Source organism: Streptomyces sp. NPDC090108 (assembly GCF_044747185.1).
Taxonomy (GTDB): domain Bacteria; phylum Actinomycetota; class Actinomycetes; order Streptomycetales; family Streptomycetaceae; genus Streptomyces.
Map to the genome: position 1 here is coordinate 879,297 of NZ_JBIVDQ010000002.1, position 57,671 is coordinate 936,967.

46 protein-coding genes (1 of these 46 only partly in view) are annotated in these 57,671 nt (G+C 73.6%); 18 read left to right on the forward strand and 28 right to left on the reverse strand.

All coding sequences use genetic code 11. The annotated features are described in order from the left end of the window. Positions 1-145: 145 nt before the first annotated feature. Positions 146-1,552 (reverse strand): Si-specific NAD(P)(+) transhydrogenase, encoded by a 1,407-nt coding sequence (gene sthA / locus ACIPRD_RS08965; RefSeq protein ID WP_401561389.1) that lies wholly within the window; start codon positions 1,550-1,552, stop codon positions 146-148. Positions 1,553-1,905: 353 nt separating this feature from the next. Continuing rightward, positions 1,906-2,112, reverse strand: coding sequence for a hypothetical protein (locus ACIPRD_RS08970; protein WP_356404958.1), 207 nt, complete (start codon positions 2,110-2,112; stop codon positions 1,906-1,908). Between the two features lie 299 nt (positions 2,113-2,411). Here ACIPRD_RS08970 and ACIPRD_RS08975 point away from each other — a divergent pair, with 299 nt between their 5' ends. Then, positions 2,412-4,250 (forward strand): glycoside hydrolase family 15 protein, encoded by a 1,839-nt coding sequence (locus ACIPRD_RS08975; protein WP_356404960.1) that lies wholly within the window; start codon positions 2,412-2,414, stop codon positions 4,248-4,250. A 12-nt stretch (positions 4,251-4,262) separates the two neighbouring features. Here the strand turns inward: ACIPRD_RS08975 and ACIPRD_RS08980 are convergent, their stop codons facing one another. Together ACIPRD_RS08980 and ACIPRD_RS08985 are read right to left on the reverse strand one after the other, a co-directional pair. Then, on the reverse strand, positions 4,263-5,582 hold the full coding sequence (locus ACIPRD_RS08980; protein ID WP_401561394.1) for a tetratricopeptide repeat protein: 1,320 nt from the start codon (positions 5,580-5,582) through the stop codon (positions 4,263-4,265). Positions 5,583-5,699: 117 nt separating this feature from the next. After that, positions 5,700-8,441, reverse strand: a complete 2,742-nt coding sequence (locus ACIPRD_RS08985) for a SpoIIE family protein phosphatase (protein ID WP_401561397.1) — start codon at positions 8,439-8,441, stop codon at positions 5,700-5,702. Positions 8,442-8,765: 324 nt separating this feature from the next. Between ACIPRD_RS08985 and ACIPRD_RS08990 the strand changes: the two genes are divergently transcribed. Further along, positions 8,766-9,965, forward strand: a complete 1,200-nt coding sequence (locus ACIPRD_RS08990) for a hypothetical protein (protein ID WP_401561399.1) — start codon at positions 8,766-8,768, stop codon at positions 9,963-9,965. Positions 9,966-10,070: 105 nt separating this feature from the next. Here ACIPRD_RS08990 and ACIPRD_RS08995 read toward each other — a convergent pair whose 3' ends face one another. From ACIPRD_RS08995 to ACIPRD_RS09015, 5 genes are all read right to left on the reverse strand, one after another. Beyond that, complete coding sequence (locus tag ACIPRD_RS08995) at positions 10,071-10,787, reverse strand: 2-phosphosulfolactate phosphatase (RefSeq protein ID WP_401561402.1); 717 nt, start codon at positions 10,785-10,787, stop codon at positions 10,071-10,073. 66 nt (positions 10,788-10,853) lie between these two features. Then, positions 10,854-11,162, reverse strand: a complete 309-nt coding sequence (locus tag ACIPRD_RS09000) for a YkvA family protein (protein ID WP_356404968.1) — start codon at positions 11,160-11,162, stop codon at positions 10,854-10,856. Positions 11,163-11,235: 73 nt separating this feature from the next. Next, complete coding sequence (locus ACIPRD_RS09005) at positions 11,236-12,489, reverse strand: hypothetical protein (protein WP_401561404.1); 1,254 nt, start codon at positions 12,487-12,489, stop codon at positions 11,236-11,238. Positions 12,490-13,045: 556 nt separating this feature from the next. Then, positions 13,046-14,410 (reverse strand): FAD-dependent oxidoreductase, encoded by a 1,365-nt coding sequence (locus ACIPRD_RS09010; RefSeq protein ID WP_356404972.1) that lies wholly within the window; start codon positions 14,408-14,410, stop codon positions 13,046-13,048. 298 nt (positions 14,411-14,708) lie between these two features. Next, positions 14,709-16,571: an NlpC/P60 family protein gene (locus ACIPRD_RS09015; RefSeq protein ID WP_401561407.1), complete on the reverse strand. Its 1,863-nt coding sequence runs from the start codon at positions 16,569-16,571 to the stop codon at positions 14,709-14,711. 476 nt (positions 16,572-17,047) lie between these two features. Between ACIPRD_RS09015 and ACIPRD_RS09020 the strand changes: the two genes are divergently transcribed. Continuing rightward, on the forward strand, positions 17,048-19,078 hold the full coding sequence (locus tag ACIPRD_RS09020; RefSeq protein ID WP_401561907.1) for a DUF1996 domain-containing protein: 2,031 nt from the start codon (positions 17,048-17,050) through the stop codon (positions 19,076-19,078). 143 nt (positions 19,079-19,221) lie between these two features. Here the strand turns inward: ACIPRD_RS09020 and ACIPRD_RS09025 are convergent, their stop codons facing one another. Further along, the gene (locus ACIPRD_RS09025; protein ID WP_401561411.1) at positions 19,222-19,944 is read right to left on the reverse strand and encodes a lipoprotein; all 723 of its coding nucleotides are present in this window, start codon (positions 19,942-19,944) and stop codon (positions 19,222-19,224) included. A 120-nt stretch (positions 19,945-20,064) separates the two neighbouring features. Beyond that, complete coding sequence (locus ACIPRD_RS09030) at positions 20,065-20,703, reverse strand: class I SAM-dependent methyltransferase (protein ID WP_401561413.1); 639 nt, start codon at positions 20,701-20,703, stop codon at positions 20,065-20,067. 198 nt (positions 20,704-20,901) lie between these two features. On the opposite strand from ACIPRD_RS09030, the gene ACIPRD_RS09035 reads away from it, so the two are divergent. The 3 genes from ACIPRD_RS09035 (at position 20,902) to ACIPRD_RS09045 (ending at position 24,257) form a co-directional block, all read left to right on the forward strand. Then, complete coding sequence (locus tag ACIPRD_RS09035; protein ID WP_401561416.1) at positions 20,902-21,357, forward strand: flavodoxin family protein; 456 nt, start codon at positions 20,902-20,904, stop codon at positions 21,355-21,357. Positions 21,358-21,489: 132 nt separating this feature from the next. Then, the gene (locus ACIPRD_RS09040; RefSeq protein WP_401561419.1) at positions 21,490-23,385 is read left to right on the forward strand and encodes a hypothetical protein; all 1,896 of its coding nucleotides are present in this window, start codon (positions 21,490-21,492) and stop codon (positions 23,383-23,385) included. A 122-nt stretch (positions 23,386-23,507) separates the two neighbouring features. Beyond that, complete coding sequence (locus ACIPRD_RS09045) at positions 23,508-24,257, forward strand: hypothetical protein (RefSeq protein ID WP_401561421.1); 750 nt, start codon at positions 23,508-23,510, stop codon at positions 24,255-24,257. Here ACIPRD_RS09045 and ACIPRD_RS09050 read toward each other — a convergent pair. After that, the gene (locus tag ACIPRD_RS09050; protein ID WP_401561423.1) at positions 24,232-25,218 is read right to left on the reverse strand and encodes an acyl-CoA desaturase; all 987 of its coding nucleotides are present in this window, start codon (positions 25,216-25,218) and stop codon (positions 24,232-24,234) included. The genes ACIPRD_RS09045 and ACIPRD_RS09050 overlap by 26 nt on opposite strands. A 383-nt stretch (positions 25,219-25,601) precedes the next feature. On the opposite strand from ACIPRD_RS09050, the gene ACIPRD_RS09055 reads away from it, so the two are divergent. Together ACIPRD_RS09055 and ACIPRD_RS09060 are read left to right on the forward strand one after the other, a co-directional pair. Next, a complete protein-coding gene (locus ACIPRD_RS09055) occupies positions 25,602-27,779 on the forward strand; it encodes an acetoacetate decarboxylase family protein (RefSeq protein WP_356404989.1) in 2,178 nt (725 codons plus the stop codon). Between the two features lie 33 nt (positions 27,780-27,812). Further along, entirely contained in the window at positions 27,813-28,073 is a 261-nt protein-coding gene (locus tag ACIPRD_RS09060) for a hypothetical protein (protein WP_401561426.1), read from the forward strand. Between the two features lie 7 nt (positions 28,074-28,080). Here the strand turns inward: ACIPRD_RS09060 and ACIPRD_RS09065 are convergent, their stop codons facing one another. Both ACIPRD_RS09065 and ACIPRD_RS09070 read right to left on the reverse strand, forming a co-directional pair. Beyond that, positions 28,081-29,700 (reverse strand): peroxidase family protein, encoded by a 1,620-nt coding sequence (locus ACIPRD_RS09065; RefSeq protein WP_401561428.1) that lies wholly within the window; start codon positions 29,698-29,700, stop codon positions 28,081-28,083. 16 nt (positions 29,701-29,716) lie between these two features. After that, a complete protein-coding gene (locus ACIPRD_RS09070; protein WP_401561431.1) occupies positions 29,717-31,141 on the reverse strand; it encodes a cytochrome P450 in 1,425 nt (474 codons plus the stop codon). A 186-nt stretch (positions 31,142-31,327) separates the two neighbouring features. On the opposite strand from ACIPRD_RS09070, the gene ACIPRD_RS09075 reads away from it, so the two are divergent. From ACIPRD_RS09075 to ACIPRD_RS09090, 4 genes are all read left to right on the forward strand, one after another. Next, positions 31,328-32,032 (forward strand): lysophospholipid acyltransferase family protein, encoded by a 705-nt coding sequence (locus tag ACIPRD_RS09075; RefSeq protein WP_356404997.1) that lies wholly within the window; start codon positions 31,328-31,330, stop codon positions 32,030-32,032. A gap of 108 nt (positions 32,033-32,140) precedes the next feature. Beyond that, positions 32,141-33,397 carry a beta-ketoacyl-[acyl-carrier-protein] synthase family protein gene (locus ACIPRD_RS09080; protein WP_401561434.1) on the forward strand — a complete coding sequence of 419 codons (1,257 nt, stop codon included), beginning with the start codon at positions 32,141-32,143 and terminating at the stop codon, positions 33,395-33,397. 30 nt (positions 33,398-33,427) lie between these two features. Next, the gene (locus ACIPRD_RS09085; protein ID WP_401561437.1) at positions 33,428-34,432 is read left to right on the forward strand and encodes an acyl-CoA desaturase; all 1,005 of its coding nucleotides are present in this window, start codon (positions 33,428-33,430) and stop codon (positions 34,430-34,432) included. Between the two features lie 145 nt (positions 34,433-34,577). Further along, the gene (locus ACIPRD_RS09090; protein WP_401561440.1) at positions 34,578-35,111 is read left to right on the forward strand and encodes a hypothetical protein; all 534 of its coding nucleotides are present in this window, start codon (positions 34,578-34,580) and stop codon (positions 35,109-35,111) included. Between the two features lie 136 nt (positions 35,112-35,247). Here ACIPRD_RS09090 and ACIPRD_RS09095 read toward each other — a convergent pair whose 3' ends face one another. The 9 genes from ACIPRD_RS09095 to ACIPRD_RS09135 all read right to left on the reverse strand — a co-directional run bounded on the left by ACIPRD_RS09095 (position 35,248) and on the right by ACIPRD_RS09135 (position 44,657). Then, complete coding sequence (locus ACIPRD_RS09095; RefSeq protein ID WP_401561442.1) at positions 35,248-36,318, reverse strand: glycerophosphodiester phosphodiesterase family protein; 1,071 nt, start codon at positions 36,316-36,318, stop codon at positions 35,248-35,250. A 109-nt stretch (positions 36,319-36,427) separates the two neighbouring features. Then, entirely contained in the window at positions 36,428-37,606 is a 1,179-nt protein-coding gene (locus ACIPRD_RS09100) for a PP2C family protein-serine/threonine phosphatase (protein ID WP_401561444.1), read from the reverse strand. 98 nt (positions 37,607-37,704) lie between these two features. Then, positions 37,705-38,694: an aldo/keto reductase gene (locus ACIPRD_RS09105; RefSeq protein ID WP_356405011.1), complete on the reverse strand. Its 990-nt coding sequence runs from the start codon at positions 38,692-38,694 to the stop codon at positions 37,705-37,707. 210 nt (positions 38,695-38,904) lie between these two features. Continuing rightward, on the reverse strand, positions 38,905-40,131 hold the full coding sequence (locus tag ACIPRD_RS09110) for a cytochrome P450 (RefSeq protein WP_401561448.1): 1,227 nt from the start codon (positions 40,129-40,131) through the stop codon (positions 38,905-38,907). A gap of 103 nt (positions 40,132-40,234) precedes the next feature. Then, positions 40,235-41,440 carry a cytochrome P450 gene (locus tag ACIPRD_RS09115; RefSeq protein ID WP_401561451.1) on the reverse strand — a complete coding sequence of 402 codons (1,206 nt, stop codon included), beginning with the start codon at positions 41,438-41,440 and terminating at the stop codon, positions 40,235-40,237. Continuing rightward, on the reverse strand, positions 41,440-42,066 hold the full coding sequence (locus tag ACIPRD_RS09120; protein WP_401561453.1) for a GTP-binding protein: 627 nt from the start codon (positions 42,064-42,066) through the stop codon (positions 41,440-41,442). Before ACIPRD_RS09120 ends, ACIPRD_RS09115 begins: the two co-directional genes overlap by 1 nt. After that, a complete protein-coding gene (locus ACIPRD_RS09125; protein WP_356405017.1) occupies positions 42,047-42,394 on the reverse strand; it encodes a DUF742 domain-containing protein in 348 nt (115 codons plus the stop codon). Before ACIPRD_RS09125 ends, ACIPRD_RS09120 begins: the two co-directional genes overlap by 20 nt. Next, complete coding sequence (locus ACIPRD_RS09130) at positions 42,391-42,798, reverse strand: roadblock/LC7 domain-containing protein (protein WP_356405019.1); 408 nt, start codon at positions 42,796-42,798, stop codon at positions 42,391-42,393. Before ACIPRD_RS09130 ends, ACIPRD_RS09125 begins: the two co-directional genes overlap by 4 nt. Beyond that, positions 42,795-44,657, reverse strand: coding sequence for an ATP-binding protein (locus tag ACIPRD_RS09135; protein ID WP_401561455.1), 1,863 nt, complete (start codon positions 44,655-44,657; stop codon positions 42,795-42,797). Before ACIPRD_RS09135 ends, ACIPRD_RS09130 begins: the two co-directional genes overlap by 4 nt. 463 nt (positions 44,658-45,120) lie before the next feature. Between ACIPRD_RS09135 and ACIPRD_RS09140 the strand changes: the two genes are divergently transcribed. Next, positions 45,121-48,495, forward strand: coding sequence for a pyruvate carboxylase (locus tag ACIPRD_RS09140; RefSeq protein WP_401561458.1), 3,375 nt, complete (start codon positions 45,121-45,123; stop codon positions 48,493-48,495). Positions 48,496-48,587: 92 nt separating this feature from the next. Here the strand turns inward: ACIPRD_RS09140 and ACIPRD_RS09145 are convergent, their stop codons facing one another. Together ACIPRD_RS09145 and ACIPRD_RS09150 are read right to left on the reverse strand one after the other, a co-directional pair. Beyond that, complete coding sequence (locus tag ACIPRD_RS09145) at positions 48,588-49,169, reverse strand: hypothetical protein (RefSeq protein WP_401561461.1); 582 nt, start codon at positions 49,167-49,169, stop codon at positions 48,588-48,590. A 332-nt stretch (positions 49,170-49,501) separates the two neighbouring features. Beyond that, a complete protein-coding gene (locus tag ACIPRD_RS09150; protein ID WP_401561463.1) occupies positions 49,502-50,716 on the reverse strand; it encodes a carbohydrate-binding protein in 1,215 nt (404 codons plus the stop codon). A 429-nt stretch (positions 50,717-51,145) separates the two neighbouring features. Here ACIPRD_RS09150 and ACIPRD_RS09155 point away from each other — a divergent pair, with 429 nt between their 5' ends. From ACIPRD_RS09155 to ACIPRD_RS09170, 4 genes are all read left to right on the forward strand, one after another. Continuing rightward, positions 51,146-52,261: a GNAT family N-acetyltransferase gene (locus tag ACIPRD_RS09155; RefSeq protein WP_401561466.1), complete on the forward strand. Its 1,116-nt coding sequence runs from the start codon at positions 51,146-51,148 to the stop codon at positions 52,259-52,261. 128 nt (positions 52,262-52,389) lie between these two features. Then, on the forward strand, positions 52,390-53,091 hold the full coding sequence (locus tag ACIPRD_RS09160; RefSeq protein WP_401561467.1) for an SDR family oxidoreductase: 702 nt from the start codon (positions 52,390-52,392) through the stop codon (positions 53,089-53,091). 54 nt (positions 53,092-53,145) lie between these two features. After that, positions 53,146-53,958: an inositol monophosphatase family protein gene (locus ACIPRD_RS09165; protein ID WP_401561469.1), complete on the forward strand. Its 813-nt coding sequence runs from the start codon at positions 53,146-53,148 to the stop codon at positions 53,956-53,958. A gap of 117 nt (positions 53,959-54,075) precedes the next feature. Further along, positions 54,076-54,321 carry a chaplin gene (locus ACIPRD_RS09170; RefSeq protein WP_401561472.1) on the forward strand — a complete coding sequence of 82 codons (246 nt, stop codon included), beginning with the start codon at positions 54,076-54,078 and terminating at the stop codon, positions 54,319-54,321. 86 nt (positions 54,322-54,407) lie between these two features. Here ACIPRD_RS09170 and ACIPRD_RS09175 read toward each other — a convergent pair whose 3' ends face one another. From ACIPRD_RS09175 to ACIPRD_RS09185, 3 genes are all read right to left on the reverse strand, one after another. Further along, entirely contained in the window at positions 54,408-55,139 is a 732-nt protein-coding gene (locus ACIPRD_RS09175; RefSeq protein ID WP_356405035.1) for a class I SAM-dependent methyltransferase, read from the reverse strand. Positions 55,140-55,263: 124 nt separating this feature from the next. After that, positions 55,264-55,764, reverse strand: coding sequence for a tetratricopeptide repeat protein (locus ACIPRD_RS09180; RefSeq protein ID WP_356405037.1), 501 nt, complete (start codon positions 55,762-55,764; stop codon positions 55,264-55,266). Positions 55,765-56,003: 239 nt separating this feature from the next. Beyond that, positions 56,004-57,164: an acyltransferase family protein gene (locus ACIPRD_RS09185; protein WP_401561476.1), complete on the reverse strand. Its 1,161-nt coding sequence runs from the start codon at positions 57,162-57,164 to the stop codon at positions 56,004-56,006. Between the two features lie 261 nt (positions 57,165-57,425). Here ACIPRD_RS09185 and ACIPRD_RS09190 point away from each other — a divergent pair, with 261 nt between their 5' ends. Next, positions 57,426-57,671: the 5' portion of a GNAT family N-acetyltransferase gene (locus ACIPRD_RS09190; protein ID WP_356405041.1), read on the forward strand. The gene runs 216 nt beyond the window's last position; only the first 246 of its 462 coding nucleotides appear in the window; it begins with the start codon at positions 57,426-57,428; the stop codon falls past the right edge of the window.

The following is a 57,671-nucleotide window of genomic DNA, read 5'->3' on the forward strand; positions in this document are numbered from 1 at the left end:
GGGTGGGCATCGGGCCCCGATGCGTGTTTATGGGCGGGCCGGGCGGGCCCCCCCCCCCCCCCCCCCCCCCGGGGCGGGGCCCCCCCCCCCGGGGGGGGGCCCCCCCCGGGGGGGGGGGGCCCCGCGCCGCGTCGTGCCGGGAGGTCTACTCCTCCAGGTGGTCGATCTGCCGCAGCTTGTTCGTCGCGTCCAGCGCGGCCACCTTGTAGGACTCCGCCAGCGTCGGGTAGTTGAACACCGCGTCGACGAGGTAGTCCACCGTGCCCCCGCAGCCCATCACGGACTGCCCGATGTGGATCAGCTCGGTGGCCCCCGTGCCGAAGCAGTGCACGCCGAGCAGGGTGCGGTCCACCGGGGAGACGAGCAGCTTGAGCATGCCGTGGGAGTCCCCGATGATCTGCCCGCGGGCCAGCTCCCGGTAGCGGGCGACGCCCACCTCGAACGGCACCCGGTCCTCGGTGAGCTGGTCCTCGGTACGGCCGACGAAACTGATCTCGGGGATGGTGTAGATCCCGATCGGCTGGAGGTTGTGCATCCGCCCGACCGGCTCGCCGCAGGCGTGATAGGCGGCCGCCCTGCCCTGCTCCATGGAAGTCGCCGCGAGGGCGGGGAAACCTATGACGTCACCGACGGCGTAGATGTGCTCCACCTCGGTGCGGTAGTGCTCGTCGACCTCGATCCGGCCCCGCGGGTCGGCCGCCAGTCCGGCCTTCTCCAGGTCGAGGCCGTCGGTGAGACCCTGCCGGCCCGCCGAGTACATCACGGTGTCCGCCGGGATCTTCTTGCCGCTCTCCAGAATGGTCAGGGTGCCGCGTGCGTGCCGCTCGACTGCGGCCACCGTCTCCCCGAACCGGAAGGTGACCGCGAGGTCCCGCAAGTGGTACTTGAGCGACTCCACGACCTCGACGTCGCACATGTCCAGCATGGCGGCCCGCTTCTCGACGACCGTCACCTTGCTGCCGAGCGCGGCGAACATACTGGCGTATTCCATGCCGATCACACCGGCACCCACGATGACCATGGAAGCCGGCACCCGCTCCAGCGAGAGCACGTTGTCGGAGTCCATGACGGTCCGCCCGTCGAACGCCACGGTGTCCGGGCGGGCCGGCCTGGTGCCGGTGGCGATGACGATGTGCTCCGCGCTCAGCCGCCGCTCCTGGCCGCCCGCGTCGTCGCGCAGGGCGATCGTGTGCGGGTCGGTGAAACGCCCGGTCCCGGAGTACAGAGCCACGTGGTTGCGGGAGAGCTGACTGCGTACGACGTCCACCTCGCGGCCGACCACGTGCCGGGTGCGCGCGGTCAGGTCGGCGACGGTGATGTCCTCCTTGAGGCGGTAGCTCTGCCCGTACAGATCGCGCTGGGTCAGGCCGGTCAGGTAGAGCACGGCCTCGCGCAGGGTCTTGGAGGGGACGGTCCCGGTGTGCAGGGAGACGCCCCCGACCATGTCGGGGCGGTCGACGACGGCGACCCGGCGGCCCAGCTTGGCCGCTGCGATGGCGGCCTTCTGGCCCCCGGGTCCGGATCCGATGACAAGCATGTCGAAGTCGGGCACGCTCGGGAGTCTGGCAGTACCCGGGCGTCGGACGGAAGGCCTCCGCACCGGGGAGATCGCCTCCCGCCGCCCCTCCCGCGCGCCGCACCCGGGACGGGGCCGCACGCAGCGACCCCACCGGCCCGAAGGCCCGAACGCCACGGGCCGCCGGACGCGCCCGGCTGTCCGCAGGCCTCGGCCCGCAGGACGCACCCGGCGGGCCGTACGCCTCGGCCCGCAGGACGCGCCCAGCTGTCCCGTACGCCTCGGCCCGCCGGAGACACCCGGCGGGCCGTGAGCCTCAGCCCGCAGGACCCGCCCGCGGCGCCGTCGCGCCCGGCCGGGCCCCCGTTGTCGTGTGGTCCCCGGACGTCCTACGGCAGCAGTTTCTCGATGGCCGCCGGCCCCTCCGTCTCCATCTTGCGGCGCGCCCAGTCGAGGTTCTTCGGAGTGACGTCCCTGCCCGCCGCCATCACCAGGTCCTCCGGTGTGACGTCCCGCGAGGGGGCGGTGTGGAGCAGGGCGTCCGGGGTGCAGTGGTCGTCGGACGACATGGACTCTTCAGGTGCTGACCTCGACATGATGCCTCCTCCTCGGTCCGGATGACCGCATCCGTGCCGGTGCCCCCGAACGGGGCACACTCTCACCATGGTCCGCCTCGGCGCACCCTGCATCCGGAGGACACCGGACGACGCCGCGGGGCGCCGCGGAACACCGGGGCGGGCCCGCACGCAGCGGGTGCCAGGCGCCTGCCCTGGCCGGTGGAGAACACTCCCCGAGAGGGGATGGCACTTCCGGCCCTCGGCCCGATCCACGACGGCCGGAGAGCCACCCCCCTAAGCTGGAAGCACCCCGCACCCCGTACCGGGAGGCCGCAGCGATGGCCGAGACGCCCTTCCAGCAGGACCAGTCCGGAGAGACCCGCTACCTGCCGATCGCCGAGCACGGCCTCATCGGCGACCTCCGCAGTGTGGCGCTGGTCGGCAGCAACGGCACCATCGACTGGTACTGCTGCCCCTCCTTCGACGCGCCCAGCGTCTTCGCCGCGGTCCTCGACGCCGAGCGCGGGGGCCGCTTCGAGCTGGCCGCCGCCGTACCGGCCCGGACCAAGCAGTTCTACTTCCCCGACACCAACGTCCTGATCACCCGCTTCTTCACCGAGGACGGGGTCGGCGAGGTGCAGGACTTCATGCCGGTCACCGCGGAGTCGTCCGGCGAGGACGGCCGGCACCGGCTGATCCGGCGGGTGGTCTGCGTACGCGGCACCGTGCCCTTCCGCGTCCTCGTCGCACCGCGTTTCAACTACGGCGCCGACCCCCACACGCTGAGCTGCCCGGACGACACCGTCGTCTTCGATTCCACCGACCTGTCCCTGGCGCTCACCGCCACCGTCGCCATGGAGTGCGACGGCCGGGACGCGCGCGCCGACTTCAAGCTCGGCGAGGGCGAGACCGCGGTGTTCGCGCTGGACCGCGTCGGCGACGTGGTGGCCCCGCGCGCGTGCGCCCACGCCGAGGCCGAACGCGAGTTCAACGCCACCGTCGACTACTGGCGCCGCTGGCTCCGCCAGTCCCGCTACCGGGGCCGCTGGCGCGAGATGGTGCACCGCTCCGCGCTCACGCTCAAGCTGCTCACCTACGCCCCGAAGGGCGCCATCGTCGCCGCGCCCACCACCAGCCTGCCCGAGCAACTGGGCGGCGAGCGCAACTGGGACTACCGCTACGTCTGGGTCCGCGACGCGGCGTTCGCCGTCTACGCGCTGCTGCGGCTCGGCTTCAGCGGCGAGGCCGAGGCGTTCATGAAGTTCCTGACCACGCACATCAGTCCGGGCGACGGCTCCCCCTCCGGCCCCCTGCAGATCATGTACGGCATCGACGGCCGCTGCGACATACCCGAGCGCGAACTGCCCCACCTGGAGGGCCACCAGGGCTCCGCCCCGGTCCGGGTCGGCAACGCCGCGGCCGACCAGCTCCAACTGGACATCTACGGCGCCCTGATCGACTCCATCTACCTCTACGACAAGTGGGCCCAGCCCATCTCCAGCGGCCAGTGGGACGACGTGTGCCACCTGGTGGACTGGGTGTGCGACAACTGGGACCAGCCCGACGAGGGCATCTGGGAGACCCGCGGCGGACGCAAGAACTTCCTGTACTCGCGCCTGATGTGCTGGGTGGCCGTGGAACGCGCCATCCGGCTCGCCAACCGGCGCGGGCTGCCCGCCGAGCTGGCCCGCTGGCGCAAGTCCCGCGACGCCATCTACCGGCGGATCATGGAGCGCGGCTGGTCGGAGCGGCGGCGCGCGTTCGTGCAGTACGAGGACGGCGACGTGCTCGACGCGTCCGTGCTGATGATGCCGCTCGCCAAGTTCATCGCGCCCACCGACCCCAAGTGGCTCTCCACCCTGGACGCCCTGTCCGAGGACCTGGTCTCCGACTCCCTCGTCTACCGCTACGACCCGCAGGCCAGCCCCGACGGACTACGGGGCGACGAAGGCACCTTCTCCATCTGCTCGTTCTGGTACGTCGAGGCGCTCGTACGCGCCGGACGCGTCGACGAAGCCCGGCTCGCCTTCGAGAAGATGCTCACCTACGCCAACCATCTCGGCCTGTACGCCGAGGAGATCGGCCGCACCGGGGAGCAACAGGGCAACTTTCCCCAGGCGTTCACCCATCTCTCGCTGATCAGCGCCGCGTTCAACCTCGACCGCGCCCTCGGCTGACCGCCGCCCCGGTCAGCGGAACCGCGAACTCGGCACCGGGCCGGCCGAGGTGAGGCGGGTGCGCGGTCCGTCCAGCCAGGTGTCCCGTACGGCCGTGACGAACGCGGTGAACGACTCGTCGGTGTCGGCGGAACCCTCACCGTCCCCGTCCCCGGCGCCGGGATCCGCCGCCGTGACCGAGGCGGCGATCTCCGCCTCCGGCCTGTCGTCGGCGGGTCCGCGCTCGACCCCGCCGTCCGCGCCCTGGCGCAGCTGCTCGCCCCAGGGGGCCACCACCGTCTGGTGCAGCAGTCCCACGCTGTCCGGCGTGACGGCCGGCGGGTCCGTCCAGTTGCCCGCGTGCTCGTGCAGCACCTGGCCCGGCACCCGTTCGACGAGCTGCTGCAGGGTCTCGGGGCCGTCGTCGTGGGCCGCCACCTCGTTGACGTCGTACGCGATCACCACCGTGTTCTGCCGGCCGGGCGCGAACGGCTCGGCGGGAAGGCCCAGCACCTCGGCCGCGGCGAGTCCCAGGACGCGCGAGTCGCGGTCGGGCAGCAGCGACACCGAGCGCGGCCGCACCCCGGCCGCCTCCAGCAGCGTCCGCAGCCGTGTGAGGCCGCGCAGGCACAGCGCGGGATCGTCCTGCAGCCAGGCGTACCGGCCGTTCATCCCCGCGTCGAGACCGAACGGGGAGACCGTGCCCAGCACGGTGCCGCCGAGCACGTACTGCCAGCCGCGCAGATCCGCCGTGTCGAGGGCGCCCGTTCCCTCGACGGCGGCCGCGCGGCCCAGCATCCGGCTCTGCCGGTCGCGCGGGGCCCGCCACTGCGGGTCCTGCGGGTCGTCGAGCAGCGCGTGGTGGTGCCGGGCCACCGCGAGGTCACCGGCCATGATCGCGTTGAACACCAGGAGATAGCGGTCGGGCCACTGCGTGAACCGGTCCTCGTGCCGGGCCAGTTCGGTCATCGCCTCGTGGTGGCGGCCCTCGTCCTCGTAGGCGGACACCAGCTCGCGCAGCACACCGAGCGAGTCCGGGCGGTGGCGCAGGGCCTCCCGCAGGGCGGGCACCGCCAGGTAGGACACGCCGCGCTCGACACAGGCGTACCCGAAGTCGTAGAGCGCGCGCGGCTCCCCGGGATCGCGGGCCAGACCGGCCGCCGCCTCGGCCAGATCCGTGAAGCCCGCCGTGTCCGCGGCCCGCTTCACCACCAGGGCCACCTCGTTCAGCGGCTGGTCCTCGCCGGCGGCCCGCAACTGCCGCAGCGCGCCCGGTACGTCACCGGACTCGAGGGATTCCCAGGCCTTGAGGAGTTCGGGGGACTTCGGACGTCGATTCCTGCGCGAGAACATGACGCAGAGCATCGCCTGTCACCTGATGTGTCCTCAACACATTTCCCGTCCGCAGGCGGCACCCCGCCGCCCTCACCCGGCCACCCTCAACCCGCCGCCCTCACCCCGGCGGTCCACTCACGGCAGCGGCTGCTCCGCCCAGATGATCTTGCCGGTGGGCGTGTACCGGGTGCCCCAGCGGTCGGCGAGCTGCGCGACCAGGAACAGGCCCCGGCCGCCCTCGTCGGTGCTCGCCGCGTACCGCAGATGCGGCGAGGTGGTGCTGTGGTCGGACACCTCGCAGATCAGCGAGCGGCCGCGCAGCAGCCGTACGCCGATCGGACCGCGCCCGTAGCGGATGGCGTTGGTGACGAGCTCGCTCAGGATCAGCTCCGTGGTGAACGACAGCTCGTCGAGGCCCCACTCGGACAGCTGACGGGTCACCGCGGCCCGCACCTGCGCGACGGCCGCCGGATCCGACGGCACCTGCCAGTGCGCCACCCGGTCGGCACCGAGGACATGGGTCTGCGCCACGATCAGCGCGACGTCGTCGCGGGGCCGGGCCGGGAGCTCCTCCAGCACCGCCCGGCAGGTGTCCTCCGGCGAGGCCCCGGCCGTACGGCTCAGCGCGTCCCGCAGCAGGTCGAGACCCTCGTCGATGTCCCGGTCCCGGTCCTCCACCAGCCCGTCGGTGTACAGCACCAGCCGGCTGCCCTCCGGCAGCTCCAGATCGACGGTCTCGAACGGCAGCCCGCCCAGCCCCAGCGGGGGACCGGCGGGCACGTCCGGGAACTCCACGCTGCCGTCGGGGTGCACGACGGCGGGCGGCGGATGACCGGCCCGCGCGACGGTGCACCGCCGGGACACCGGGTCGTACACCGCGTACAGGCAGGTCGCCCCGGTGACCGCGGCCGCGCCGTCCGCCGGGGTCTCGTCCTGGTCGATGCGGCCCACCAGCTCGTCCAGCAGACCGAGCAGTTCGTCCGGCGGCAGATCGAGCGAGGAGAAGTTGTGCACGGCCGTGCGCAGCCGGCCCATCGTCGCCGCCGCGTGCAGACCGTGCCCCACGACGTCCCCGACCACGAGCGCGACCCGCGCGCCGGACAGCGGCAGCACGTCGAACCAGTCGCCGCCCACACCCGACTGCGCCGGCAGATAGCGGTAGGCGATCTCCAGGGCGTCCTGCTCGGGCAGCGTGCGCGGCAGCAGACTGCGCTGGAGCGTCACCGCCAGACTGTGCTCGCGGGTGTACCGGCGGGCGTTGTCGATGGACACGGCGGCCCGCGCGACCAGCTCCTCGGCGAGCTCCAGTTCCTCCGCGTCGAACGGCTGCGGCTTCTCCGCCCGCCAGAAGGTCGTCACCCCGAGGACCAGACTGCCCGCCCGCAGCGGCACGGTGATCAGCGAGTGGATGCCGTAGCCGATGATCTCCTCGGTGCGCTCCAGGTCCTGCGCCTGCCACCCCGGCGCGTCGCGCAGCCGGGGCACCACCTCCGACTGCCCGGTCGTCAGACTGCGGTCCTGCGGCGAGGTCGGCACGAAACGGATGCGCTCGCCCACCGGATACAGCGGCGCGTCCTTGCGGACACCGGCGCAGGCCGTCCGCAGCAGCGCGGTGCCCGGTCGCGGCTCCTCGCCCTTCAGCACCGTCTCGTACAGGTCCACGGTCGCGAAGTCCGCGAACCGGGGCACCGCCAGCTCGGCCAGCTCCTGCGCCGTGCGGGTCACGTCCAGGCTGGTCCCGATGCCCACCCCGGCGTCGTACAGCATGTTCAGCCGCTCGCGTGCCACCTCGGCGCGGCCGGAGAGGGCGCGCAGCTCCGTGGAGTCGCGCAGGGTGGTGACGCTGCCCGGCGGGCCGCCGCGCAGGTCGGTGGGGCGCTGGTTGATGGCCAGCAGCCGGTCCTTGACCAGGTGGACCTCGTCGGTCGCGATCCGGCCCGAGGCCAGCAGCCCGGCCGTCTCGTCGTCGAGCCCCAGATCCAGCACGTGCCGCAGCTCGGCGTCCTCGGGCAGGCCCAGCAGCCGGTGCGCCTCGTCGTTGGCCAGCAGCAGCCGGCCGTCGCCGCCCACGATCAGCACACCCTCGCGCACCGCGTGCAGCACCGCGTCGTGGTGTTCGTACATCCGGGTCATCTCGTACGGCCCGAGCCCGTGCGTCTGCCGCAGCAGCCGCCTGCTGACCAGGGCGGTGCCCGCGGTGGCCAGCACGAGTGCCGCGGCCGCCGAGGTGAGCAGCAGGGGCAACTGCTGGTCGGCGGTGCCGCCGACGTGCGCGGTGGTGATGCCCGCCGACACCAGACCGACCACCATGCCGGCCTTGTCCTTCACGGGCACCACGACCTGCACCAGCGGGCCTATCGTCCCGTTGATCTGCTCGACGACCGTCCCGCCGGCCACGGCCGGTCCGATGGTGCCGACGAACTTCTTGCCGATGCGGTCCGGTTGGGGGTGCGTGTAGCGGATGCCGTCGGTGTTCATCACCACGACGAAGTCCACCCCGGCCGACTTGCGGGCGGCCTCGGCGGACGGCTGGAGCAGCGCGGTCGGATCGGGTGTGCGCAGAGCCGCGGCCGTACCGGGTGCGTTGGCGAACGACTCGGCCACGGCGAGCGAACGGTTGCGGGCCTCCACGCTGCTGTCGTGCCGCACCTGGAGCACCTGCGCCACCACGGCCGAGACGACCAGCAGCAGCACGATCACCACCTGGAGCAGGAACACCTGCCCCGCCACGCTGCGCCCGGTCACCGCCGCCCGCAGCATCCCGGGCCTGCTCTCGTCCGCCGCGCTCCTGCCCGGCTGCGGTGCGCCCGCGGAGGCATGGCGGTGCCCGAACGGACGGAGCGGCCGCGTGTCGGGCCGGCCGGGCAGTCGCACCATGTGCCCATGTCTACACCGCCGGGCCCCGACAGGCGAGGGCGTTGTGCGAGAGACAGGTGTGAAGTCGGTGACGCGTGTGCATCGCCGGTGCGGCCGAGGCCGCCCTCGCCGCCACGGCCGGCGTCCCCGTCGCCGGCCGACGCGCGTGCCGCTACGCGCGTCACCCGTCCCCGTCGTCCGGGTCGTCCCTTCGCGCCATGCCTCTCACACCACTGCCGCACCCGAGTGGCAGGACCGCGCACCGGCTCCTAGTAATGGTGTGCGTAACGCCGCGTGCCGCACTCGGGGGTGTTGGTGCGGTCGCATCCTTCTCCAGGAGCCGAGATGAACACCCGCTCTTCCGCCCTTTGCCCCGACGACCCCGCCATACCTCCGGCGACAGCCCCCACGGCCGTCGCCACAGCCTCCCCCGATCCCGACCCCGACGCCGAGCCCGACTCGGATCCCGCCCCCGAGGCCGGATTCCGCCCCGCAGCGCCCCCGGAACAGCAGGCCGAGGCTCCGCGCGCGGACCAGGACCCCTACGGGGATCCGCTGCACGGTCTGCTCCACACGGCCGTCGCCGACCGTCCGCTGGAGGACGTGGTCCAGCTCATCACCCTGCTGGAGAGCTCCCCGGAACAGGCCCCGGCCACGGCCGACGCGCTGCGCGCCGCCGGAGTCGACCGTTCCGTCGAGGACGTCACCCGTCTGGTCACCCTCCTCGCCGGCCGCTCCAGCGGCACCGAGAGCGCGAATGTGGCGATCCGCGCCGCCGCCCAGCACCGACCGGTGGACGAGGTCTCCCAGCTGATGGCGCTGCTGCACCGCACCCCCGTGGAGCCGCACTGCGGGCGCGCGGCCGTCGAGGCGGCGGCCGTCAGCCGCCCGGTCGAGGAACTCGCCGAACTGATCGGCCGGCTGTCCGCCGGACGACCGCAACCGGGCACCACCGACCCGCCGCCGCCCGCCGCGGCTCCGCCCGCACCGGCCGCCGCAGCCACCGCCGGAACCCCGTCCGCGGCCCCCGCGGGGTCCGGGTCCCCGCCCGCCGCCGCGGCGCCCGCGACACCGGCCGCACCGGCCCCGAAGACCCGGGCTCCGGAGGCGGCGCCCGAGGCGGTGCCCGTGGCGGGACGGCCGCCCGCGGCGGTCCTGTGGATCGCCCGCGCGGCCGCGCTGACGGTCTTCCTGTGCGGGGTGGCGCACGCCCCGCACGCCTGGACCGGGCTGTCCCACGGCGTCCTCGCGGCCACCCTCCTCGCGTCCGGGTCCTGTCTGCTCCTCGCACTGGCGCTGCTCGTGCGCGCGGTGCAGATACGGCTGGTGGCGGCCACCGTCACGCTGGTCGTGACGGCGTCCCTCGCCGCCACCCAGGTGCTCGGCGGACGCTTCGGCCTGCCGGACCCCGCCGGGCCCGCGACGGCCATGCTCGCCCCGCCCGGCATCGCGGGCACGGTCGCCGCGGCGGCCGCCCTCGCGGCACTGGTGGTGCTGCTGACCGCCCTCACGACGGCCAACTCCCGCCGGAGCGAGGGCCGCTGATCCGGCGGAACGCCGAGCCGCAGAGCCGGCGGGACGCTGAACCGCAGAGTCTGCGGGACGCCGAGTCGCCGTGCCGCCGGGTCAGCGGGACGCCGAGCCGATGACTCAGCGGGACGCCGCGTCGACCGGACGCAGCACCAGGTGACCGTCCACCCGGCCGGCCACCATGGCGAACGGAAGGGTGTCCACCTCCAGGCACATGGACACGTCCTCGGGGTGGACACCCTCCCAGCCCAGCCGCACCCCCTCGGCGAGCCGCCCGGCGCCCCCGGAGCGCCGGGCCCGCTCCACGTAGGGGGCCGGGTCGACGACGGGGGCCGCGTCGGTACCGGCGCCGTCCGGTGCCGCGAGGGCCGCGATGTACTGGGCGCAGGCGAGGTCCTCCTCCGCCCGGCCGCCGTCCCCGGTCACCACGAAGGTCACCGCCTCCGGCCGGGCCCGCCGCAGCAGTTGTGCCGTCGCCCCGGCCACCGCGAAACTCGCGCACAGCAGCAGCCGCGCGTCCGCGACGGCCAGTGCCCCCGCCGTTCCGGCCGCCGTCTTCTGTACGACGGTACGGCCGCGCACATCGAGGGAGCGCAGCAGAGCGGGCGAGTTGGCCAGGTCGAAGCCGGGCACCGGCGGGCCGTCCTGGAAGGCCAGCCAGTCGCCGTGCCGGGACTTGAGCCGCAGCGCCTCTTCCTGAGTGGCGGCGAAGACGATCCTCTCCGCGCCGCCCCGGAACGCCCAGGCGGCCACGGTGAACGCGCGCATCACATCGACGACCACGGCGACCTCGGGTGCCCTTGGCGCGTCAGCGATCCCTGTGTAGGTGGGCTGCATCGCTCCATGATGCGCCGCGCGGCGACCGCCGGTACGGACTTTCCCGGCCAGGACCGGCCGGGGGCCTCACGCGTCGTCGGCCCAGACCTTGCCGGACTCGGGCTCGGACGGCAGCGGGCGCGGGGCGCGCATCGTGCGCAGGGCGAGCAGCAGGACGCCGATGTCGTCCAGGTAGACGGGGTCGGGGAGCAGGTCGGTCGGCAGGACGAGGTACAGGACCGCGCCCCAGAACACCCAGCGCGGACCCGTGGGCAGGCCGGCCCGCCGCAGACTGCGCCGGGCGCGCACCAGCCGTATCAGCAGGCCGACGGCGACCGCCAGCACCAGAGCGGCGACGACACCGCCGATCACCAGCAGGGTCGTGGTGGAATCCATGCGGCCTCCTGGCTCGCCGTCGGTCGGTCCGTACCGGCCGACGGGCCCGGTCCGGTGAAGGGTTCCGGACCGGCTACGACGGCCGGTCCTTGTCGTCGTGCCCGGGGCCGTCGTGCTCCGCCTCGTCACGGCCGGTTCCGGGCGGACCGTCCGGTGACCCGCCCACCGACGTGGACGAGGACGCGGACGGTGACGCGGCCGGGGGCAGTGCGGGTGGTGACCCCTTGTTCGTGAACCTGAGCCTTTCGAAGGTACGCGTCAACTGCTGCAGCGGGGACTGTGCCCGCGCACCGGGCCGCTGCTGGGGGAGGGCCGCGGCGGAGGACGTCTCACGATAGGCGGCCAGGGCCTCGTGGGCGTCCTCGGCGGCCTGCCGGTACAGGTCCCGCGACCTGGTCATGGCCTCCAGCGCCTCGGCGTACCGCGCGACGCGCTCCCGTTCGCGCTCCAGCTGCTCCTGGAGCGTCAGCAGGGTCCAGTTGTCGCGCAGGTCCGACAGCGCCGCTTCCAGGCTGTGCGGCATGGGGCGGCGCAGGGCGGCGAAGTGCCGTACGGCGTCCAGGAGTTCGGTCGGCTCGGAGCCGTCGAGGAAGACGCTGCGCACGCAGTGGTCGCGGGCCTCGTACCCGTCCGGCGCGGGGTCCGGCGGCAGCAGGACGGCGCCGCCCCGCGGCACCTCGACACCGAGGGCCTTCAGCGCCCAGTTGACGGCCCGGAACTGCTGCGGCGCGGCCCGGTGCTCCAGCACCCGGTGCCGCAGCGACGGCGGGAGGAGCCGCGCGAGCGGCAGCCGGCCGTCCTCGTCCGGCGTCATCGCCTCGTGCACGACGAGGTTGACGCACCAGGCCTCGCGGGCCGCTTCCCGCAGCCGCCGACGCATCTCCTTGTCGTCCTCGGGCAGGTCGTTGACCTCCCGGAAGCGCAGGTCCTCGACGGTGGGATGGTGGTCCCAGTCGCCGTCGTAGCCCAGCGGCGTACCGCCCTCGGGCCAGAACACAGTGGCGGGAGAGGGCCAGGCCTCGTCCCACGGGCGCTCCGCCTCCGCGACGAGCGTCCACTCGTGCTCTCCCAGCCGCCGCTGCCGGGGTACGAGGGTCAGCCGCGCCCGGACCGTGACCCCGTCGCCGACCCGCCATCGGGCCTCGTGGATCCGGTCGGCCGATCCTTCGGGCGCGGAAGGCTCGGCGAAGTCGTCGATGTCCCCGCTCTCCTTGCGGCGGCGCAGGGTACGGCGGACGACGTCCTCGGTGGCGGGACCTGTGTGACGGCCACGTGCCGCCCAGACGGTCTGCGGGATGGTGGCGCGGTCGGTGGCGGAGTTCGACATGAGCCAATCTGCTGATGGGGGCGGGTGCGCCTTCCAGTATCACCCATCGCCGACCGGAGCTCCGGGTGCCCCCACGGGTGTCGGAGGCACGGGCGCGCGCACGGTCGGCCGGGGCCGGAGCACACGGCGCGGGATGACGCTCAGGGGCGCACGCCCGGGGCGTGCGCCCGTTTTCGGGGCGCCTGGGCAGGCTCCGGGTACCGGGCGGCGAGCCGGCGGGCACGGTCGGCCGGACGCCTGCCGCGACGCGGTGGACCGGGCTTCCGCACCAGTCCACCGCGAGTCCGTCACAGGATCTCCCACAACTCTTCGGTGAATCCACCGACCGTCTTCCCGTCCGCTTTTCCGACCGCCTTCCCGTCCGCCTTCCCATCCGCGTCCGCGTCCGCGCCGGTGGCTGGTGGCCGGCTTCTCAGGTGCGCCTCGCACGGACTGCGGGGGAGCGGGGGCGGCAGGGAGAGCGGGGGCGGCACGGAGGGGGCGACATGGCTGACCCCGGCAGGCCACGAGACGGGCATGCCGGGGTCGGGGGCCGGCCCCGTAGGGGCCGGGGGGATCAGGCTCCGCTCTCGCGCAGCATGTCCTCACGCTCGACGATCTTCACGCGCTCGCGGCCCTGGGGCTCGCCCAGCGCGCGCTCCGCGGCGTCCAGCCTGTACCAGCCCTCCCAGGTGGTGAAGCGCACGTTCCGCTCGGCCAGGAAGGCGTCGACGGCCTCCGGGGCCGGCGAGGCGGGCGTGTGCAGCCTGCCGTTCGCGAAGTCGTCCAGGAGGTTGGACACCGTCTCGTTGGCGTCACCCTTGGTGTGGCCGATGAGGCCGATGGGGCCGCGCCGGATCCAGCCGGTGACGTACGTCGACTGCAGGTGCGTGCCGCCCTCCTCGACGACCCGGCCGCCCTGGTCCGGGACGGTGCCCGACTCCAGGTCCCAGGGGAGCTTGGGGAGCCTGTCGGAGAGGTAGCCGACGGCGCGGTAGACCGCGGTGACGTCCCAGTCCTTGAACGCGCCGGTGCCCTTGACGTTGCCCGTGCCGTCGAGAGCGGTGCGCTCGGTGCGCAGGCCCACGACCTTGCCGTCCTCGCCGAGGATCTCGGAGGGGGACTCGAAGAAGTGCAGGAACAGCTTGTGCGGGCGGTCGCCGGTGTCCCGGATCGCCCAGTTCTCGAGGGTCTTGGCGACCATGTCGGCCTGCTTGTTGCCGCGCCGCGTCTCGATCGAACCCGCGTCGTAGTCGATGTCCTCGGGGTCGACGATGACCTCGATGTTCGGGGAGTGGTCCAGCTCGCGCAGCTCCATCGGGCTGAACTTCGCCTGCGCCGGGCCGCGGCGGCCGAAGACGTGGATCTCCAGCGCCTTGTTGGCCTTCAGCCCGTCGTGGACGTTCGCCGGGATCTCGGTCGGCAGCAGCTCCTCGGCCGTCTTGGCGAGGATGCGCGCCACGTCGAGCGCGACGTTGCCGACGCCGAGCACGGCGACCTTCTCGGCCTCCAGCGGCCAGGTGCGCGGCACGTCCGGGTGGCCGTCGTACCAGGACACGAAGTCCGCGGCGCCGTAGGAGCCGTCCAGCTCGATCCCGGGTATGGACAGCTCGCGGTCGGCCGTCGCGCCGGTCGAGAAGATCACCGCGTCGTAGAAGGCGCGGAGGTCGTCGATGCTGATGTCGGTGGGGTAGTCGACGTTGCCGAACAGACGGATCTGCGGCTTGTCGAGCACCTGGTGCAGGGCGGTGATGATGCCCTTGATGCGCGGGTGGTCGGGGGCCACGCCGTACCGGATCAGGCCGAACGGAGCGGGCATCCGCTCGAAGAGGTCGATGGACACGCCGGGGTCGGCGGCCACCCCGGACTTGAGCAGGGCGTCGGCGGCGTAGATCCCGGCGGGGCCGGCTCCGACGATGGCTACCCGCAGGGGGCGCGACATGATCAGGTTCCCTTCGAGCGTGAACAGGCGACTCGAACAGGAAGCCTAAACTAAGGCAGTCCTAAGTAACTATGCGGGTCCGGTTCGTCGCGTCACGCGTCGATCTTGCGGGCGGCTCGGCGCCCGCTCGGGCCGCCCCGGGAGCCGCGCCGGCTGCTCCGGCACCCGACCGGTCGGTCGGCCCGGCGCAGCGCGGTCGGCCTAGGTGGCGGACCGGTCCGGCGGACACCTGACCGGTCGGTCGTGGGTGTGGGTGCGGGTGCGACCGAGGCCGTGAGCGTCCCGCTCCCGCCGGGCCTCACGCGGGACGGATCACCCGGTGGATGGCCTGCTCGCCCGCCCCGTACATCGACTCCTCGCGGATGGTCGCCCCCGGGCCCGGCGCGTGGATCATCATGCCCTCGCCCACGTAGAGGCCCACGTGCCGGTCGTCGTCGAAGAACAGCACGAGATCCCCGGGCTCGATGCCCGCGAGGGTCATCGGGGCACCGCCGAGGGCCTGCTGGGCCGCGCTGCGGGGCAGCGTCACCCCGGCCGCCCGCCACGCCCCCTGGGTGAGGCTGGAGCAGTCGTAGGAGTCAGGACCGGTCGCCCCCCAGACACAGGGCTTGCCGAGCTGCGCCCGAGCGAACTCGATGGCCTTCGCCGCGCGACCGGCGTGGGTCGACTCGGGAGAGGGCGCCGGGACGGCGAAGGACCCGGTGTCGCCGGGGCCCGCGTGCGGCGGCATCGGCACACCGGGGGTACCGAGGGAGAAGGACCCGGTGTCGGTCCACGGGGCGGCGGCCGACGGGAGCGGGAGGCCGCCTGTGTCGGCGGGGGACGCGGGGACGCCGGGTACCGCGTAGGACCCGGTGCCGGCCGCGGACGCGGGGATGCCCGGGGTCGCGAAGGATCCCGTGCCGGCCGGGGAGGCGTACGCGCCCGGGGCCGGGAAGGAGCCGGTGTCGGCGGGGGAGCCGGGGATGCCCAGGGCCGCGAAGCCACCGGTGTCGGCGGGTGAGGCAGGGGTCGCGGTGGGCGCGGGAGTGCCGGGGGCCGCGTAGGACCCCGTATCGGGAGACGAGGTGTACGCCCCCAGGGTCGCGAAGGAGCCCGTGTCGGCCGGTGAGGCAGGGGGCGCGGGTACGCCGGGGACCGGGTAGGACCCGGTGTCGGCAGAGGAGGCGTAGGCCCCCAGGGTCGCGAAGGAGCCCGTGTCCGCCGGGGAGGCAGGGGGCGCGGGAGTGCCGGGGGTCGCGTAGGACCCCGTACCGGGAGAGGAGGCGTACGCCCCCGGGACCGCGAAGGAGCCGGTGTCCGCCGGGTTCGGGAGGGCGGCGAACGCCCCGGTGTCGGTGACCGGGGGCATCTGCGCGGGTTCCGTGTACGCGGGGTACGCGAAAGAGCCCGTGTCGGTCAGGGGGTCCGGCGCGGCGGCGCCGGGGAAGGCGGGCGTGTTCCGCCGGGCCATCAGCTCGCGCGCGGTGCCGAGCTTGCGCTGGTTGCGTGCCTTGAATTCCGCGGGGGAGGGGCGCCGCAGACCCGCGGGAGCGGTGGGCAGCGGCGCCGGAGCCTGTACGGCGGCCTCCTGCGCGGCGGGCAGCGCCGCGACCGGCAGCACCGCGGTCTCGGCCAGGCCGCCCGCACCCTCCGGGAGCCGCACGGGCGGCAGTTCCGCGAGCGGGCCGCCCCCGAGCGCCCCCGCGCCGGCCGCCTCCACGGCGAGCCGTGGCCGGGCGTCCTGGGCCGACGTGGCGCCGCCGGTGAGCTCCGGCAGCGCACGCGGCCCCGGCAGCCCGGGCAGTCCGAGAGGTCCGTTCTGACCGCCGGGTCCGGAAGGCAGCGCGGGCAGCTCCGCCGGCGAGGGCAGCGGCAGCGCACCGGGACCGTCCGCGTCCCCGCGGGACGGGAGCTCCTGAGGCGCCGGCAGCCGGTCGGCCGGGAGCACCGCGGCCACCGTCGGACCGAACGACGCGCGGGCCGCGTCGAACCACTGCTTGGTCACCGCGTCGAGAGCGGGGTCCGTGCGCTGTGCCGACCGCCGTGCCGGCGCGGCGTCGCGCCTGCGCGTCGCCGCCGACCTCGCGCGGGTCGCGTTGAAGTTCCCCGTGTCGTTCTCGGCCCGTGCGTAGAGGGAGTCGATCCGCTGCCGAATCTCGTCGGGGTTCTCCGGCGCCATGGAAGATGCGCTCCTTCCTCGCCCCGCAGGGCAGTTGGGCCGGAACCCGGAATCGGTCCTCCGTCCGGTGCGCCGTTGCGGGCCGACTGGAGGGAGCCGGGGTGGCCTGGCGTCAACCTAGCCAACTTGTGTCCCTGGTGTGAAGGTTGGCGGGCGGAATGTCCGATACGTATTTGTGATGTTCGTTGCGGCGTTCGAGCGGGCACACTGGTGCGCCGCTTCCGGACGGCCGCGTCCCCGCGGTCGTAAGGCCCCGCTACCGTGAGGCGGCGCGGGCGGTGTGACCCGGTTCTCCTGTGAGGTCGCCGTGAATTCGCGATGCGGTTGAACACCGCGGCCACACCGTACGTATGGGGGCGGGGAGTTCCATGCCCATACCCCGACCGACCACGAGACGCAGGGGAACGACCTTGGAACGCAACAGGCGCAGACGTCCGACCGGCGCGCGGCGCGTGACCCTCGCCGCGATCGCCCTGATGCTGGGCGGAGGCGGCCTGGTCGCGGCGAACGTCTACGCCTCGGCCTCCGAAGGCGGCTGGGGCGACGGACAGCCGGGATCCGGGACGGCCGGTCAGGTCAGGTCCGCCGGCATGGCCACGATCGACTGCCCCGACGTCGGCAGCCGGCTGACCGAGGTGCCGGACGCGGCCCGCGCGGACGTCGACCGTGAACTCGCCCAGCTCGACCAGCAGATCGCCGCGGCCTACCAGCAACTCCAGCAGTCGGCGCAGGCGGTGCGGGAGAACCCCGCCGCGGCCGACGGTCCGATCATGAACCCGCTCAAGGACCGCAGGACAGCCGCCATCGGGCGCATAGCCGACGCCATCGACCGCGCCGGAGACCGGCCCGAGGGGCTCGAAGCCCTCGCCGCCTGCCGACTGCGCCCCGCCGAGGGCGGAGCGGCGACCGGTGATCCGGGAAGCGGCGGCGGAGAGGCAGGACAGGGTGCGGCCACGGCCGCACCCGGCGGGGGAGCCCAGTCGGGCGGCGCCCAGGGCCAGAACGGCGCCGGCCAGGGCGGCAACGGCCCCGTCGCCTCCGACTACACGGACATCACCGCCGTACAGCCCGACGTGCCGAAGCCGCAGCAGCAGGCCGGTGCCTCGCGCGGCACCTTCACCTCCGCCTGCGGCGTCAACGCGAACGGCCTGTTCAACTCGGACAACGTGATCGTCGCGCCCGGAGTCTCCAACGGCGCGCACCACTTCCACGACTACGTCGGCAACCAGTCCAACAACGCCTTCGCCGGCGACGACGACCTGGCGAAGGCGGACACCTCCTGTGTGGACCGCGGCGACAGATCGACGTACTACTGGCCCGTCCTGCGGCTGCAGAACGGCAAGCAGGAGCGGGACGCCGGAGCACCGGGCGGCGGAACGGAGGGCAACGCCGGCCAGATCGTCACCCCCAAGGAGGTGACCCTCACCTTCGTCGGCAACCCGCGCTCCAAGGTCACCGCGATGCCGAGGCTGCTGCGCATCATCACCGGTGACGCCAAGGCCTTCGTCAACGGTCCCGGGAACGCCAACGCCTCCTGGAGCTGCACCGGTTTCGAGGACCGGCAGCTCAAGGACAAGTATCCGCTGTGCCCTGCCGGCAGCGACGTCGTCCGCACCTTCCGCTTCCAGAGCTGCTGGGACGGCCGGAACATCGACAGCGCCAACCACCGCACCCATGTGGCCTTCGCCGCCGCCGACGGCTCCTGCGCCCCGGGCTTCGAACCCGTCCCGCAGCTCGTCCAGCGCATCGTCTACGACGTCCCCGCCCCGAGCGTGAACGACGGCGGGCGGACGGTCCCGCTGTTCGCGGTGGACTCGTTCCCCGAGCAGCTCCACAAGCCCGTCACCGACCACGGCGACTTCATCAACGTCTTCGACGACGGCCTGATGCGCGAGATGGTCGACTGCATCAACTCCGGCCGTACGTGCGGGGCCCGCGGCGGTGACGGCTCCGGTGGTACGAGCGCCCCGAGCGCCGATCCGGGCACGCAGGCCCCGCCCGCGGCGACGGCGTCCGCGTCCGGCGCGGCCGAGGAGCCGAGGACCGACGCGACCACCCGCCCCGCGGACACGGCAGCCCCCTCGCACACGAGCCGCCCCGCCCCCTCGGACAAGCCCGCCGCGACCTCGCGCCCGGCCGGCACGGACAGGCCCGCGAACACCACCAAGCACGACGGGAAGGCCGGGCACGGCGGCGGCGACGACCGGTCCGGCACGACCGCCGCGCCCGCCGGGAACGCCACGGCCGCTCCGAACGCCTCCAGCGCCGCGAACACCGCCTCCGCTCAGGCCGGTTCAGGTGGCGAGGCCGGTCTGCCCACCCCGTCCGCGTCGCCCTCGGCCGCGGTCACCGGCGGCGGCGCGCCCCCGCCCGCACAGACCGGACCGCAGGCGGTGCAGGGCGGGCTCGCCGACACCGGCGCCCACCTGTGGCCCGCCGCCATCGGCGTCCTGCTCGCCCTGTCGGGCCTGATCATGCTGCTCCGGGCCAGGCGCATGCGGTACTGACCCGCACCGCGCCGGGAGCCGGCAGTCCGCGGCGGCCCGCCCTTCCCGGGGCGGGCCGCCGCGGGCCGTGCGCGAGGTGACCCCTGCGTCCACGACACCCGGAACCTCTACGGCACACGCAATCTCTCCGGCACCCGCAACCTCTACGGCACCCGCATTGTGCGCTTGGCGAGTTCGTACGCCGGCAGCATCGCCTTGTGCTCCTCGGTGTCCAGCCCGCCGAGGTGCACCACGACCGGACCGCCGGGGGTGCTGACGGCGAAGGCCGTCTCCTCCTTGCTCTCGTCGAGGAGTTCGCTGGTGACGAGGTAGCGCACCTCCACGCCGGACCGTCCGCCGCCCAACTCGACGGCGTGGTAACGCTCCTTGCTCACACCGTCCTCGGCGTCGACGAACCCGCGCAGCACCGCGCGGGCGTCGGTGCCACCGGACTTGCCGGTCCACACGCGCAGAAAGCCGAGGTGTCCGGCGGGCTTGGCGTCGATCTCGCAGGCGGCGGTCACCGGCCCCTGGCGCAGCAGGCTCTCGGCGAGCGCGCCCGAGACATCGTCCCCGGAGCCACCGGCCGCCTTGGACAGTTCGGCCCCGGCGTCGATCCCCTTGGCCTTCCAGCCCTCGGCGACGTCGAACCGGACGGGCAGTTCGCACGGCGAGCCGGCACCCCCGACCGTGCCCCCGCTCGCCGCCGCCCTGCCCTCTGCCGCCCTGCCCTCTGCCGCCGTGCCCTTCGCGTCGGCCGACGCCCTCGCGGACGGCTTCTTCGAGTCCCCGTCGCCGTCGGCGGACTGCGCGCAGCCGCCCAGCACGGCCGCGAGCACCATCACCCGGACCGCACCGCCCCATACGGACCCCACCCTGACCTGCACTGCCCTCTCCCTCCCGCTCGGGCGGTCACTGTAACCGGCGGCTCCGACACCGTCGTACGGCGACGACCCGGCGGAGTCGCACGCGGGCGGCGCGCCCTCGCGCGACCGGGGAAGCGGTCCCTAGCCGTCGCGCCGGCAGTGCAGGAACAGGTGCGGTTCGGGTACGGCGTCGGGGTGAACGGGGGAGAACAGCGCGTGCTCCTCGGCGAGCACGGTCAGCCCGGCCCCGGTCGCCAGCCGGGTGAAGCCCGCGGCGTCGAAGCTCGTCACCCGCACCGGCTGGCCCATGAACACCGCGTCGACGGCCTCGATGTCGATCGGCACGGTGGCCAGCACCGCGAGGCCACCCGGCCGCAGCGCGCGCGCCAGCCGCGCCACGACCGCCGACTGCTCCGCGCGGGTCATCTGGAGCAGGGAGAAATACACGCACACCGCATCGAACGAGTCGTCCTCCAAGGGCAGTTCACGGATGTCGGCGAGCTGGAAACGGGCCTGCGGCACCTGGCGGGAGGCGACCTCGGTCATCACCGGGGACACGTCGACGCCCAGCACGTCGTGCCCCGCCCCGGCCAGGGTCCACGCGGTCGGGCGGCCCGTGCCGCTGCCCACGTCCAGTACCCGGCTGCCGGGCGCCAGCCGGTCCAGCAGCCAGTCCAGTGAGGCCCGGTGCGCCTCGGAGGAGGCGAAGGCCTTCTCGTAGTCGAGGCCCAGTGCGTCGAACACCACGGCGGCCGGCACCCGGCGATCGTCCTCGGTCAAGACGGCTCCTCCCGTAACCCGTGCAGGTGCCGGGCATCGTCGCACCCCGGGTCCGCGCGCCACAACGCCTCGCCGCTGCCGACACAGCTTCCCGCTGATGCCGCTGCGGCTGCCGATGCCGCTGCCGACACCGCTCCCGCCGCCCGTGCCCCGGACCTCGTTTGCGGGGCGAGGCGCCCGCAGGGCAGGGTGCGGGGCGTGCCTACCTTGCTGATCGTGCATCACACGCCCTCGCCCACCTGCCAGGCGCTGTTCGAGGCCGTCGTCGCGGGTGCGACCACCCCGGAGATCGAGGGCGTCCGCGTGGTCCGGCGCGCGGCGCTGTCCGCCACCGCCTCCGACGTCCTCGCGGCCGACGGCTACCTCCTCGGCACCCCGGCGAACCTCGGCTACATGTCCGGCGCCCTCAAGCACTTCTTCGACCAGATCTACTACCCCTGCCTGGACGAGACCCGGGGCCGTCCCTTCAGCTACTACGTGCACGGCGGCAACGACGTCACGGGTGCCGTCCGCGCGATCGAGTCGGTCACCACCGGCCTCGGCTGGCGGCGTGCCGCCGACGCGGTGACCTTGACCGGCGAGGCCGGGAAGGCCGACACCGAGGCCTGCTGGGAACTGGGCGCCACCATCGCGGCCGGACTCGCCGAGGGCTGAGGGCTGAGGGCTGAGGGCTGAGGGCTGAGGCCGCCGTCCGCGCGGCCACCGGAGTGATCCTGGCGCGTGCGTTCGAGGTCACCGGCGTGGACCGGACGCCTGTTCGGCACATGCTCTGTTAGTTCTGTTCGTGTGCTTGTAGGACATTTACGGGCTTCTGGTCGTTCCCCGGGGACCTGGGGGCGCCGTACCGCCCTGCTGCTGTCCCTGTTCCTCGCCGCGGCGGGCGGACCGGCCGGTCCGGCGTCCGCCGACGGCGCGGGCGCGCACGGGCTGGTGCTGGCGGTCGCGGTCGACACCCGCCCCGGCACGGGTGCGACGCGTCCGGGCATCCGGGTCGGACACGGGTTGGTGAAGACGTACCAGCTCACCAACCGCACCGGAGCCGACCTCCATGACGTCCGGATCACCGACCCCGAACTGCCCGCTGCCGCGGTCCGATGCCCCGGCGGCCTCGCGTACGTGCCGATGCTGCGCGGCCTCACCTCGGTCAGCTGCGCGGCGCGCACCGTCGCCCGGCCCGGCTTCCGGATCGCCGACGTCCGGGCGGTGGGCCGGATCCCGGCCCTGCGCGCCGAGTCCCGTGCCGTCGCCCGCGCCGGATACCGCGGCGTCGGCGGGCGGGTCGGCCTGTCGGAGACGGTCCGGACGCCGCGCGTGACCCGCGCGGGCTGGACCGCCCCGGGCGCGGCCGCCCTCCCGGCGACGCGAACCGCACGTGCGGCCGGTCCGGCCCGTGCGGCCCGTCCGGTCCGTGCTGCACGTGTCGCACGTGTCGGCCGGGGTGCCCGGTGGCCAGGTCCGGTGCGCGCGCCTCTGACGCGCTCCGCCGCGGCCCACGGCGGTGCCACCGTGTTCTACGACGTGACCAACCCCGGCGACCGACGGGTCTACGACCTCCGCCTCACCGACCCCGTCCTCGCGCCGCCCCGCATCGACTGTCCCGGGGGCGGCCCCGTCGTGCCAGCGCTGGACCCGGGCCGGTCCGTGCGGTGCGTGGCCGAGGTGCGGCGGTCCCCGGGCACCTATCGCAGCGCGGGACGGGTCGTGGGGACCGACCGGACGCGCACTCTTCGGCCGGACGGCACTCTCGAACCTCCGCCTCCGCTGACGGCCGGTGCTTCCGGGACCTTCACCCTGCGGGCCCCGGCACCCCAGACAGCGCCGGCCCCGGGCACCCCGCGAGCCCCCGCGCCTCCGCCCGTCGACGCACCTCCGGCGGGCCCGCCGGGCTCGCCCCCCGTCCTGCCGCTGCCCCCGGGCGCCGTGTTCCCGCCCGCCCCCGCACTCCCGCCCGCCGCGGGCACGGCCCCCGCCCCCGCGCCCGCTCCCGGCACGGCGGCGGGTTCGGCCGCCGGGACGGGTACGACCACGGGCGCCGCCGGAGCCGCAGCCGCCGCCGGTACGACCACCGGAGCCGGAGCCGGAGCCGGAGTCGGTGCGGGTGCGGGTGTCGGTGCCGGAACGACCGCGGGCGCGGCGGGAACGGGTGGCGCAGGCGGGACTGGCGGGACTGGCGGCGCAGGCGGATCCGGTGGTGGCGCCGGGGGCGTGACCGGCGGTCAAGGCGACGGGGCTGCCGGGCAGGAGACGGGAGGTCGGACGGGTGCCGGTGACCCCGCCGGGCAGCAGCCTGCCGACTCGTCGGCGGAAGGGGACACCACGGCGGGCCTGCCCACGGGCGGCGGGACCACCGCAGGCACCTCTGCCTCCGGCGACGGAACCCTCGGCCGCTCGGGCGACGGCCTTGCGCCGCCGGGGTCGTCGACCACAGGCCGGTCGGACTCGGGCCGGTCGGACGCGGGCAGGCCGGACTCCGGCGGCTCGGACCCGGGTGAGTCGGCCTCAGGACGCCAGGCCGCCCCCGCCGTTCCCCCGTTCCCCCGGCGCGCCCCCTCCCTCATGGCCCGCTTCCTCCGCCCCGACGGGGACCCGACCGGGCTCGGGCTGCTCACCGTGCTGTTCCTGATGCTGATCCCCGCGGTCGTGGCCGCCGTGCTGCTCGGCTCGCGGAGGATCCGCTCGTAAGCCCCCACGCGCCCGCGACGCCCCCCGCATCCCCTAGCCCCCCTCAAGCGCACCGCCCCCTCAAGCCCCGAGCCCACCCCCAGACCCCGCCGTGTGCAGCGAGACGACAGGAGCCCGAGCCCGTGATCGAGACCTTCGCCGTCGTTCTGGGGGTGGCACTCGTGGCCGCCGGTGTCGTGATGGCCCGGCACCGGTTCTGGCCGCCGGGTCCGGACGAGGAGCCGCGCGAGGACGTGGCCGAGTACATCTCCATGATGGTCGGCGTGCTCTACGCCCTGGTCCTGGGGCTGGCCATGGTGTCCGTGTGGGAGATCCGGTCCGGGGCCGAGAGCCATGTCCGGACCGAGGCGAGCGCCGCGCACCAGATCCTGATGCTGTCCTCCGGACTCCCCGCGCCCGAGGCGAGGCGGACCCGGGGCGCGGTGGACGCGTACGTGCACCACGTCGTGTCCGCCGAATGGCCGGCCATGCGGGACGGGGACCTGTCCGGCCAGGAGGGCTGGGCCCTGCTGGACACGGTCCGGGCCTCGGGCGGCGTCCCGGCCGACGCCACCCCGGCCCAGCAGGCCACGCTGCAGGAGACCCTGGCCCAGCTCAGTGTGCTGGACGACGCCCGGCGCGGCCGGGAAGCCGATGTGGGCGACGGCCTGTCGCCCGTCCTGTGGTTCGGCCTGATCGTCGGCGGGGTGCTCACCGTGGCCTTCATGTTCATGTTCGGGGTGCGACGGAGCGCCACCCATGTGGTGATGGTGATGGGCCTGACGGCGCTCATCACCTTCACCGTGCTGCTGGTCTACCAGCTCAACCAGCCGTTCGACGGCCTGTTCGCCGTCGACCCGACCCCCTTCACCCGCTACTTCCCGGACGTCTGACCCCGCCCGGGTCCACCTGCCGCCGCGCAGCGACGCGCCGCTCGTCCGGCCAGCGCACGTCGTGCGCCCAGCCCCAGCGCTCGAAACGGGCGATCAGCCACGCCGTGAGGTCCGGCTGCCCGTCCAGGGCGCCGTGCCGGGCGCTGGCCGGTTCGGCGTGGTGGAGGTTGTGCCAGCCCTCGCCGAAGGTCAGCAGCGCCACCCAGCGCACGTCGCGGGACTGGTCGCGGGTCGCGTAGTGCCGGGTGCCGAAGGCGTGCGCCACGGAGTTGACGGACCAGGTGACATGGTGGACGAGCGCGTACCGCACCAGGCTCGCCCAGAAGAAGGTGACGGCCGCCGCCCGCGGGTCGCCGGTGCCGGCCAGGACGAGCAGCGGGGGCAGCCCCAGGGAGACGGCGACGGCCACCGGATAGCAGCGGTCCAGGCGGCGTACGTCCGGGTCGGCGAGCAGGTCGGGGGCGTAGCGCGGATAGTTGGCGCGCACCGGCGAGGACGAGAACCAGCCCACCTGCGCGTGCCAGAGCCCTCTGAGCAGGGCCCTGCGGGAGGTGCCGTACTTCCAAGGGGAGTGCGGGTCGCCGTCCCGGTCGGCGTACTGGTGGTGGCGCCGGTGCTCGGCCACCCACATGGTGACCGGCCCTTCCATGGCCAGGGAGCCCGCGATCCCGAGGGCGATCCGCAGTGGCCGCGCGGCCTTGAACGACAGGTGGGTGAAGTGCCGGTGGTAGCCGGCGGTGATGCCCATGATGGACAGCGCGTACATCCCCGCGCCGAGGGCCAGGTCGTACCAGCGCGGGCCCCAGCCGGCCATGAGGGCGGCCGGCAGCGCCACGCCCAGGACGGCCAGCGGTCCCACGACGAGCATGAGCAGATAGCCGGTGCGCAGCGGAACGCTCACCGGGACGGTGTCGGGCAGCGGGGTGCGTAGCCCGTTCGGGTGATCGGCGGACGTGGTCACCGCGCACCTCGCGCGCGGTGGACCGGGCAAGTGGAAGGGGTCATGTGCGGCGATTATGCGGCTGCCATATGCCATGGACCGTCAGGCGCGCACGGCCGTACGGACCTGGCGCACGTGCTCTACCTGGATGGATGAAGGTGCGGGCGCGCCACGACTGCCCGACGATGGGACCGTGGCCGCGTCCCCTCCGGACGCGTTCGCCCCTTCGCGAAGGCCCGGCCGCGTGCACGGCCGCCTCTCATCCGCCCCGTCCACGACCCTCCTCCCGCGTCCGCTTCCCGTCACTCCTCCGTGCCCATGGTCGTTCGTGTTCGTTCTTTCCACTCCTGTTCGCGCCCTTCCCTCCGGGCGCAGGAGTACGTCGTCGAGTCGAGGAGTGTCGGATGCGCACGGACGGCCACGCCCCCGGACGGCCGGGGCAGGACGGGCAGGGCGGCCACGACCACAGGGAACTGCTGCGCCGGTGCGCGCGGGACGTGGTGGACGTCGCCGAGGGCATCCGGGCGGTGGCCGGACGCACCAGCACCGCGCTCTTCGCGCCCTCCCTGGCCGGCTCCGCGCGCCGCAGGCCCCGTACCGGCCTGGCCGCCCGATGGGCCCTGCTGCGGGCCCTGACCAGCAGACAGGGGCTCGGCGGCGCGGCCGGTGCGGCGTCCAGGGGCATCGGATCCGTGCTCGGCGTCGCGGGCGAGGTCCTGGGCCGGGAGACCCTCGCCGCGCTGGTGGCCGTCACCTCGCTGCGGCTGCGGATCGCCGCCGTGCTCGTGGACCACCCCGAGTTCGAACGCGACCCGGGCATGCGCCGGCTGACGGAGGCCGTCACCGCCGACCACGATCTCGCGGCCGTACGGGCCCTGCGGGCGCTCTTCCGTGACCAGGGCGCCCAGCGCGCCCTGTCCGGGCTCGCCCCCCTGATGGCCGAACTCCTCGCCATCCGGGCCCTGCTGGACGAGGACCCGATGAACGACGAGACCGGCTGGGCGCTGGCCACGGGCCGCGAACTGAGCGCCGACCCCGTCAAGGGCATCAAGGCGGCCCACCTCGCGGGCCTCGACCGGGGCGAAGGAGCCGCCGAGGCCGTCGACCTCACCGACCGGGAGAAACTGGCCATCGCGGGCGACGGCTCCTTCCTCGGCTTCCTGCGCAACATCGACACCCTGGCCACCGACGGCCGGATCCTCGTGCAGAACGTGCGCGGTCCCGACGGCGTCGTACGGTACGTCGTCCAGGCCCCCGGCATGGCGCCCGGCCGGCCCCGCAACGACTCCCCGCAGGACTTCGTCGGCGCCTGGCGCAACCTGTTCATGGCCGACTCGCCCTACACCCGCTCGGTCCTGCTGGCCCTGGAGCGCCACGGCATCCCGCGCGGCGCCGACCTCGCCCTGATCGGACACAGCGAGGGCGGCATCGCCCTGATGAACCTCGCCCAGGACGAGGAGTTCTGCCGCGCCTACCGGGTGACGCACGTGGTCGCCGTCGGCTCGCCGGTCGACAACAAGAAGCCCGCCGACCCGCGCACCTGGGTCGCCAGCATCACCAACCAGCACGACATCGTGCCGGTCCTGGACGGCAGGGGAGCGGGCACGGCCTTCGACCCGCATCCCCACTGGTACGAGGTCGACTACATCGGCCCCACCCACGAGTTCCCGCTCTGCCACATGCTCCGCGAGTACATGGAGCACCTGAGCACCGTGATCCCCGAGGCCCGCAGGGACGTCGACGAGGCGCTCGCGCCCTACCGCGGCCCCGTCGTGCGCACCCAGGCCTACCAGCTCAAGGACCGCGCCCACCCGCCCGAGGGCTACCCGTTCCTCACCCTCCCCACCACGTCCGTCACCACCACCGCGGGTCCCGTCGACGTCCCCGTGCGCTACTACGACTCCTCGGCCGCCCACCTGTGCTACCCCGTCGACGCCGACGCGGCCCGGGCCCTGCTGCCCGACGTCACCTGGATGGTGCCGAGCCGGCTGGGCCGGCGTGCGCTCGCGGTGGTCTCCCTGTACGAACACCGCTGCTCCACCATCGGCCCGTACACGGAGATCGCCCTGTCGGTCCTGGTGGACGACCTGTGGCGGCCCCGCCCGCTCGACGTCGCCTCCGACCTGCTGCGCCGCGTCGACCTGCGCCGCACCGGCCGCTACGTCCTCTCCCTCGCCGTCACCAGCGAGGAGGCCCGCGTGGTCGCCCGGGAGATCTGGGCCCAGCCCGCGCTCCGCACCCTGGCCGAGGCCGACCTGATGGGCCGCGACATCGCCTTCACCTCGGCCGACCTCGGCATCGGCGTCGAGGGCCGGCTCGGCCCGGGCGTCCGCTGCCCCGAGGCGGACTGGGTGCTCTACGGCCGGCGGCGCGAGAGCACCGTGCGCACCCTGCTGCGCACCCACGGCCGGCTGCGGCTGCACTCCGGGAACGGGGTCCGGCTGCGCCTGGACACCGGAGCGGCCGAACCGATGGCCGGGCAGCTGCGCCGCCTCGGCATCGACACCGCCCGGCCGCTGTTCGTCCTGTCCTGCCCGCAGTTCATGACCCACCGTAGCGCCGGCGCCGTCCTGCCGCGCTGACACCCCCGCACCCCCACGCGACCGGGAGCAGCCATGGTGACCGAGTCCCCCGCAACGACGCCGCCCGCCGGTGAACTCCGTGACAGAGCGGCCGCGTTGCACACCGACGCCGACCTGATGGACGAGTACGCCCGACGGCTGCGCGCCGCCGCCACGACACTGGAGGGCTGCGCCGTGGCACCCGGGTGGAGCCGGTCCGCCCTGGAACAGCAGGCGACCGCCTGCGGCACGGCGGCGGAGCAACTGCGCACCGCCGCCGAGGCCTTGCTCGCCCATGTGCGAGCTGGCGGCTGACCTCGCCTCAGAGCGCGGTGGTCCTGGAGTCCGCCGCGCTCCTGCCGAGGGAAACGAAGTAACGCGCCTTGCTCTCGGGCAGGTTGCGGTGCAGCAGGTCGGAGAAGCCCCGCGTCTCGCGCACCGCCCGCAGGCCCTCGGCCGAGAACGTCGACGGCGCGAACAGGCGCGGCGCGAGCAGGGGGTTGTTCAGCGCCTCCGAGAACGCGTCCACGGAGATGATGCGTTCCAGCAGCCGCCCGAAGATCGCCCCGGGCTCCGGCTCCTCCGCGAACAGCCCGACGTACAGCTCGATCGCGTCGACGTCCCCGTACAGGTCCGTCAGCGCCTGCTGGACCTTCGGATCGCCGGAGATCTGCCCGGGGTGGGTGACCCGGGGGAAGCCGTAGTGGGCGCGGTAGTCGTTGTACGAGGCCAGCCGCAGCTCACGGGCTACGGTGATGCTCCGCTCCTCGATGGGCAGCAGCACCTCGTCGGTGTTGAACAGCCCCGACAGGCCCGCCGGCTGCAGTGACAGGTCCTCCATGAGCGGCCCGAGACCGCGCTCGGCGACCAGCCGGCCGTTGGCGACGGTGTGCGCGAGCGGCACCTCCCGGCCGCCGATGGCGTAGCTGGACGGAACCAGGCTGTGCCAGCGGTAGACGAGACTGAACTCGATCGTCGCCCAGTTCTCCCGGTGCCACACGCCCCGGTCGGTGCGCACCGGGTCCAGCGCGAAGTCGAAGTGGTACGGCGTGATGTGGTTGATGTACTCCTCCAGCATCACCCGGATCATCATCACGATCAGCGTGTTGCGGGTCGTCTGGAAGAGCCGTTCGTCGTCCCACCCGGGATGGGCGTCGGCGAGCAGGGCGGCCACCCGGTTGTGCTCGCGCAGGAAGAGCACGTTCATCGCCATCGGGCCGATGTGCGCGTGCACCCGGTCGCCGCCGGCGGCGAAGAGGCTGTCCCGCAGCTCCTCGGGCACCTCGTCGAACCGCACCGGCCGGATCGCCCGGAACTCCTCCTTGATCCTGCCGCCCTCGCACAGCAGCGGCGGGAACTCGCCCCCGTCCACCTGACGGCTCTTCAGCCGGCCGCCCTCGAAGGTGCGCAGGGACGCGGTGACCTCCGGGCGGTCGCCGTAGAGCTGGGACATGTCGAGCGTGTGCGGGGAGTCGGTGCGGCGCGGATCTCCGGTGGCGGCGTGCCCGCGCAGGAAACCGTCGGTGAACCACTGGGCGAACGCGGGCAGCAGCGCCGTCGACCGGGGGCAGAACCGGGTTCCGTCCTCCCGCCGGAACAGCTCGGTCACCTCCCGCACGGCCGGCAGGTGACCCGTCCCGCCCACGGCCGGCGGCAGATGCCGGCCCACCCAGGAGCGGTCGGTGAGGGAGTCCCAGGAGGTGTACGGGCTCTTGGTGCTCAGCGGGTTCGGGCGCGGCGGCGCCTTGAGGACCGCCAGGTCGGTCAGCGTGGAGTTCAGCCGCCGGTGCAGCCACCTGCTGCGTCCGGCCGCCCGCCACACTGGCCCGAAGTGGGTCAGCAGATGGGTCTCGAACCGGTTGCGCCGCCCGTCGCGGGAGCGGTCCCGTACCCCGGTCCACGGTGTGTTCCGGGTCTGCGTCGCACGAGACGTCACGGTCATGGGCGGTTCCTCCGGGTCAGCTCGCGTTCCCGGCCGGACGGCCGGAACTCACCGTGTAGTGCTGCGGGAACGGGGTGCCCGCGTAGTCGAGGGCGTGTTCGCCGCCGGGCAGCGGCCGGACGCCGGGGCGCAGCAGCACGCGCCGCACCAGCTCGGGCAGGATCACCGAGGCGGCGTACCGGCCGACGCAGTCGTGGGCGCCGTACCCGAGGACGAGGTTGTGCGCGGGCGGACGTCCGGGGCGGAACTCGGCCGGTGCGTCGACGACCTCCTCGTCGAACATCGCGGACGCGAAGCAGGCCAGCACCACGCTGCTCGCCGGGATCACCGTCTGCCGCGGGGTGCCGGCGGCGAGGGTGTGGTCGCGCACGCACAGCCGGGGCGTGACCGGGACGAAGGGGTGGAAGCGCAGCGCCTCCCACACGAAGGCGTCGAAGCGGGCCGGATCCCCGTCCGCCGCGAGCCGTTCCGCCTCCGCCAGCACCTCGGGCCGCAGCGCCAGCTCCTTGAGCGCGGTGGCCACGCACTGGGTGGCGTTCTGCTGGTAGCCCGTCAGATAGCCCACCAGGTTGGCGTTGATCCGCTCGTCGTCGAACGCGTACTCCTCGGGCAGGCTGATGCGCAGCATGCGGGAGAGGACGTCGTCGGAGAGGGGCCCGGACGCGTTGCCGTCCCCGGCCGCGGGGCACGCACTGTCCCCGGCCGCACGTCCGGCCCCGTCACGTCCGGCCCCATCGCGGGCGGCCCCGTCATGCGCGGCCCCGTCACGGCCGGCCCCGTCGTGCGTGGGCCCGGTGCGGCCGTCCGAGGCGCGGCGGCGGGCGATGATCTCGGCCACCCGGTCGTGCAGCTCGCGGCCCGCCGCCACGCCGTCCGCGTGGATGCGCGGGTCGCGCCCCGGGTTCACCGCGAACGCCCACTGCATCCGGCGGGTGCAGTCGTGCAGGGTCTCCTCGTCGATGCCGGTGAACCCCAGATAGCGGATGGCGACACGGGCCGCGGCCGGACGGGCGTAGTCCTCGATCAGGTCGAAGGTCTCCGCGCCCCGGGCCACCGCCTCGTCCAGCAGGGCGTCGGCCACGGACGCGGTCAGTTCGCGTACCCGGGGCGCGTCCTCGGGGGCGAGGACGAGCTGCCCGTACCCGCGTTCGCGCCAGTGCGTGTCGGCGCCGTCCCGCGCCAGCACGAACGGCGCGCCCAGCACGTCCTCCAGGGCCGGCCCGAACACGCCCACCGTGAACGTCCCCGGCGCGGACAGCACCTCCAGCACGTCCGGGTGGCGGGTGACGAACACGCCGACCGGGGTGCTGAACACGGGCCTCTGTTCGCGTAGTTGGGCGAAGACGCCCGCCTTGTCGGCGGCCATGCGTGCGCGCAGCAGGGACACCCGCTGCGGGACGTCGTCCTCGGGGATCGCGTCGTACGCGGCGAGAAAGTCCATGAGGGCATTCACCCACCGGCCCGGACACGTCGCATTTCGGACGGGCATTCGGATGACCGGGCCCTCCGGGAGGTACATTGACGGTGTCGCGAGGGGGCGCGGCACTCCCCTTCCGGGGCACCCCGACGACCTCTGCGACCGTCCCGCCCGACCGGTCGCCCCCGTCCCCGCAGAGGAGAGTGCCCGATGCTGTCCACCTGGGCCGGGGCCCTCGTGCCCGTGTTCAGCGACACCACCGTCAGCGGTGCCGAACGGCTGCGCGACGAGCCGGGGTCGGGCCGCCTCCTGGCCGCCAACCACACCTCCTTCTTCGACCCCGTCCTCCTCGTCGGCACCCTGCACCGCCTCGGCCAGCGGCCCGCCGTGCTGGCCACCGCCGGGCTCTGGCGCGTGCCCCTGCTCGCACGGGCCCTCACCCGCGAGGGACACGTGCCGGTGCACCGGGGCAGCCGCCACGCGCAGGACGCGCTGCGGCCCGCCGCCGACGCGCTGACCGAGGGACGCGGCGTGCTGATCTACCCCGAGGGCGGCCTGCCCCGGTACCGCGCCGCGCACGACCGGCCGCCGGGTCCTCTGAAGACCGGTGTGGTCCGGCTCGCCCTGTCCACCGGCGTACCGGTGGTCCCGGTCGGACACGCCGGAGCCCGCCGCGTCACCTCAGGAGGCCGCGCCAAACAGCTGGCCGGCTGGGCCACCGCCCCGCTGCGGCGCCCCCGTGTCCACGTGCACTTCGGCGAACCGCTCCAGTTGGCCGGCGCGCGCCGGCCGCTCGACGAGCTGGAGGCCGCGCTCGCCGAGGCCTGGTCGTGCGCGGTCCGGGCGCTCGGCCAGGGGGCCGACGGGGACACGCCGGACGGCGACGGCCGCTCCGCGCCGCCCGCCGGCCGCTGACGTTCCCGCCCCGGCGTTGGCACATCCGGGTGGTAGCGGACGCCGTCCTGGGCCCAACCAGTTGTCGCAGCCGGGAACCGGTGTCCCGCGCCCGGATAATCACCGCTCATGCAGCTCGTGAAAGCAGGAGGCGCGGTGCGGCGCCCCCCGGTGGCGGTCACCGGAATGGGACTGGTCACCCCGGCAGGCGTCGGCCGGGACGCGGCATGGGAGGGACTGTGCGCCGGTGAGTCCACCGCGACCGCCGACCCCGGCCTGGACGGTCTCCCGGTGGCCTTCTCCTGCCGGGTCCCCGACCTGGACACCTCCGGCCTGCTCGGACACCGGCTCAGCCGCCGCCTCGACCGCTTCACCACCTTCGCGCTGCTCGCCGCGCGCGAGGCGGTCGCCGACGCCGGCCTCGCGCCCGGCGGCTGGGACGGGGCCCGGGTGGGCGTCGTGATGGGGGTGGGCACCGGGTCCATGCAGGGCTGGCAGGCCGAGTTCGACCGGCTCGCGGACCAGGCGCCGGACCGGGTCTCGCCGCTCGCACTGCCCCGCAGCGTGCCCAACATGGCCGCCGCCGAGATCGCCCTCGACCTCGGCGCCACCGGCCCCAACATGGTCGTCAGCACCGCCTGCGCCTCCGGAACCAGCGCGATCGGACTCGCCCGGGACCTGCTGCTGTCCGGCGCCTGCGACCTCGTCCTCGCCGGCGGCAGCGAGTCGGCCCGGCTGCGGATGACCGCCGCCTGCTTCGCCCAGATGCGCGCCCTGTCCCGCCGCGCCGACAGCCCCCACGAGGCCTCGCGCCCCTTCGACCGCGACCGCGACGGCTTCGTCCTCGGCGAGGGCGCCGCCGTGCTCGTCCTGGAACGCACCGAGGACGCCCGCGCCCGCGGCACCCGTCCCGCCGCCCTGCTCTCCGGCTTCGGCGCCTCCTGCGACGCCCACCACTTCACCGCCCCGCACCCCGGCGGCGACGGGGCCGCCCGCGCGATCCGCGGCGCCCTCACGGACGCCGGCCTCGCCCCCGAGGACATCGACCACGTCAACGCCCACGGCACCTCCACCCCGCAGGGCGACGCGGCCGAACACGCCGCCCTGCACAAGGTCTTCCACCGGCCGCCGCCCGTCACCGCGGTCAAGGGCACCATCGGGCACGCCATCGGCGGCGCCGGCGCCATCGAGGCGGCCTGCACCGTGCTCACCCTGCGCCACCAGCTGATCCCGCCCACCGCCAACCTCGGCACCCTCGACCCGGCGATGGACCTCGACGTCGTCACCAAGACCCCCCGTCCGCAGCGGATACGAGCCGCCGTCAGCAGCTCCTTCGGCTTCGGCGGCCAGAACGCCGTCCTCGCCTTCACCGCCCCCGACCAGTAGGTGTCCGTCCGCCAGCCGAAAGGTCCCCCGTTGCCGGAGTTCTCGCAGTCCACGGAGGCCGCGGCGCGCCCGGAGGTTCCGGACTCCCCGGAACCCGTCCCGCCGCGCGGCCGGCGCCGCTCCTGGCAGCGTGCCGAGCAGTTCCTGATCGGCGTGTTCGTCGCCGTGCCGTTCCTGGCGCTCCTCGCCGCCCTGCCCCTCGCCTGGCGGCACGGACTGAGCCCCACGGACCTGGTGCTCGCCACCGCCTTCTACCTCGTCAGCGGGCTCGGCATCACCGTCGGCTTCCACCGCCACTTCACCCACGGCTCGTTCAAGGCCCGGCGCCCGCTCAGGATCGCCCTCGCCGTCGCCGGCAGCCTCGCCGTCGAGGGCCCGCTGCTCACCTGGGTGGCCGACCACCGCAAGCACCACCGCTACTCCGACCGCGACGGCGACCCGCACTCGCCCTGGCGGTACGGCCGTTCCCCCCGGGCCCTCGCCAAGGGGATGCTCCACGCCCACCTGGGCTGGCTGTTCGAGACCGAGCACGCGTCGGCCCGCGCGTACGCCCCCGACCTCCTGCGGGACCGCGCCATCACGCTCATCTCCCGCGGCTTCGGCGTGTTCGTCCTCGTCTCCCTCGGCCTGCCCGCCCTGCTGGGCCTCGCGCTGACCGGGTCCTGGCGGGGCGCGCTCACCGCCTTCTTCTGGGCCGGTCTGGTGCGCGTCTGCCTCGTCCACCACGTCACCTGGTCCATCAACTCCATCTGCCACGCGGCCGGAGCGCACCCGTTCCGCAGCCGCGACCGCTCCGGCAACGTCTGGTGGCTGGCCCTGCTCTCCTTCGGCGAGTCCTGGCACAACCTCCACCACGCCGACCCCACCAGCGCCCGCCACGGTGTCCTCACCGGCCAGCTCGACGCCAGCGCCCGGCTGATCCGCTGGTTCGAACGCCTCGGCTGGGCCTACGACGTCCGCTGGCCTGACGGGCGCCGGGTGGCCGGACGCAGGCAGGACCGTCCCGCCGTCGGCCGACCGGAGCGAGCCCGCTGAGCCGGCCGGGCGAAGCGCGTCACCCGGCAGGAGGACACCGGCGATCCAGGGGCGGACGACGGAACCGGCGAGGGCGGTTCGCGGTCTTAGGGTGCGTCGACGGCCGGGATCGGACCGGCCACGAAGCAAACGGGGAATGAGAGACATGTCCGTTCGCCAGCGCAAGACCCTGCTCACCGCCGTGGCCCTCACCGCCGGCCTCACCCTCGCCGCGGTCACGCCCGCCCTCGCCGGAACCGGAGCGGACCGCACCGACCGCACCGCCCGCACCGCCGCCCCGGCCGCCGGCCGCACCGGCGCGGTCCCCGGCGGACAGGGCGACCCCCGCCAGGTCAGCCAGCGGGTGGCCGACTTCTACGGCGCCTACATCGACGCCGTGTGGGACGGCGAGGACCCGGCCGCCGGAACGGACCTCAAGGCCCTGCGCGCCTTCTACCTGAGCGCCGGCGCGCAGAAGAAGGTCGCCGCGTGGGAGCGGAAGAACCACGCCGACGGCATCCTCTTCGCCCAGAACGTGCCGGTGAAGTGGAAGGTCGCCTACAGCGACGCCGGTGCCGGCCACGCCACCAGCAGGGTCACGCTCACCTGGGGCGACGGCAGGAACGCCCAGGTCAGCCGGATCGACGTGCAGTCCGACCTGAAGACGCGGAAGATCACCGACCTGAAGCCGGTGCGCTGACCGGCCGGCAGGACACGGTTCCGCCCCGGCGTGCGGGGCGGAACCCGTGGTCGGCCCGAAGTGTTCCGGGGGTTCCGGGCCGCCGCGAAGGCGTCGGGGCCGGGCCGTCCTGCAGCTCCGGGCCGCCGCGAAGCGCTCAGGGCCGGGCGTGCGGCGGCGGGTACGGGCGCGGCAGGCGCATCCCGCGGTCGGCCATGAGCCGCCTCACCCGGTCGGGGTAGTCGGTGATGACGCCGTCGACCCCCAGGTCCATCAGGGCTCCCAGCGTCGCCGGATCGTCGCAGGTCCAGGGGACCACCTTCAGGCCGCGGGCGTGCGCCTCGGCGACCATCGCCGCGTCCGGGTAGAACCGGAAGTCCGGGTCGCCGACCTTTCCGGACTGCGGGAAGCCGTAGTTGGGGGAGAGGGTGGTGACCCCGGGAAGGGTCGCGGCCGCCCGGACGAAGTCGCCTCCGTAGTCGTCGGCGTCGATCCCGCCGAGCCACGGCGACGCCCCGGGCCGGCCGACCTCCAGGAAGTCGTAGTTGGTCAGCGCCACCAGCGGCCAGGACGGCGCCAGCCGGTGCATCACCTTCAGCGCGCCCCAGTCGAACGACTGGATGGTGACCTGGCGCTCGATGCCGGAGCGGTGGATCTCCTCGTACACCCGGCGCACGAACAGCTCGCGCGGCGCGGTCTGTTCGGGGGCGCCCGCCTCCACCTTGGTCTCGATGTTCAGCGTGACCCGGTGCGCGCGGTAACTCTTCACCAGGTTCAGGACGTCCTTCAGCTCGGCCATCCGGAAGCCCCGGACCACCTCCTGCTGCGGAAAGCCCGGCAGTTGCTGGTAGCCGCAGTCCAGGGTCTTGATCTGGGCGAGCGTCAAGTCCTTGATGTACTTGCCGACATAAGGGAACTGCGGATCGTCCGGCGTGACGGGGGCGGTGTCGCGGCACTTGACCCCGTTGATCTGGCGGTCGTGGTTGACGACGACCTTCAGGTCCTCGGTGATCTGGGTGTCGAGCTCCAGCGTGGAGACCCCGAGCCGCAGCGCCTTGGCGAATCCCGCAGGTGACTCCTCGGTCGTCAGGCCGAGACCGCCGCGGTGGGCCTGGAGATCGAACCGGTGCGGGGGCGCGGCGCCGTGCGCGTGCGCCGCGGTCGCGGTGACCGGTGACGCGAGCGCGGGCAGCAGGGCCAGCCCGGTGAGCAGGTGTCGTAGGGGCATGCGCGGATTCTCGCAACGGGCCCGGTTCCGGGCCCCCTTCCCGGCGCGACTTTGGCGCAAAGACCGCGCCACGGGTGCGGACCGGCGGCCGGTCTGTGCCGCGGGGCGATCAACTCACCTTGTCACGGTGCCCGGTGCCGTGCCGCAGGCTCTCCGCGGCCGCGCCGAGACCGTGGTGGCGGTGGCGGTCCACGGGGGTGCGGTGCAGGGCGATCAGCGCGGCGTCGTCGCCGAGCCGGCCGCCCGCGTGGGCGAGCAGATCGTGCCGCAGGTGGTGCATCAGCGCCTCCGGGCTCGCGTCCGTCCAGCGCGCGACCCGCTCGGCCAGCGGATAGAAGCGGCCCTCCGCGTCCCGGGCCTCCACGACGCCGTCGGTGTACAGCAGCAGGGTGTCCCCGGGTTCGAAGGCGAAGACGTCCAGGGTGTGGTCGGCGCCGCCGTGCACGCCGAGCGGCGGCGACGGATGCAGACTCGGCACGGTGACCGCGTGCCCGGGGCTCAGCAGCAGCGGCGGCGGATGGCCGCAACTGGTCATCAGGGTGACCGGGTCGCGCTCCGGGATCTCCACCAGCAGGGCCGTGGCGAAACGCTCGCCCGCGTCCTCCGGGGCGTCCAGCTCGGCGGCGTACCGGGTGATGCTCTGGTCCAGCGAGGCGGCCAGCTCCGCGAGGTCCGGGTGCCGGTGCGCGCTCTCCCGGAAGGCCCCGAGCAGCAGCGCGGCCTCCCCGATCGCGGGCAGCCCCTTGCCGCGCACGTCGCCGATCAGCACCCGGACCGCACCGTCGCCCGGGGTCACCGCGTAGAGGTCGCCGCCGATCTGGGCCTCGTCCTCGGCGGCGAGGTACAGGGACGCGATTCGCAGCGAGCCGATCTCCTCGGGCAGCGGCCACATCAGCACGTGCTGCGCGGCCTCGGCGACGTTGCGCACCTGCGCCAGCTGGGCCTGGCGTCTGTCCCGTACGACGCTGTACAGGAACACGATCACGCAGAGCACGGCCAGCGTGATGAGCTGCACGACGTGGTTCGTCGTGCCGATCCCGCCGTGCTGGACGGCGATGAGGGTCTGCGCGGCGACCGCGAGTGCGCCGACGAAGGCGGTGGTGCGGGGGCCGCCGAACGACGGGGTGAGGGCCGGCGCGATGACCAGCGCCGGCCCCAGGTGCACGTTCGTCGGCGCGCGCAGGTCCACCACCGTGATCATCACGATCAGCGCGACCGGGAGCAGCAGCAGCGCGTGCGCCGACCGCCACGACCGCCGCAGACCGGCTCCCAGCTGTCGGAGGCCCATGCCTACCAGCGTGCGCCAGGACGCGGCGCACGGCATGTCGCCCCGGCCACCCGCACCGGAAAGCCCCGGGAGGCCCGGCCGGATCAGCGGCCGCCCGCTCAGCCGTTCAGCGACCTCATCCCCGCCTCGTCGTACCGCTCGCCCGACACCTCGGGCAGCTCCGCGTCGATGCGGGCGAGGTCGTCCCCGGTGAGGACGATGTCGACGGCGGCCGCGTTCTGCTCCAGGTAGGCGCGGCGCTTGGTGCCGGGGATCGGGACGATGTTCTCGCCCTGCGCCAGGACCCAGGCCAGCGCCAGCTGCGCCGGGGTGACGCCCTTCTCCGCGGCGATCTCCTTCACCTTCGCGGCCAGCCGCTGGTTCGCGTCGATGTTGGCCTCGGCGAAGCGCGGGCTGCTGCGCCGCCAGTCGTTCGCGTCCAGCTCGTCGGGGGAGGAGAAGCGGCCGGCGAGGAAGCCGCGGCCGAGCGGCGAGTAGGCGACGAAGCCGATGCCCAGCTCGCGGCAGGCGGGCAGCACCTCGGCCTCCACGTCCCGCGACCACAGCGAGTACTCGCTCTGCACGGCGGTGATCGGGTGGACGGCGTCGGCGCGCCGGATGGTCTCCGCGCTCGCCTCGCTCAGTCCGATGTGCCGCACCTTGCCCGCGGCGACCAGCTCGGCCAGCGCGCCGACGGTCTCCTCGATGGGCACGTCCGGGTCGACCCGGTGCTGGTAGTACAGGTCGATGTGGTCGGTGCCGAGGCGCTGGAGCGAACCCTCGACCGACGCGCGCACATGCTCCGCCGAGCCGTCCTGCCGGCCGATCGTGGACATGTCGCCGGGCACCGCGTCGTCCATGCGGTAGTTGAACTTCGTGGCCAGCACGTAGTCGTCCCGATGGCCCCGGATCGCGTCGCCCACCAGGGACTCGTTGGTCAGCGGCCCGTACAGCTGGGCGGTGTCGAGGAAGTCGATGCCCAGCTCCCCGGCCCGCCGGATGGTCTCGACGCCCTCGTTCTCGTCCGCCGTCCCATAGAAAGCGGACATTCCCATGCATCCCAGGCCTATGGCCGAAACCTGCAGATCCCGCAGACTGCGCTGTCGCATACCGTGTCCCAGCCTTTCGCGCACACTCGGTGAGCCGTCCCGTTCGGATTCCCCACGACTCGGAAACCCTCATCCATCTAGCGACGGATTCCGCCGCCCGGCATCCCGTGGGGGAGGCCGGGCGGCGAAGGGCCCGCGAGCGCGGGTACGGCCGTGACGCTACGGCTTGGAGCGCGCTCCAGGTCAAGCCGGACCGGGACCGGCCCGGGCTCAGCCGTTCAGGCGCACCGGCAGCTCGAACAGGTCGTTCTGGGTCACCACCGGCTTGTTGCGCAGCTCGTCCGCGGGCACCGCCAGGTCCAGGCCGGGGAAGCGGGCGTACAGCGCGGGCAGCGCCACGCCCGCCTCCAGGCGGGACAGCGCGGCCCCCGGGCAGACGTGCGGACCGTGCCCGAAGGAGATGTGCCGGTTCTTCGTCTCCCGCGTGATGTCGAAGTCCCCGGCACTCGGGCCGTGCGCCTTCTCGTCGCGGCCTATCGCGCCGTACGACACGATCAGCGCGTCCCCGGCCGGGATCACCCGGTCCCCGACCGGCACGTCCTCGGTCGCGAAGCGGATCAGGACGTGCGAGGTCGGCGTGGCGTAGCGCAGGGTCTCCTCGACCACCGCAGACCAGTCGGCCTGTCCGGACAGCACGAGGGCGCGCTGGTCGGGGTGGGCCGAGAGGTTCACGACGGCGTTCACGATCAGCGAGATCGTCGTCTCGTGGCCGGCGGCGACCATCAGCTGGAGGGTGGAGACGATCTCCTCGTCGGTGAGGTGGTCACCGTCCTCCGAGGCGAGGATCAGCGCGCTGGTCAGGTCGTCGCCCGGCTCGGCCCGCTTGGCCGCCACGGTCTCGGCCATGATCTGCGCCAGCTCGGTGAGGGTCGCGATGACCTCGGCGGGCGGCGTCTGCGTGGAGAAGAACTTCTCGAACAGCACCTTCAGCCGGGGCAGCCGCGCCTGGTCGATGCCCATCAGGTCGGCGACGACGTACATGGGCAGCGGATAGGCGAAGGCCGCCTTCAGGTCCACGACCTCCTCGTCCGCGGGGAGCGCCTGCAGCAGGTCCTGGGTGAGCTTCTCGATGCGCTCCCGCATCAGCTCCACCCGGCGCGGGGTGAGCGCCTGCGCGACCAGGGTGCGCATCCGGCGGTGGTCGGCGCCGTCGACGGTGAGCATCGAACGGCCCGGGTTGGCCAGGCCGATCAGCGGCCAGTCCGCGGGGATCTCGCCCCGGCGCCAGGCGCCCCAGGCGTTGATGTCCTTCACCAGACGCGAGTCGTTGAGCAGCGACTTCGCCTCGGCGTGGTGGGTCACCGCCCACACCGGGACGCCGCCGGGCAGCTCCACGGCGGCGAGCGGGCCGGCCGCGCGCAGCGCCGCGCTCTCACCGTCCAGGTCGCTGACGAAGGGGTCGAGGGCGATCCGGGAAGTCTCGGTACCGGTCGTCATCGTGACGTGCCTCCCAGGGCAAGAGTCGGGGGTACTGCGTCCGTCCGGGGGCGACGCCCCCGGACCCCGGCCGGAGGAACGCAGCGGCCGGGGCGACGCGGGATCAGAGGGCTGGTACGGGCGTGAAACGCACGGGCAGCTCGGTCAGCCCGCGCAGCCAGGGCGAGGGCCGGCGGGTGAGGGACTCGGCGGGTACCGCCAGGTCGATGTCCGGCAGCCGGTCGAGCACGACCTCGATGCCGGTGCGCGCGATCACCTCGGCGACCTCCTGCGCGGGGAACGGGCAGCGGTGTTCGCCGTGCCCGAAGGAGAAGTGCGCGTTGTTGCCGCCGGTCAGCGTGGAGGCGTCGGTGCGCACCTGAGGGTCGGAGTTGGCACCCTGCAGGCCGAGCAGCAGCAGGTCGCCGGCCCGGATGCGGCGGCCGCCCAGATGGGTGTCACGGGACGCCCAGCGTCCGGCCACGTTCTGGGTGGGAGTGTCCTCCCACAGCACCTCGTTCATCGCCTCGGCCACGCTGTTGCGGCCGCCGAACAGGGAGGCGGCGAACCGCTCGTCGGTGAGCATCAGCCGGATCGAGTTGCCGATCCAGTCGGCGGTCGGCTGGTGGCCGGCCGCCAGCATCACCATCAGGTCCTGGACGATCTCCTCGTCGGTGAAACCGCCCTCGTCCGCGAGCATCCGGGAGACCACGTCGTCCGCGGGCACCTTCTTGCGGTCCGCGATCAACTGCCCCATGGAGCCCGCGAGATGAGCCTGGCCCGCGAGCGCGCGCTCCCGGCCGTCGATCATGTCGTTGAGGGCGGTGACCAGTCCCGGTCCGTCCTCGTCCGGGAAGCCGTACAGCCGGGCCAGGACGCGCACCGGCAGCAGCATCGCGTAGTGCGCCACGAGGTCGGTCTCGCCCGAGGCGCAGACCGCGTCGATCAGCTCGTCCGCGAACCGCTCGGCGTGGTGCCGCAGTTCGAAGGGGTCCACCGCCTCCAGCGCGTTGCTGATCATCGCCGCGCGCTGCCGGTGCCGTTCCCCCACCGTGTAGAGGATCGACGGCTGCCGGTGGCCGATCATCGGCAGCAGCGGCCAGTCGTCCGGGACGTTCGCCCACTGGTTCCACAGCTCCGAGTCCCGGCTGAACAGCACCGGATCGCCGGTCACCTGGTGCAGTTCGCGGTAGCCGAGCACCAGCCACGCGGGCAGATCACCGTCGAGCAGCACCGGGACCACCGAGCCGTGGTCGCGCCGCATCTCCCGGTACAGGCAGGCCGGTTCGCCCTGGAACCGGGGCCCGCCGAGCGGGACGGCGTCGGACATCACACCAACTCCTGTCGGACCTGGCCCGCTGCCGCGGACGGGTCGGCGTACCGTTGCTTCACGTGCTGCACGAGCGCGATCAGGACCTGCTTGGCGGACTCCCGGGAGCGGGCGTCGCAGTCGATGAGCGGCACGTGCGGATCCAGGTCCAGGGCCGCGCGGACGTCGGCGCTCGCGCGCACCGGACCGCCGAAGTCGTTGCAGGCCACGACGAACGGCGTGCCATGGCGTTCGAGCCGGTCGATCGCGTACCAGGAGTCGTCGATCCGGCGGGTGTCGACCAGCACCACCGCGCCGAGCGTGCCCGAGAACAGCCGGTCCCACAGGAACCAGAACCGCTCCTGGCCGGGCGCGCCGAACAGGTACAGCACGTTGTGCGCGTCGAGCGTGATCCGGCCGAAGTCGAAGGCGACCGTCGTGGCGGTCTTGTCGCGCACCTGGTCGATGTCGTCCACCGACTCGCCGGCCTGGGTCATCGTCTCCTCGGTGTTGAGGGGACGGATCTCGCTGACGGAGCGGACCAGGGTGGTCTTGCCGACGCCGAAGCCGCCCACGACGACGATCTTCAGACCGTTGTCGGCGGAGGCACCCAAAGGGGTGCGCGCGTCAGAGATTTCGGAGTCCAACGAGCACCTGCTCCAGGATGTCGGGGTCGGTGATGGCGGGCCGGCGCGGATGCCGTGCGCTGACGCGGCCCGCCGCCAGCAGGTCGCCGAGCAGCACCTTGGTGATGCTCACGGGCAGGCGCAGCTCGGCGGCGATCTCGACCACCGAGGTCGGGAACTCGGCCAGCCGCAGGATCGCCACGTGCTCCGACTGCATGCCGGGCGCCGGCTCCGACTCGGCGACGACCAGGGTGACCAGGTCGAAGGGGCTGTCGGGGCCGGTTCCGGTGCGTCCCTGGGTGATGGTGTACAGACGGTCGGGAGCGTCGTCCCTGCCGGGACGGCTCATGACGAACGCGGCGGCGCGGTCAGGTGCTCGCCGAGCTGTTCCACCAGCTCGCTCATGTGGTGGCCCACGACACCCGGGTCGGCGTCCTCGGTGGTGATCAGGGCCAGGTGCGCGCCCGCGCCCGCCTCCACGATGAACAGCACGCCGCCGTAGAACTCGGTCATCGCCGAGCGGACCCCGGCGTTGCCGTCGCCGAACTCGACGGACGCGCCGTGCGACAGCGACTGGATGCCCGCGGCGATCGCGGCGAGCTGGTCGGCCTGGTCGACCGTCAGCTCGGGGGAGCGGCAGAGCTTCAGCCCGTCCCGGGACAGGACGAGTGCGTGCCGTGCGCCCGGGGTCCTCTCCAGCAGGCCCTCCAGGAGCCAGGTGAGCTTCTCGTCGGCGGTGGTCGGGCCGGTCATGAAGTGGTGTCGCCTTCCGGGAGCGTGTGCGTGTGAGTGGGAGAGGAAGCGGGGGAGACGCGTGCGGCCGCGGTGGACGCCGAGTCGGGTGCCGGGCGGGTGCCGGGGCCGTGGTCCGGGGCATCGCGCACCGCGTCTGCGTCGCGCACCGCGTCTGCGGGGTCGCCGGGACGGGCGGGGTCGCCGGGCCCGGCCGCGGGGGAGCCGCCCCGCGTGTGCCCGGTCCCCGCGGCCTCGTCGTCCTCGGCTGCCTCGGCGGCCACGGTGGTCACGGCGGAGTCGGTGGTCACGGCGGCCTGGGCGGACCCTGCCGGCCGGGCGGCCGGTCCGGCGGTGCCGGCCGCGTCGATCGCATCCGCCGTGTCCGCCGCACCGGAGTCGGTGACGGCGTCGTCGGGCGCCTCGTCGGCCGGTACCTGCGGCGTCGAGGCGTCCGGTGCGGCGGCGCGTACGGCCTGCCGGAAGCTGTTGAACCGGGCGGCGCGCGCCTTGGCGTCCGCGGCGGCCGGCGGGGGATCGTTGCGGGGCGCGGAGCGCGACCGCTCGGCCTCGGCGAGGGTACGGCCCTTGCGCCGCTTGGGCAGGCCCGCCGGAGCGTCGGAGGCCGGTTCCGCCGGGGCCGGGTCCTCGGCCGCGCCGGCGCGGGCCGTGGGGGGACCGGCGGGGCGCCCGGTGTTCCGGCGCGTGGCCCCGGAGGTGCCGGGGAACGCGGTGGCGGGCACCGAGGCGGGTGCGGAGGAGTCGGTGAGCAGTTCCTGCGGCACCAGCATCAGCACGCCCGTGCCGCCGCGCGCCGACGGACGGAAGGACACCTTCAGCCCGTACTTGCCGGCCAGCCGGCCCACCACGGTCAGTCCCAGCCGCGTGCCGGTCAGACCGCCCAGTTCGGAGGTGTCGCCCGCGACCGCGCGCTCGGCCCGGCGCAGCTGCACGTCTCCCATCACCAGGCCGCTGTCCTCCACGGAGACGATGACACCGGCCGGCACCTCCTCCACGTACACATGGACCTCGGCGGTCGGCGGGGAGAAGTTCGCGGCGTTGTCGAGGAGTTCGGCCAGTGCGTGCATCACGCCCTCGGCGGCGTGCCCGGCGACCGCGACCGAGCTGGCGGAGTGCACCCGCACCCGCTGGTAGCCGCTGATCCGGCCCATCGCGCCGCGCAGGATGGACTCCATCGAGATGGGCCGTGCCCAGCGCCGTCCCGAACGGGCCCCGGTCAGCACGGCGATGGAGTCCGCGAGCCGGCCGGCCTGGGCGGTGCGGTGGTCGAGCTGGAGCAGGTCGGTGAGCACGTCCTCGTCGGTGTGGCGCTCCTCCATCGCGCGGAGGTCGGCGAGGGTCGCCGTCGCCAGGGCCTGCATCCGGCCGGCCGCGTTGGAGGTGGCGGACACGGCCGCCGCGCGCTCGCGCCGGGCGCGGTCCAGCTCCTGCGTCAACTGCCCGATCTCGGCCCGGAGTCTGCTCAGCTCCCGGGCACCCGTCTCCTCGGTGTACTCCTGCTCCGTGGTGAACTCGGCTCGCTGCGCACCGAGTTCGTCGATGAGCCGCTGCTGCTCCCGGCGCGCCTCCTCCGCCGCCCGGGTCTGCTCCAGCAGGAGCCGTCCCACGCTGGCGTTCACACCTTCGAGCTGACGCCGGGCGCGCCGCGCGGTCTGCACGGCCTGCGTGGCCGTGGCCACCGCGGCGCAGAACGCGGCCGCCGCGAGGCCGCCGCCCCAGAGCAGCGGGGTACGTACGGAGTCCGGGGCGTACGCCACGACCGCGGTCAGCGTGAGTGCCGACAGGGCGGTGGTCACGGCGAGAGCGGCGGCGAGCGTGCGACGTGACGGTCGGTCGCCGGTATACGTGGGCGCGGTCATCGGTCCGGTCTGGTCCTCGCGGCAGATGGGGCGGGGTGGGGCGTGGTGAGGGTGCGGAGGAGAGCCGGTGACTCTCCATAGTGAACCGGCGGTCACTATACGAGAGTTGTTGATCAAATAAGAAAGACCTCGGACATCGTCCATTACGTGGACGCCTAAATGTGTACGTTACATGTGAACGGGACATCGGTGACCCGAGCCCGCATACCGCCCCTGCCGCTGACGCTCCGCCAGATGCCGCGGACCCGGCCCCGAGTGATCCGGACGGCCGGCCTCCGGGGACGAACCGCGACGGAACCCGCCCTCTCCTGCGGGATCACCCGGATGCCTCGCGGGGACACACGTCAATGTGACGGTTTTCGCACTTCGACGGGCGTCGGCACCCCCTAGTGTTTCGGCGAGGTACGGCAGGGTGTGGCGGCCATCGTGGTGTCCGCCGCCGGCAGGCTGAAGGGGATCCAGGATGTTCCGTAAGGTACTGGTCGCCAACCGTGGAGAGATCGCGATCCGCGCGTTCCGGGCGGGTTACGAACTCGGGGCGCGCACCGTCGCCGTGTTCCCGCACGAGGACCGCAACTCGCTCCACCGGCTCAAGGCCGACGAGGCGTACGAGATCGGGGAACCGGGCCACCCCGTGCGGGCCTATCTCTCCGTCGAGGAGATCGTGCGCGCCGCCCGCCGGGCCGGCGCCGACGCCGTCTATCCGGGCTACGGGTTCCTCTCGGAGAACCCCGAACTGGCCCGCGCCTGCGAAGAGGCCGGCATCACCTTCGTCGGACCGAGCGCCGACACCCTGGAGCTGACCGGCAACAAGGCCCGCGCGGTCGCCGCGGCCCGGGCGGCGGGTGTCCCCGTCCTCGGCTCCTCCGCGCCCTCCACCGACGTGGACGAACTGGTCCGCGCCGCCGAGGAGGTCGGCTTCCCCGTCTTCGTCAAGGCGGTCGCGGGCGGCGGCGGCCGCGGCATGCGCCGGGTCGAGGACCCCGCCCAGCTGCGCGAGTCCATCGAGGCCGCCTCCCGCGAGGCCGCGTCCGCGTTCGGCGACCCGACCGTCTTCCTGGAGAAGGCCGTCGTGGACCCCCGCCACATCGAGGTGCAGATCCTCGCCGACGGCGAGGGCGGCGTCATCCACCTCTACGAGCGCGACTGCTCCCTCCAGCGCCGCCACCAGAAAGTCGTCGAGATCGCGCCCGCGCCGAACCTCGACCCGGAACTGCGGGACCGGATCTGCGCCGACGCCGTGCGCTTCGCCCGCGAGATCGGCTACCGCAACGCGGGCACCGTGGAGTTCCTCCTCGACCGCGACGGCAACCACGTCTTCATCGAGATGAACCCTCGCATCCAGGTCGAGCACACGGTCACCGAGGAGGTCACCGACGTCGACCTCGTCCAGTCCCAGATGCGCATCGCCGCCGGGGAGACCCTCGCCGACCTCGGACTCGCCCAGGACCGGATCACCCTGCGCGGCGCCGCCCTCCAGTGCCGCATCACCACCGAGGACCCCGCCAACGGCTTCCGCCCCGACACCGGAAGGATCAGCGCCTACCGCTCACCGGGCGGCTCCGGCATCCGGCTCGACGGCGGAACCACCCACGCGGGCACGGAGATCAGCGCCCACTTCGACTCGATGCTGGTCAAACTGACCTGCCGGGGACGGGACTTCACCGCCGCCATCGGCCGGGCCCGGCGTGCGGTCGCCGAGTTCCGCATCCGCGGTGTGGCCACCAACATCCCGTTCCTCCAGGCGGTCCTGGACGACCCCGACTTCCGGGCCGGACGCGTCACCACCTCGTTCATCGAGCAGCGCCCGCACCTGCTGACCTCCCGCCACTCCGCCGACCGCGGCACCAAGCTGCTCACCTACCTCGCCGACGTCACCGTGAACAAGCCGCACGGCGAGCGGCCGGAACTGCCCGACCCCACGACCAAGCTCCCCCCGGTACCGGCCGGCGAGCCCCCGGCCGGCTCCCGCCGGCGGCTCGTCGAACTCGGCCCCGAGGGCTTCGCCCGCCATCTGCGCGAGTCCCCGGCGCTCGGCGTCACCGACACCACGTTCCGTGACGCCCACCAGTCGCTGCTCGCCACCCGGGTGCGCACCAAGGACCTCCTCGCCGTCGCCCCCGTCGTCGCCCGCACCCTGCCCGAGCTGCTCTCGCTGGAGTGCTGGGGCGGCGCGACGTACGACGTGGCGCTCCGCTTCCTCGCCGAGGACCCCTGGGAACGGCTGGCCGCCCTGCGCGAGGCGGTGCCCAACATCTGCCTCCAGATGCTGCTGCGCGGCCGCAACACCGTCGGCTACACCCCGTACCCGACCGAGGTCACCGACGCCTTCGTACAGGAGGCCGCCGCCACCGGTATCGACATCTTCCGCATCTTCGACGCCCTCAACGACGTCGGCCAGATGCGGCCCGCCATCGAGGCCGTACGCGAGACCGGCACCGCGGTCGCCGAGGTCGCCCTCTGCTACACCGCCGACCTCAGCGACCCCGCCGAGCGGCTGTACACCCTGGACTACTACCTGCGGCTCGCCGAGCAGATCGTCGACGCCGGTGCCCACGTCCTCGCCGTCAAGGACATGGCGGGCCTGCTCCGCGCCCCGGCCGCGACCAAGCTCGTCACCGCCCTGCGCCGCGAGTTCGGTCTGCCCGTGCACCTGCACACCCACGACACCGCGGGCGGCCAGCTCGCCACCTACCTGGCCGCGATCCAGGCCGGTGTGGACGCCGTCGACGGCGCGGTGGCGTCCATGGCGGGGACGACCTCGCAGCCGTCGCTGACGGCGCTCGTCGCCGCCACCGACCACTCCGGGCGCACCACCGGACTCGACCTCCAGGCGGTCGGCGACCTGGAGCCGTACTGGGAGAGCGTGCGCAGGATCTACGCCCCCTTCGAGGCGGGTCTCGCCTCCCCGACCGGCCGCGTCTACCACCACGAGATCCCCGGCGGCCAGCTGTCCAACCTGCGCACCCAGGCCGTCGCGCTCGGCCTCGGCGACCGCTTCGAGGAGATCGAGGCGATGTACGCCGCCGCCGACCGCATCCTCGGCCGCCTGGTCAAGGTCACCCCGTCCTCCAAGGTGGTCGGCGATCTCGCCCTGCATCTGGTCGGCGCCGGAGTCTCCCCGGCGGACTTCGAGCAGAGCCCCGACCGCTTCGACATCCCCGACTCGGTGATCAGCTTCCTGCGCGGCGAACTGGGCACCCCGCCCGGCGGCTGGCCGGAGCCGTTCCGCACCAAGGCCCTGCGGGGCCGGGGCGAGCCGAAGCCGGTCCCCGAGCTGTCCGCCGAGGACCGCGAAGGCCTCGCCAAGGACCGCCGAGCCACCCTCAACCGGCTGCTGTTCCCGGGCCCCACGAGGGAGTTCGACACACAGCGGCAGTCGTACGGCGACACGAGCGTCCTGGACAGCAAGTCCTTCTTCTACGGACTGCGCCCCGCCAAGGAGTACGCCGTGGACCTCGACCCGGGCGTGCGCCTGCTGATCGAGCTCCAGGCGGTCGGCGAGGCCGACGAGCGCGGCATGCGCACCGTGATGTCCTCGCTCAACGGCCAGCTGCGCCCCATCCAGGTCCGCGACCGCGCCGCCGCCACCGACGTGCCGGTGACCGAGAAGGCCGACCGGACCGACCCGGGCCATGTCGCGGCGCCCTTCGCCGGCGTGGTGACGCTCGCGGTCGCCGAGGGCGACGAGGTCGAGGCGGGCGCCACCGTGGCCACCATCGAGGCGATGAAGATGGAGGCGGCGATCACCGCCCCGAAGGCGGGCCGGGTGGTCCGTCCGGCCATCAACCGCATCCAGCAGGTGGAGGGCGGCGACCTGATCGTCGAGATCCGCTGAGCGCACGACCGGTGCCGCGGGGCGGGGCCGGGACCGGGACCGGGGGACCGCCCCGGTCCCGGCCCCGCCGGGACGGTCGGTCCCAGAGACGGTCAGTCCCAGAGCGGGAAGGTCATGACCTGCCGGAAGCCCTCCGGCCAGGCATCGGTGTAGGTCAGGCTCATCCGGGTGAAGTGCTTGACGGCGGGGTCCTTCTTCCACGGCTCCGGACGGTCCAGCCGCACGGTCACCCGGTATCCGTGGAAGGTGCCTGCCGCGCAGTACGGGTCGCAGTCGTTGACCACGTTGACGCCCTCGGCGACCGCCGTGTGCCGGCCCCACTGCGTCCAGCGCAGTCCGGTGAGCCGGCTGTTTCCGTCACCGCAGGCCAGGATGAAGTCGGACGGCTCGATGTCGCGCTGCCAGAAGCAGTCGACCAGCACGGTGTGCGGGCCGTGGAGACGATCGGCAGCGGAGCCTGTGGCAGCCGCACCGGACGCCGTGCCACCGCCCGCTGCCGCGGACCCCGTGGTCGCCGTGGACCCCGTGGTGGCCGTGGATCCCGTGGTGGACGTGCGGGAGGGGGCGGGAGCGGGGGAGGGCGATGGCGGGCTGGCCGAGGCCGTGGTCATCGCCGCTGTGAGCAGGGCCCCCGCCGCCAGGGTCACCGCTGTTGCCGTCACTGGTGCGCGCATGGCCGCTCCCACCCGTCGTGCTGTGTCTCCGACCGCGTTCCCCCGACGCTACGACCGCCGGCCCGGATACACCAGTCGCGCAGGTCGCGCCGCGTGTCAGGGGCTCCGAGGAGGCTCCGGGAGGCCCTGCGGGGCTCCGGGACGGGATCTGGAGGGCGAGGGCTTCCGGGGGGCCGTCCGGCAGCCCACGGGCCGCCGGGCGGCCCGGCCGGACCCGGAGCGGGCCGCCCGGAGGCGCTGGGCGAGCATGTGTTCGGCACACCACGTGCCGAACACATGCTCGACTCACTGCCGGTCCCGGTCCCGCCGGTGCCGGTTCGTGCCGGTGCCGCTCAGCAGGCGCCCTCGTCCTGCCACGGGCCCCAGTCCGTGCCGGTGGGCACCTCGTTCTGGGTCCACCACTTGGCCTTCCAGTTGTGGTGGTTGTACGACGCCTCGTCCCCGCTCGTGTACACCGCCGTCGAGCTCCAGGCCGCCTTGCAGCCGGTGCCCGGCGGGGTCGGGGTCGGAGTCGGCGTGGGGGTGGAGGTGGGCGGGGTGGCGCCGGCGAACTTCACCGAGTACTTGGCGAAGTCCCACGCGTTCTGGGCCACGCTGGAGCAGGTGCCGGAGGTGCGCCCGCCGTTGTCGGCCGGTGAGCACTGGCGGTCACGGTTCAACGCCCAGAACGTGAACCTGTCCATGCTGTGGCTGGTCGCGTAGTCCAGCACGGTCTGGAAGTCGGCCTGGGAGAAGTACTCGCCGCTGTCGCTGCGGCCGTTCATGCCCGAGAAGCCCTCGTGGGCGTACGCGGTGGCCTGGTCCCAGCCGAAGGTGGATTGGAGGATCGCGTTGAAGGCGGTCAGCGCGCTCGTCTGGCTCGCCGCCCCGCTGAAGCCGCCGTCGAAGGGCATGATGGAGAAGTTGTTCGGCGTGAAGCCCTGCGACTTGGCCTCCAGCAGCATCTGCTTGCCGAACCAGCCCGTGCCGTCCGCGGTGCCGGCCGTGGTCACCGAGACGTACAGGCCCGGGTTGTTCTGCTGCAGGATCTTCGCGGCGCCGATCTCGTTGTGGACGGCCGCGGTGTTCTCGTACTCCGGCTCCTCCAGGTCGAAGTCGATGGCGTGCAGGCCGTACTTGGTGACGACCTGCTGGTACGCCGCCGCCGTGGCGGCCGGGTCGGAGCAGGCCTGGCCGAGCTTGGTGCCGCCGTAACCGCCGATGGAGACGGAGACGTCACCGCCCTTGGCGCGGATCGCGCTGATGACCGACTGTACGGCGGTGTCGGAGGAGACGGGGGCCGTTCCTCCCCAAGTCGGCGAGCAGCCACCTCCGTTGGGGGCGAGGACGAAGGCCAGCTGGAAGGCCTTGAGGCCGGTGGCGTCCATGATGGCGCCGGCGTCCGGCGGGTCGTTGTCCAGCGGCATCAGGTAAGGGGCCGCCGCGTACCAGCGGTTGCTCAGCGCGCCGGCGGCGCCCGAGGCGTTGCCGGCGACGAACGCGGTCGTAGCGGCCGCGGCCAGCCCGACGGCCACGGCCGCTCCCAGGCATGCGCGAAGACGTCTCACTGCGTTCTCCAGGGGTGTGGGGGTGGGGAGTCGGCCCAGCGTCCGGGAGTTGTCGCAGTCACGTCAATGACTTGGTCTAGTCCAAAGGATTCCGTTGGCCTGGACCATAACGTCTCTTTACCCGGCCCGCGGGGCGGTCGGTCGCGGGCCGTGGACACCCTCTGGGCTCCGCGAAGTGCCGATGTCCACGGACCCGTGGCGGGCCGCCCCCGGTCTGCGGCACCCTTGACAGTGTGCGTACTGTTTCGCGACGTTTGAGCAGTGGGGCACGGCGGGGATCCGCAGACATCGAACGGCAGGACGCGCCCGGCGCGTCATGGGGGGAGCGGTCGCCCATGCGATCCATGAGCCATGAAGCATCCACCTCACCAACGCGTGCCGCGTCCGGCACACCACGAGCGAAGTCCGCGGAAGGGCGGTCGAACTGAGGTGGAGATAACCATCCACAGACCCGGGGACCTCACCTCGGCGCTGCGCGGAGCCTGGCACCGGGCGATGGACGAGTCGCCCGAGTACGCCAATCCGTTCCTCGCGCCGGAGTTCACCATGGGGGTCGGCAGGTACCGCGGCGGGACGCGCATCGCGATCCTGCGGGAGGGCGGCGAACCGGTCGGCTTCCTGCCGTACGAGCGCAGCCCGTTCGGCATCGGCAGGGCGGTCGGACTCGGACTGTCCGACTGCCAGGCCCTGGTGCACCGCCCCGGAGTCACCTGGGACACGCAGCAACTGCTGCGGTCCTGCGGGCTGAGCATCTTCGAGTTCGACCATCTCGTCCAGGAGCAGCGGCCGTTCGCCCCGTTCGTCACCGGCACCTTCGCCTCGCCGGTGATCGACGTCAAGCCCGGCGACGGAACGTACGCCGAGTGGCTGCGCGGCACCTACCCCGGGCTCGCCAAGACGACGCTGAAGAAGGAGCGCCGGCTCGGCCGGGACATCGGCGAGGTGCGCTTCGTGTTCGACGAGCGCGATCCGCGCGTGCTGCACACCCTCATGCGGTGGAAGTCCGCCCAGTACCGCCGCACGGGCCGCATGGACCGCTTCTCGCGGCCCTGGATCGTCGATCTCGTGGACCACCTCTTCCATGTCCGCGAGGAGCACTTCACCGGCGTCCTGTCCGTGCTCTACGCCGGGGACCGTCCTGTCGCCGCCCACTTCGGACCCCGCTCCAGTACGGTCCTGGCCGCCTGGTTCACCGCGTACGACCCCGAACTGCACTACTACTCACCGGGGTTGATGATGCACCTGCGCACCGCGGAGGCGGCCGCCCGGCACGGTGTGACCCTGGTCGACCTCGGCCGCGGCGACAAGGAGTACAAGGACTGGCTCAAGACCCGGGAGCTGCGGGTCGGAGAGGGCTTCGCCGCCCGCACCCACCCTGTGGCCCTCGCCCAGCGGCTCTGGCGCCGCCCCGTCCGCGGTCTGCGCAACACGGTCCTCGCCCACCCCGAGCTGCGCGAGCCCGCCGACCGGCTGCTCAGGACGATGGGCCGGATCCGTACCCAGGGCGCGGGTGCGGCCTCCCGGGAGGGCCGGCGGGAGGAGTGAGCGAGACGGGGTGAGCGGTGTCGGGTGAGCGGGGCCGGAGGCGTGCGACACGGCTCACCTTGAGACTGGAAACCGATCGGTTTACGCTGGAGGGAAACCGATCGGTTTCACCTGTCTGGAGATCTGCCGTGACCACACTGAAGAACGCCGTCGTACTCGTCACCGGTGGCAGCCGGGGCCTCGGAAAGGCGCTGGTGGAGGAGCTCTTCGCCCGGGGCGCCGGCAAGGTCTACGCCACCGCGCGCGACCCCCGGACGATCACCCACCCGGACGTCGTGCCGCTGGCCCTGGAGGTCACCGACCCGGACTCGGTGGCCGCCGTGGCCGCGCAGGCACCGGACGTGACCGTTCTGATCAACAACGCCGGCGTCGCGACCGGCTCCCGCCTGCTCACCTCGCCGCTGGACGACGTCCGCCGCGAGTTCGAGATCAACTACTACGGCCCGCTGCTGATGACCCGCGCCTTCGCCCCGGTCATCGAGGCCAACGGCGGCGGCCACATCCTCAACGTCCACTCCGTCCTGTCCTGGCTCGCCAACGGCAGCGGCTACAGCTCCAGCAAGGCCGCCATGTGGTCGCAGACCAACAGCCTCCGGCTGGAGCTGCGGCCCCGGGGCATCCACGTCACCGGCCTGCACATGGGATACGTCGACACCGACATGACCGCCACCGTCGACGCGCCGAAGGCCGACGCCCACGACATCGCCGTGGCCGCCCTCGACGGGATCGAGGCCGGAGCGGACGAGGTGCTGGGCGACGACATGACCCGCCGGGTGAAGTCGGCCCTCTCGCGCGACGTGGCCGCGATGTACGAGCAGGCGGCCGCCTGACGCCCGGGCCGCCTGACGCCCAGGGCCGCCGGATGCCGCCGCTATCCTGCGCGCATGGCGATCATCACGGGGGAGTCGGACGCCCAACTGGCCCTGAGGGCCGCACGGTCGGGCGCGGAGGTGGTCCGCGCTCTGTACGGCGGGCCGCTCGCGCGTTTCGAGAAGCAGGCCGGCGACTTCGCGACGGAGGCCGACCTCGCCGCGGAGGAGGCCGTCCTCGGGGTCCTGCGCGCGGCCCGGCCCGGCGACGCCGTGACGGGCGAGGAGAGCGGGCACACCGGCGCGGCCGCCGCACACCGCCGGTGGCTGGTCGACCCGCTGTGCGGAACGCTCAACTACGACGCGCGCACCATGCTCGTCGGAGTCAACGTGGCCCTGAGCGTGCGGGGTTCGGTCACGGCCGCGGCCACCGCGGACCCGTTCAGCGGCGAGGTCTTCTGGACCGACGGGGAGCGGGCCCGTGTCCGCGACGGCGACCTGGACCGAGAACTCACCCCCTCGCCGGGCTCCGCGCTGGTCGACGTCAACCTCGATCCGCCGTTCCCCAACGCGCCGGGCTTCCGGGCCGTGACGCTGCTCGCCGACCCGGAGTTCGTCCGGCGTTTCCGGCCGCGGGTGGTGTCCACGACCCTCGCCGTCGCCTGGGTGGCCGCCGGCCGCAGGGCCGCCTACGTCACCGACGGCGATCTGCGGGACAGCGTGCACTTCGCCGCCGGGATCGCCCTGTGCCGCGCCGCGGGATGCGTGGTGACCGACCTCCATGGCCGGCCCCCGCACAGCGGTGCCGGCGGGCTGATCGCGGCGGCCGACCAGGAGACCCACGCGGCACTCGTCGCCATGGTGAGGAGCCAGAGCGGGGCGGGATGAGCCCGCGTCCGTCGGGCGCCGTCGCGGCGGGCTTCCCGAACGGCGTACCAGCGCAGGCGCCGCACGGCCGTTGCCCGTGTGATGGAAGAGTTCCATCGTCAACCAGTGAGGCAACCCATGCGTATGCGCAGCTTTGCTACTACGGCCGTTCTCGCCGGTGCCCTTGCCCTGACGGGTACCACGGCGGCCCACGCGGTCGACCCCGACCCGGTGACCGGTGTCGCCACGGGCAGCCCGGGCATCCTCTCGGGCGATGTCATCCAGGTTCCGATCCACATCCCGGTCAACCTGTGCGGCAACACCGTCGACATCATCGCCCTGCTGAACCCGGCGGCCGGAAACGCCTGCGTCAACAGCGGCTGACGTCACCTCTGTGTGCCGGCCCCTCTCGCGGGGGGCCGGCACACGGCTGTCCGGGCGACGTTCCCGAAGGCCGCCGGTCCTGGGGGCTACACCGGGCGCCGGAACAGGGCCGTCCACAGGAACGGGCGCCCGAACAGCTCCGAGTCCTCGGGCTCCTCCCGCATCGGCCGCATCTCCACCTCCGTCAGGTCGGAGAAGATCCAGCGCAGCGACTCGGCGGAGTAGGCGAGACCGCCCTGGAGCCCGGAGCCGCCGTAGAGGTCCGCGTCCGGGGCGTCGGAACCCATCCGCCCCGCCGCGAAGCAGGTCAGCGCGAAGTGACCGCCCGGGGCCAGCACCCGCTCCAGCAGAGCCAGATAGCTGACGCGCCGGTGCGGCGGCAGATGGTGGAAGCAGCCCGAGTCGTAGACCAGATCGTAGGGACCGCGGAGCGTGTCGGTGGTCAGGGCGAACGCGTCACCGCGGTGGAAGCGCACGCCGGCCCCCGCGTCCCGGGCCCGTTCCTCGCCCCAGGAGATCGCCGCCGGGGACAGGTCGACCGCGTCCACCTCGAAGCCCCGCGACGCCAGGTGCAGCGCGTTGCGGCCCGGACCGCAGCCCAGGTCGAGTGCCCGGCCGGGGGCGATCAGCCCCCGCTCCAGGCAGGAGGCCAGGTTCTCGTCCGGCTTCGCCGCGAAGAACGGCACCGGCCTGGACCGGTCGTCGTAGAAGCGGTCCCACCAGGCGGCCGCGTCACCGGTCCACCGGTCCTGTTCCGGCGCGAACAGCCCGTCGAGAAGCCGGAGTACGTCCTCCACGGTGCGTATGTTCCGCTCCACCTGACCTCCAGCGCTGAGCCGATCTACGGCACGGGAATCTCCCGCCCGAACCCTAGAGTTTCTTCGTCCTCGGCGGTCCGGGACAGGCCGGAACAGCTGTCGCCGGGAGCCGGGAACACGGGTCTCAGAGGGTGGCGTCGAGGTCCTGGGCGTAGTGCTCGATGGCTCGCCGGTACCGGCGGACGTCGCGGTCCTCACTGGTGGTGGCGAGCAGGGTGAGAAGGATCCGCATGGCTTCGTGGTGATCGCCGGTGTTGAACAGGGCCATGGCGAGGAAGCTCCGCAGGGCGCCGTCGTCGGGAAACTCCGCCACGGCCTGGCGGAGCGTGCCCACCGCCTCGGTGTACCGGCCGAGGACCCGGTAGGTGCTGCCCAGGCCCAGGAGGGCTCCACGGCGGTCCTCCTCCGACAGCCCGGTCCGGCCGAGGCCGCGCTCGTAGAAGGGGACGGCTTCGGCCTCCAGGCCCAGCACGTCATGGGCCCAGGCGGTCTGGTAGGCCACTTCGGCGTCTTCGGGGTGCTCCGCGGCCAGTTCCAGCAGGTGTTGACGGGCACGCTCAGGGTGCCCGTCCTGGCGGAGCCGAACAGCCGCGGCCAGGAGTTCGTCTCTGCTCTGTTCACTCATGCGCACATGGTCGCAGGACACACCGCACCCGACCCCGGCCTCCGGTTCTGCCCGGCGCGGACCGGGTCCGGTCGGAACCCGTCTAGTCCAGGCGTCCGACCGGTCCGGCGTCCGCGCCCCGTCCGGTCCGGCGTCCGTCCGGTCCGGCGTCCGGGCGTCCGTCCGGTCCGGCCTCCGGGAATCCGTCCGGTCCGGGCCGGAGCGCCGCGAAGCCGCCCCGGCCGGACCCGCGGCGTGCGCTAGCGTCCCGTCGGCGCCGGTTCCGCCTCGGGGGCGGTCGTACGACGACGGCGGCGCAGGATCAGGCGCCTGGCGGGGCTCTCCACCGCCTCGTACAGCACCCACGACAGCGCGAGGGAGAGCGCGAAGGCGGTCGCGGTGACCGCGAGCCCCGCGAGCAGCCCGAAGTGCGGCTTGGTGCCGAGCAGACTCGTGCCCGCGCGCAGGACCAGCAGGTGGATCATGTAGAAGGCGAACGACAGCTCGCCCAGCCGTACCAGCCGCCGGTGCCGCCACATCGACGGCAGACCGTTCAGGTCGGCGAGGGCCGCCGCCGGGATGAGGGCGGTGAACCCCGCGAGCGTGCAGACGGTCGCCGGGTATCCGGGCGTCACCTGCGGGACGAAGAAGTAGCCGAGGACGGCCAGGGCCAGCGCGGCCTCCAGCCCCGGCCCGCGCCACCGGTCGAGCAGCACCAGCCGGGCCGTGACCGCGCCGAGGACGAACTCGGGCAGGCGCGCCGCCGGCAGGGAGTACAGCGACTGGCCCACCCAGTGATGGGCGTCCGCCCAGGCCAGGACGAGGACCGCCGCCACCGACAGGGCCCCCAGCGCCGCCGCGCCCCGCGCGCCGAGCCTGCGCAGCAGCAGGATCAGCGCGGGGAACGCCGCGTAGAAGAACGCCTCGCAGGCCAGGGACCAGCTCACCGGGTTCAGGGTCTGCCACCAGGGATGCCACCAGGAGTGCACCAGCGCGATGTTGGCCAGCGCCTGCTTGGGCGTCGGCGGCTTCGCCTGGCGGCTGAGGACGTACGCCATGACGAGCGCCACGACGAGGGTCGCCAGGTGCACCGGATAGACCCGGGCGATGCGCCGCCGCCAGAACGCGAACGCGCGGTCGCGCGGCCGTGCGGACCAGGTCAGCACGAATCCGGAGAGCACGAAGAAGAACGAGACACCGGTGGCACCGGCTCCGAATCCCCAGGTCACGATGCGGCCGGCGCCGCCGCCGAAGTAGCCGAAGTTGTGGACGTGGAGTCCGAAGACCAGGAGCGCCGCCATCCAGCGCAGGCCCGTCAGGGACGGCAGGGACGGCATCGGGGAGGGCGGAGAGGACGAGGAGGAGGCCGCGTCGGTCCGCGAGGGCGGCGTCCGGGTGGTCCGGGTCGTCGCCGTGGTCATCGAATCACCTGCCGCAGGAGGTTGGCGTGGGGCATGAAGGGGAACGTTGCCCGTTCGCCCCCTCTCATTCACGTCGCGCGGGAAACGTCACACTGCTGCCGAACGACGCAACCCCTCCCATGCCACGGATGGCCCGCCCTTGTGCACCCTTACGAGTGAGGGCCTGCCCCGGGTCCCGGTGCGGGCGGCGGCCCGACGCGCCGCGTCCGCCCCGCCTCGCATCATGGACACGGCCCTCAGGTGCTGAGAGCATGCCCGATCATGAGCCAGAGCCCGCGGGTGAGGCCCGCCGTCCCCGGGGACTACGACCGCATCATCGCCGTCGCGGACGAGTGGTGGGAGCGGCCGATCAGCTCGGTGCTGCCCCGGCTGTACCTGGACCACTTCCACCGCACGAGTCTGATCGCCGAGGACGAGGACGGCCTGGCGGGATTCCTCGTCGGGCTGCTCTCCCCCTCCGCGCCCGACGCCGCCTACATCCACTTCGCCGGTGTGTCGCCGTCGCGC

Bases quoted from the DNA above. Each gene is read 5' to 3' on its own strand.
- ACIPRD_RS09090 (WP_401561440.1), top strand. From the start codon at position 34,578: ATGTCCGTTCGCCAGCGCAAGACCCTGCTCACCGCCGTGGCCCTCACC.
- ACIPRD_RS09075 (WP_356404997.1), top strand. From the start codon at position 31,328: ATGCTGTCCACCTGGGCCGGGGCCCTCGTGCCCGTGTTCAGCGACACC.
- ACIPRD_RS09130 (WP_356405019.1), bottom strand. From the start codon at position 42,798: ATGACCGGCCCGACCACCGCCGACGAGAAGCTCACCTGGCTCCTGGAG.
- ACIPRD_RS09020 (WP_401561907.1), top strand. From the start codon at position 17,048: ATGCTGGGCGGAGGCGGCCTGGTCGCGGCGAACGTCTACGCCTCGGCC.
- ACIPRD_RS09095 (WP_401561442.1), bottom strand. From the start codon at position 36,318: ATGCCCCTACGACACCTGCTCACCGGGCTGGCCCTGCTGCCCGCGCTC.
- ACIPRD_RS09115 (WP_401561451.1), bottom strand. From the start codon at position 41,440: ATGTCCGACGCCGTCCCGCTCGGCGGGCCCCGGTTCCAGGGCGAACCG.
- ACIPRD_RS09140 (WP_401561458.1), top strand. From the start codon at position 45,121: ATGTTCCGTAAGGTACTGGTCGCCAACCGTGGAGAGATCGCGATCCGC.
- ACIPRD_RS09185 (WP_401561476.1), bottom strand. From the start codon at position 57,164: ATGACCACGGCGACGACCCGGACCACCCGGACGCCGCCCTCGCGGACC.
- ACIPRD_RS09060 (WP_401561426.1), top strand. From the start codon at position 27,813: ATGGTGACCGAGTCCCCCGCAACGACGCCGCCCGCCGGTGAACTCCGT.
- ACIPRD_RS09180 (WP_356405037.1), bottom strand. From the start codon at position 55,764: ATGAGTGAACAGAGCAGAGACGAACTCCTGGCCGCGGCTGTTCGGCTC.
- ACIPRD_RS09010 (WP_356404972.1), bottom strand. From the start codon at position 14,410: ATGTCGCGCCCCCTGCGGGTAGCCATCGTCGGAGCCGGCCCCGCCGGG.
- ACIPRD_RS09170 (WP_401561472.1), top strand. From the start codon at position 54,076: ATGCGTATGCGCAGCTTTGCTACTACGGCCGTTCTCGCCGGTGCCCTT.
- ACIPRD_RS08970 (WP_356404958.1), bottom strand. From the start codon at position 2,112: ATGTCGAGGTCAGCACCTGAAGAGTCCATGTCGTCCGACGACCACTGC.
- ACIPRD_RS09125 (WP_356405017.1), bottom strand. From the start codon at position 42,394: ATGAGCCGTCCCGGCAGGGACGACGCTCCCGACCGTCTGTACACCATC.
- ACIPRD_RS08980 (WP_401561394.1), bottom strand. From the start codon at position 5,582: ATGTTCTCGCGCAGGAATCGACGTCCGAAGTCCCCCGAACTCCTCAAG.
- ACIPRD_RS09100 (WP_401561444.1), bottom strand. From the start codon at position 37,606: ATGGGCCTCCGACAGCTGGGAGCCGGTCTGCGGCGGTCGTGGCGGTCG.
- ACIPRD_RS09145 (WP_401561461.1), bottom strand. From the start codon at position 49,169: ATGCGCGCACCAGTGACGGCAACAGCGGTGACCCTGGCGGCGGGGGCC.
- ACIPRD_RS08990 (WP_401561399.1), top strand. From the start codon at position 8,766: ATGAACACCCGCTCTTCCGCCCTTTGCCCCGACGACCCCGCCATACCT.
- ACIPRD_RS09165 (WP_401561469.1), top strand. From the start codon at position 53,146: ATGGCGATCATCACGGGGGAGTCGGACGCCCAACTGGCCCTGAGGGCC.
- ACIPRD_RS09070 (WP_401561431.1), bottom strand. From the start codon at position 31,141: ATGGACTTTCTCGCCGCGTACGACGCGATCCCCGAGGACGACGTCCCG.
- ACIPRD_RS08995 (WP_401561402.1), bottom strand. From the start codon at position 10,787: ATGCAGCCCACCTACACAGGGATCGCTGACGCGCCAAGGGCACCCGAG.
- ACIPRD_RS09065 (WP_401561428.1), bottom strand. From the start codon at position 29,700: ATGACCGTGACGTCTCGTGCGACGCAGACCCGGAACACACCGTGGACC.
- ACIPRD_RS08975 (WP_356404960.1), top strand. From the start codon at position 2,412: ATGGCCGAGACGCCCTTCCAGCAGGACCAGTCCGGAGAGACCCGCTAC.
- ACIPRD_RS08985 (WP_401561397.1), bottom strand. From the start codon at position 8,441: ATGGTGCGACTGCCCGGCCGGCCCGACACGCGGCCGCTCCGTCCGTTC.
- ACIPRD_RS09015 (WP_401561407.1), bottom strand. From the start codon at position 16,571: ATGGCGCCGGAGAACCCCGACGAGATTCGGCAGCGGATCGACTCCCTC.
- ACIPRD_RS09080 (WP_401561434.1), top strand. From the start codon at position 32,141: ATGCAGCTCGTGAAAGCAGGAGGCGCGGTGCGGCGCCCCCCGGTGGCG.
- ACIPRD_RS09110 (WP_401561448.1), bottom strand. From the start codon at position 40,131: ATGACGACCGGTACCGAGACTTCCCGGATCGCCCTCGACCCCTTCGTC.
- ACIPRD_RS09105 (WP_356405011.1), bottom strand. From the start codon at position 38,694: ATGCGACAGCGCAGTCTGCGGGATCTGCAGGTTTCGGCCATAGGCCTG.
- ACIPRD_RS09055 (WP_356404989.1), top strand. From the start codon at position 25,602: ATGCGCACGGACGGCCACGCCCCCGGACGGCCGGGGCAGGACGGGCAG.
- ACIPRD_RS09135 (WP_401561455.1), bottom strand. From the start codon at position 44,657: ATGACCGCGCCCACGTATACCGGCGACCGACCGTCACGTCGCACGCTC.
- ACIPRD_RS09000 (WP_356404968.1), bottom strand. From the start codon at position 11,162: ATGGATTCCACCACGACCCTGCTGGTGATCGGCGGTGTCGTCGCCGCT.
- ACIPRD_RS09005 (WP_401561404.1), bottom strand. From the start codon at position 12,489: ATGTCGAACTCCGCCACCGACCGCGCCACCATCCCGCAGACCGTCTGG.